This is a genomic window from Kitasatospora sp. NPDC085464 (assembly GCF_044541955.1).
Classification (GTDB): Bacteria; Actinomycetota; Actinomycetes; order Streptomycetales; family Streptomycetaceae; genus Kitasatospora.
On sequence record NZ_JBITTM010000007.1, the window covers coordinates 115,343 to 170,560 of the forward strand.

The 55,218-nt window shown below is 73.1% G+C and carries 51 protein-coding genes and 6 pseudogenes (2 of these 57 only partly in view); 33 read left to right on the top strand and 24 right to left on the bottom strand.

Going from position 1 to position 55,218, the window contains the following annotated elements; all coding sequences use genetic code 11:
* The 8 genes from ACIGG8_RS08070 to ACIGG8_RS08105 all read right to left on the bottom strand — a co-directional run.
* On the bottom strand, positions 1 to 174 hold the 5' portion of the coding sequence (locus tag ACIGG8_RS08070) for an ATP-binding cassette domain-containing protein (RefSeq protein ID WP_396546385.1). Its footprint begins 828 nt before the window's first position; 174 of the gene's 1,002 nt are visible here — the first part of the coding sequence; its start codon is at positions 172 to 174; its stop codon lies beyond the left edge, outside the window.
* Between the two features lie 46 nt (positions 175 to 220).
* Positions 221 to 5,359: a beta-ketoacyl synthase N-terminal-like domain-containing protein gene (locus tag ACIGG8_RS08075; protein WP_396546386.1), complete on the bottom strand. Its 5,139-nt coding sequence runs from the start codon at positions 5,357 to 5,359 to the stop codon at positions 221 to 223.
* Positions 5,356 to 7,524: an aminodeoxychorismate synthase component I gene (gene pabB, locus ACIGG8_RS08080; protein WP_396546387.1), complete on the bottom strand. Its 2,169-nt coding sequence runs from the start codon at positions 7,522 to 7,524 to the stop codon at positions 5,356 to 5,358. The genes ACIGG8_RS08075 and pabB overlap by 4 nt, the downstream gene beginning before the upstream one ends.
* Before the next feature lie 73 nt (positions 7,525 to 7,597).
* Positions 7,598 to 8,356, bottom strand: a complete 759-nt coding sequence (locus ACIGG8_RS08085; RefSeq protein ID WP_396546388.1) for a thioesterase II family protein — start codon at positions 8,354 to 8,356, stop codon at positions 7,598 to 7,600.
* Positions 8,357 to 8,382: 26 nt separating this feature from the next.
* Positions 8,383 to 8,577 carry a ferredoxin gene (locus ACIGG8_RS08090; protein ID WP_396546389.1) on the bottom strand — a complete coding sequence of 65 codons (195 nt, stop codon included), beginning with the start codon at positions 8,575 to 8,577 and terminating at the stop codon, positions 8,383 to 8,385.
* Between the two features lie 35 nt (positions 8,578 to 8,612).
* Entirely contained in the window at positions 8,613 to 9,791 is a 1,179-nt protein-coding gene (locus ACIGG8_RS08095) for a cytochrome P450 (protein WP_396546390.1), read from the bottom strand.
* 31 nt (positions 9,792 to 9,822) lie between these two features.
* Positions 9,823 to 10,881: a DegT/DnrJ/EryC1/StrS family aminotransferase gene (locus ACIGG8_RS08100; RefSeq protein WP_396546391.1), complete on the bottom strand. Its 1,059-nt coding sequence runs from the start codon at positions 10,879 to 10,881 to the stop codon at positions 9,823 to 9,825.
* A gap of 78 nt (positions 10,882 to 10,959) precedes the next feature.
* The gene (locus ACIGG8_RS08105) at positions 10,960 to 12,345 is read right to left on the bottom strand and encodes a glycosyltransferase (RefSeq protein WP_396546392.1); all 1,386 of its coding nucleotides are present in this window, start codon (positions 12,343 to 12,345) and stop codon (positions 10,960 to 10,962) included.
* A 684-nt stretch (positions 12,346 to 13,029) separates the two neighbouring features.
* Here ACIGG8_RS08105 and ACIGG8_RS08110 point away from each other — a divergent pair.
* Positions 13,030 to 13,608, top strand: coding sequence for a LuxR C-terminal-related transcriptional regulator (locus ACIGG8_RS08110; RefSeq protein WP_396546492.1), 579 nt, complete (start codon positions 13,030 to 13,032; stop codon positions 13,606 to 13,608).
* Between the two features lie 162 nt (positions 13,609 to 13,770).
* Here ACIGG8_RS08110 and ACIGG8_RS08115 read toward each other — a convergent pair.
* A pseudogene (locus ACIGG8_RS08115) lies at positions 13,771 to 14,346 on the bottom strand (Scr1 family TA system antitoxin-like transcriptional regulator); the annotation flags it as partial.
* Positions 14,347 to 14,479: 133 nt separating this feature from the next.
* Between ACIGG8_RS08115 and ACIGG8_RS08120 the strand changes: the two are divergent.
* Both ACIGG8_RS08120 and ACIGG8_RS08125 read left to right on the top strand, forming a co-directional pair.
* A pseudogene (locus ACIGG8_RS08120) lies at positions 14,480 to 14,722 on the top strand (transposase); the annotation flags it as partial.
* A gap of 311 nt (positions 14,723 to 15,033) precedes the next feature.
* Positions 15,034 to 15,180: pseudogene (locus tag ACIGG8_RS08125) on the top strand (SAM-dependent methyltransferase); the annotation flags it as partial.
* Positions 15,181 to 15,413: 233 nt separating this feature from the next.
* On the opposite strand, the gene ACIGG8_RS08130 reads toward ACIGG8_RS08125, so the two are convergent.
* Positions 15,414 to 17,759 (bottom strand): FtsX-like permease family protein, encoded by a 2,346-nt coding sequence (locus ACIGG8_RS08130; RefSeq protein ID WP_396546393.1) that lies wholly within the window; start codon positions 17,757 to 17,759, stop codon positions 15,414 to 15,416.
* A gap of 145 nt (positions 17,760 to 17,904) precedes the next feature.
* Positions 17,905 to 18,648: an ABC transporter ATP-binding protein gene (locus tag ACIGG8_RS08135; RefSeq protein WP_396546493.1), complete on the bottom strand. Its 744-nt coding sequence runs from the start codon at positions 18,646 to 18,648 to the stop codon at positions 17,905 to 17,907.
* A 146-nt stretch (positions 18,649 to 18,794) separates the two neighbouring features.
* Here ACIGG8_RS08135 and ACIGG8_RS08140 point away from each other — a divergent pair, with 146 nt between their 5' ends.
* Positions 18,795 to 20,003 (top strand): sensor histidine kinase, encoded by a 1,209-nt coding sequence (locus ACIGG8_RS08140; protein WP_396546394.1) that lies wholly within the window; start codon positions 18,795 to 18,797, stop codon positions 20,001 to 20,003.
* On the top strand, positions 20,000 to 20,686 hold the full coding sequence (locus ACIGG8_RS08145) for a response regulator (protein ID WP_396546395.1): 687 nt from the start codon (positions 20,000 to 20,002) through the stop codon (positions 20,684 to 20,686). Before ACIGG8_RS08140 ends, ACIGG8_RS08145 begins: the two co-directional genes overlap by 4 nt.
* Before the next feature lie 82 nt (positions 20,687 to 20,768).
* Here the strand turns inward: ACIGG8_RS08145 and tsaD are convergent, their stop codons facing one another.
* The gene (gene tsaD / locus ACIGG8_RS08150) at positions 20,769 to 21,833 is read right to left on the bottom strand and encodes a tRNA (adenosine(37)-N6)-threonylcarbamoyltransferase complex transferase subunit TsaD (protein ID WP_396546494.1); all 1,065 of its coding nucleotides are present in this window, start codon (positions 21,831 to 21,833) and stop codon (positions 20,769 to 20,771) included.
* A 221-nt stretch (positions 21,834 to 22,054) separates the two neighbouring features.
* Complete coding sequence (locus ACIGG8_RS08155; protein WP_396546396.1) at positions 22,055 to 22,297, bottom strand: hypothetical protein; 243 nt, start codon at positions 22,295 to 22,297, stop codon at positions 22,055 to 22,057.
* Between the two features lie 294 nt (positions 22,298 to 22,591).
* Between ACIGG8_RS08155 and ACIGG8_RS08160 the strand changes: the two genes are divergently transcribed.
* Positions 22,592 to 23,299: a hypothetical protein gene (locus ACIGG8_RS08160; protein WP_396546397.1), complete on the top strand. Its 708-nt coding sequence runs from the start codon at positions 22,592 to 22,594 to the stop codon at positions 23,297 to 23,299.
* A gap of 151 nt (positions 23,300 to 23,450) precedes the next feature.
* Positions 23,451 to 24,179 (top strand): YcnI family protein, encoded by a 729-nt coding sequence (locus tag ACIGG8_RS08165; protein WP_396546398.1) that lies wholly within the window; start codon positions 23,451 to 23,453, stop codon positions 24,177 to 24,179.
* Between the two features lie 174 nt (positions 24,180 to 24,353).
* Here the strand turns inward: ACIGG8_RS08165 and ACIGG8_RS08170 are convergent, their stop codons facing one another.
* The 3 genes and pseudogenes from ACIGG8_RS08170 to ACIGG8_RS08180 form a co-directional block, all read right to left on the bottom strand.
* On the bottom strand, positions 24,354 to 25,925 hold the full coding sequence (locus ACIGG8_RS08170) for a PP2C family protein-serine/threonine phosphatase (RefSeq protein ID WP_396546399.1): 1,572 nt from the start codon (positions 25,923 to 25,925) through the stop codon (positions 24,354 to 24,356).
* 429 nt (positions 25,926 to 26,354) lie between these two features.
* A complete protein-coding gene (locus tag ACIGG8_RS08175) occupies positions 26,355 to 26,849 on the bottom strand; it encodes a hypothetical protein (protein WP_396546400.1) in 495 nt (164 codons plus the stop codon).
* Positions 26,850 to 27,278: 429 nt separating this feature from the next.
* Positions 27,279 to 27,708, bottom strand: a pseudogene (locus ACIGG8_RS08180) (SDR family NAD(P)-dependent oxidoreductase); the annotation flags it as partial.
* Between the two features lie 308 nt (positions 27,709 to 28,016).
* Between ACIGG8_RS08180 and ACIGG8_RS08185 the strand changes: the two are divergent.
* The 8 genes from ACIGG8_RS08185 to ACIGG8_RS08220 all read left to right on the top strand — a co-directional run bounded on the left by ACIGG8_RS08185 (position 28,017) and on the right by ACIGG8_RS08220 (position 35,548).
* Positions 28,017 to 28,526 carry an ATP-binding protein gene (locus tag ACIGG8_RS08185; protein WP_396546401.1) on the top strand — a complete coding sequence of 170 codons (510 nt, stop codon included), beginning with the start codon at positions 28,017 to 28,019 and terminating at the stop codon, positions 28,524 to 28,526.
* Between the two features lie 359 nt (positions 28,527 to 28,885).
* Positions 28,886 to 29,842: a SigB/SigF/SigG family RNA polymerase sigma factor gene (locus tag ACIGG8_RS08190; protein WP_396546402.1), complete on the top strand. Its 957-nt coding sequence runs from the start codon at positions 28,886 to 28,888 to the stop codon at positions 29,840 to 29,842.
* 194 nt (positions 29,843 to 30,036) lie between these two features.
* Positions 30,037 to 30,192, top strand: coding sequence for a hypothetical protein (locus ACIGG8_RS08195; protein ID WP_396546403.1), 156 nt, complete (start codon positions 30,037 to 30,039; stop codon positions 30,190 to 30,192).
* 215 nt (positions 30,193 to 30,407) lie between these two features.
* Positions 30,408 to 30,629 (top strand): hypothetical protein, encoded by a 222-nt coding sequence (locus ACIGG8_RS08200; protein ID WP_396546404.1) that lies wholly within the window; start codon positions 30,408 to 30,410, stop codon positions 30,627 to 30,629.
* Positions 30,630 to 30,859: 230 nt separating this feature from the next.
* Positions 30,860 to 31,183 carry an STAS domain-containing protein gene (locus tag ACIGG8_RS08205; RefSeq protein ID WP_396546405.1) on the top strand — a complete coding sequence of 108 codons (324 nt, stop codon included), beginning with the start codon at positions 30,860 to 30,862 and terminating at the stop codon, positions 31,181 to 31,183.
* Positions 31,176 to 33,674 carry a SpoIIE family protein phosphatase gene (locus ACIGG8_RS08210; RefSeq protein ID WP_396546406.1) on the top strand — a complete coding sequence of 833 codons (2,499 nt, stop codon included), beginning with the start codon at positions 31,176 to 31,178 and terminating at the stop codon, positions 33,672 to 33,674. The genes ACIGG8_RS08205 and ACIGG8_RS08210 overlap by 8 nt, the downstream gene beginning before the upstream one ends.
* Positions 33,675 to 34,007: 333 nt before the next feature.
* Positions 34,008 to 34,763, top strand: coding sequence for a GAF and ANTAR domain-containing protein (locus ACIGG8_RS08215; protein ID WP_396546407.1), 756 nt, complete (start codon positions 34,008 to 34,010; stop codon positions 34,761 to 34,763).
* Between the two features lie 59 nt (positions 34,764 to 34,822).
* Positions 34,823 to 35,548 carry a GAF and ANTAR domain-containing protein gene (locus tag ACIGG8_RS08220; protein ID WP_396546408.1) on the top strand — a complete coding sequence of 242 codons (726 nt, stop codon included), beginning with the start codon at positions 34,823 to 34,825 and terminating at the stop codon, positions 35,546 to 35,548.
* A 91-nt stretch (positions 35,549 to 35,639) separates the two neighbouring features.
* Here the strand turns inward: ACIGG8_RS08220 and ACIGG8_RS08225 are convergent, their stop codons facing one another.
* Positions 35,640 to 37,043, bottom strand: coding sequence for a catalase (locus ACIGG8_RS08225; RefSeq protein ID WP_396546409.1), 1,404 nt, complete (start codon positions 37,041 to 37,043; stop codon positions 35,640 to 35,642).
* A 142-nt stretch (positions 37,044 to 37,185) separates the two neighbouring features.
* Between ACIGG8_RS08225 and ACIGG8_RS08230 the strand changes: the two genes are divergently transcribed.
* Positions 37,186 to 38,826, top strand: coding sequence for a CHAD domain-containing protein (locus tag ACIGG8_RS08230; protein WP_396546410.1), 1,641 nt, complete (start codon positions 37,186 to 37,188; stop codon positions 38,824 to 38,826).
* Between the two features lie 378 nt (positions 38,827 to 39,204).
* On the opposite strand, the gene ACIGG8_RS08235 is transcribed toward ACIGG8_RS08230, so the two are convergent.
* From ACIGG8_RS08235 to ACIGG8_RS08245, 3 genes are all read right to left on the bottom strand, one after another.
* The gene (locus ACIGG8_RS08235; protein ID WP_396546411.1) at positions 39,205 to 39,366 is read right to left on the bottom strand and encodes a hypothetical protein; all 162 of its coding nucleotides are present in this window, start codon (positions 39,364 to 39,366) and stop codon (positions 39,205 to 39,207) included.
* A gap of 69 nt (positions 39,367 to 39,435) precedes the next feature.
* Positions 39,436 to 39,987, bottom strand: a complete 552-nt coding sequence (locus ACIGG8_RS08240; protein ID WP_396546412.1) for a hemerythrin domain-containing protein — start codon at positions 39,985 to 39,987, stop codon at positions 39,436 to 39,438.
* A gap of 205 nt (positions 39,988 to 40,192) precedes the next feature.
* Positions 40,193 to 40,543: a helix-turn-helix transcriptional regulator gene (locus ACIGG8_RS08245; protein WP_396546413.1), complete on the bottom strand. Its 351-nt coding sequence runs from the start codon at positions 40,541 to 40,543 to the stop codon at positions 40,193 to 40,195.
* A 170-nt stretch (positions 40,544 to 40,713) separates the two neighbouring features.
* Here ACIGG8_RS08245 and ACIGG8_RS08250 point away from each other — a divergent pair, with 170 nt between their 5' ends.
* The 14 genes from ACIGG8_RS08250 (at position 40,714) to ACIGG8_RS08315 (ending at position 48,836) form a co-directional block, all read left to right on the top strand.
* A complete protein-coding gene (locus ACIGG8_RS08250; RefSeq protein ID WP_396546414.1) occupies positions 40,714 to 41,019 on the top strand; it encodes a hypothetical protein in 306 nt (101 codons plus the stop codon).
* Between the two features lie 10 nt (positions 41,020 to 41,029).
* On the top strand, positions 41,030 to 41,431 hold the full coding sequence (locus ACIGG8_RS08255; RefSeq protein ID WP_396546415.1) for an STAS domain-containing protein: 402 nt from the start codon (positions 41,030 to 41,032) through the stop codon (positions 41,429 to 41,431).
* A gap of 347 nt (positions 41,432 to 41,778) precedes the next feature.
* Entirely contained in the window at positions 41,779 to 42,630 is an 852-nt protein-coding gene (locus ACIGG8_RS08260) for a hypothetical protein (RefSeq protein ID WP_396546416.1), read from the top strand.
* Positions 42,631 to 42,635: 5 nt separating this feature from the next.
* A complete protein-coding gene (locus ACIGG8_RS08265) occupies positions 42,636 to 43,892 on the top strand; it encodes an SRPBCC family protein (protein ID WP_396546417.1) in 1,257 nt (418 codons plus the stop codon).
* 6 nt (positions 43,893 to 43,898) lie between these two features.
* Positions 43,899 to 44,330, top strand: coding sequence for a gas vesicle protein GvpJ (gvpJ, locus tag ACIGG8_RS08270; protein WP_396546418.1), 432 nt, complete (start codon positions 43,899 to 43,901; stop codon positions 44,328 to 44,330).
* Complete coding sequence (locus ACIGG8_RS08275) at positions 44,330 to 45,163, top strand: GvpL/GvpF family gas vesicle protein (protein ID WP_396546419.1); 834 nt, start codon at positions 44,330 to 44,332, stop codon at positions 45,161 to 45,163. Before gvpJ ends, ACIGG8_RS08275 begins: the two co-directional genes overlap by 1 nt.
* The gene (ccmI, locus tag ACIGG8_RS08280) at positions 45,154 to 45,405 is read left to right on the top strand and encodes a c-type cytochrome biogenesis protein CcmI (protein ID WP_396546420.1); all 252 of its coding nucleotides are present in this window, start codon (positions 45,154 to 45,156) and stop codon (positions 45,403 to 45,405) included. The genes ACIGG8_RS08275 and ccmI overlap by 10 nt, the downstream gene beginning before the upstream one ends.
* A 4-nt stretch (positions 45,406 to 45,409) precedes the next feature.
* The gene (gvpO, locus tag ACIGG8_RS08285; RefSeq protein WP_396546421.1) at positions 45,410 to 46,051 is read left to right on the top strand and encodes a gas vesicle protein GvpO; all 642 of its coding nucleotides are present in this window, start codon (positions 45,410 to 45,412) and stop codon (positions 46,049 to 46,051) included.
* Positions 46,048 to 46,488, top strand: a complete 441-nt coding sequence (locus ACIGG8_RS08290) for a gas vesicle protein (RefSeq protein WP_396546422.1) — start codon at positions 46,048 to 46,050, stop codon at positions 46,486 to 46,488. The genes gvpO and ACIGG8_RS08290 overlap by 4 nt, the downstream gene beginning before the upstream one ends.
* Positions 46,485 to 47,318 (top strand): GvpL/GvpF family gas vesicle protein, encoded by an 834-nt coding sequence (locus tag ACIGG8_RS08295; protein ID WP_396546423.1) that lies wholly within the window; start codon positions 46,485 to 46,487, stop codon positions 47,316 to 47,318. The genes ACIGG8_RS08290 and ACIGG8_RS08295 overlap by 4 nt, the downstream gene beginning before the upstream one ends.
* Entirely contained in the window at positions 47,315 to 47,563 is a 249-nt protein-coding gene (locus ACIGG8_RS08300) for a gas vesicle protein (RefSeq protein WP_396546424.1), read from the top strand. The genes ACIGG8_RS08295 and ACIGG8_RS08300 overlap by 4 nt, the downstream gene beginning before the upstream one ends.
* Positions 47,564 to 47,682: 119 nt before the next feature.
* Positions 47,683 to 47,946: a gas vesicle protein K gene (locus ACIGG8_RS08305; protein WP_396546425.1), complete on the top strand. Its 264-nt coding sequence runs from the start codon at positions 47,683 to 47,685 to the stop codon at positions 47,944 to 47,946.
* A 127-nt stretch (positions 47,947 to 48,073) separates the two neighbouring features.
* The gene (locus ACIGG8_RS08310; RefSeq protein ID WP_396546426.1) at positions 48,074 to 48,253 is read left to right on the top strand and encodes a CsbD family protein; all 180 of its coding nucleotides are present in this window, start codon (positions 48,074 to 48,076) and stop codon (positions 48,251 to 48,253) included.
* Positions 48,254 to 48,464: 211 nt separating this feature from the next.
* The gene (locus ACIGG8_RS08315) at positions 48,465 to 48,836 is read left to right on the top strand and encodes a low affinity iron permease family protein (protein ID WP_396546427.1); all 372 of its coding nucleotides are present in this window, start codon (positions 48,465 to 48,467) and stop codon (positions 48,834 to 48,836) included.
* 54 nt (positions 48,837 to 48,890) lie between these two features.
* Here the strand turns inward: ACIGG8_RS08315 and ACIGG8_RS08320 are convergent.
* A pseudogene (locus ACIGG8_RS08320) lies at positions 48,891 to 49,159 on the bottom strand (non-reducing end alpha-L-arabinofuranosidase family hydrolase); the annotation flags it as partial.
* 182 nt (positions 49,160 to 49,341) lie between these two features.
* On the opposite strand from ACIGG8_RS08320, the pseudogene ACIGG8_RS08325 reads away from it, so the two are divergent.
* Positions 49,342 to 49,482, top strand: a pseudogene (locus ACIGG8_RS08325) (endoglucanase); the annotation flags it as partial.
* 179 nt (positions 49,483 to 49,661) lie between these two features.
* On the opposite strand, the gene ACIGG8_RS08330 reads toward ACIGG8_RS08325, so the two are convergent.
* Complete coding sequence (locus ACIGG8_RS08330) at positions 49,662 to 51,479, bottom strand: RICIN domain-containing protein (protein ID WP_396546428.1); 1,818 nt, start codon at positions 51,477 to 51,479, stop codon at positions 49,662 to 49,664.
* 285 nt (positions 51,480 to 51,764) lie between these two features.
* Positions 51,765 to 52,565, bottom strand: a complete 801-nt coding sequence (locus tag ACIGG8_RS08335) for a helix-turn-helix transcriptional regulator (protein ID WP_396546429.1) — start codon at positions 52,563 to 52,565, stop codon at positions 51,765 to 51,767.
* Between the two features lie 101 nt (positions 52,566 to 52,666).
* On the opposite strand from ACIGG8_RS08335, the gene ACIGG8_RS08340 reads away from it, so the two are divergent.
* Together ACIGG8_RS08340 and ACIGG8_RS08345 are read left to right on the top strand one after the other, a co-directional pair.
* Positions 52,667 to 53,482, top strand: coding sequence for a phytanoyl-CoA dioxygenase family protein (locus ACIGG8_RS08340; RefSeq protein WP_396546430.1), 816 nt, complete (start codon positions 52,667 to 52,669; stop codon positions 53,480 to 53,482).
* Positions 53,479 to 53,811: a hypothetical protein gene (locus tag ACIGG8_RS08345; protein WP_396546431.1), complete on the top strand. Its 333-nt coding sequence runs from the start codon at positions 53,479 to 53,481 to the stop codon at positions 53,809 to 53,811. The genes ACIGG8_RS08340 and ACIGG8_RS08345 overlap by 4 nt, the downstream gene beginning before the upstream one ends.
* Positions 53,812 to 53,995: 184 nt before the next feature.
* On the opposite strand, the gene ACIGG8_RS08350 is transcribed toward ACIGG8_RS08345, so the two are convergent.
* Positions 53,996 to 55,218 carry the 3' portion of a GH1 family beta-glucosidase gene (locus ACIGG8_RS08350; RefSeq protein ID WP_396546432.1) on the bottom strand. Its footprint extends 229 nt past the window's final position, so 1,223 of the gene's 1,452 nt are visible here — the last part of the coding sequence; its start codon lies off the right edge, out of view; the stop codon is at positions 53,996 to 53,998.

The following is a 55,218-nucleotide window of genomic DNA, read 5'->3' on the forward strand; positions in this document are numbered from 1 at the left end:
GGTCTTGCCGGCGCCGTTGTGGCCGAGCAGGGCGAGCACACTGCCCCGGGGGACGGCGAGGCTGACCGAGTCGAGCGCGCGGACGGTGCCGAAGGCCATGCCGACGTCGACCGCCTCGATCACGAGGTCGCGGTCGGCTGCGGATGGCGGGCACGGGGGAGTGCGGGCGGTCATGGACTGCTTTCCGTGGGGTGATGGGTGGCGGCGGGGTCGGTGGTCGTCAGTCGAGGGCGTCCATCAGGCGGAACAGGTCCTCGTCGGTGGCCGTGTCGAGGTCCGGTCCGGAGCTCGTGCTCGCCCGGCCGCTCGGCGGGGCGCTGTGCCGGGCGAGGTCGCGCAGCCGGGTGGCGGTGGCCGCGTCGAGGGCCGGGCCGGTGGCGAGCAGTTCGGCCAGCCGGTCGACCAGCTCGGCCGCCGTGGCCGGCCGCTCGGCGCCGCGGCCGAGGCGGGCGTCGACGGCGCAGGCGACGGCCTCCGGGGTCGGGTGGTCGAACACCAGGGTCGCGGGGAGCACGGTGCCGGTGGCGGCGGCGATCCGCTCGCGCAGTTCGAGCGCGTTGACGGAGTTGACGCCGAGGTCCTTGAAGGCCTGTCCGGCGTCCAGTTCGGCGGTGGCCCGCCCGAGCACGGCCGCGGTCTCCGCCAGGACCAGCTCGCGGAGGATGCCGGCGCGTTCCTCGGTGGTCGCCGCGGCGATCGGCCCGGCGACCGGGGTGGACGGCGCGTCGGGGGCGAGTGGTGTCGCGGTCACCGAGGTGGAGGCCGTCAGCCAGTACGTCTCCCGCTGGAACGGGTAGGTCGGCAGGGGCACCGGCCGGGCTCCGGGGAGTACGGTGTCCCAGTCCACCGGCACGCCGTGCAGGTGCAGCCGCGCGACGGCGGCGAGCACTTCCCGGGTCTCGTCGGCCCGGTCCGTGGCGCCGGTGGTGATGACGGCGGCGGAGGGTTCGCGGCGGCCGCCGTCCTCGGCGGCCAGGCACTCCGCGACCATCGGCGCGAGCGCGGCGGCGGGCCCGAGCTCCAGGTAGGCGTCGACCCGTTCCGCGCGCAGCCGTTCGACGGTGTCCCGGAACCGGACCGGTTCGCGGGCCTGCCGGATCCAGTGGCCGGGGTCGCGGGCCTCGTCCTCGGTCAGCGGTCGGCCGGTGACCGAGGAGACCAGCGGGACGGTGGGCGCGTCGAACGACAGACCTTCGAGGACCTCGCGGAACTCCGCCAGCATCGGGTCCAGCAGTGGCGAGTGGAATGCGTGCGAGACGCGCAGCCGCGTCGTCCTCCGGTCCGCGAAGTGTGCTTCGATCGCCTCGATCGCTTCGGCCGCACCGGAGACGACCACCGAGGACGGGCCGTTCACCGCCGCGAGCGAGACGAACTCGCCCAGCAGTGGGCGGACTTCGTTCTCGGTGGCCCGGACGGCGAGCATCGCGCCACCGGCCGGGAGGGTCTGCATCAGCCGTCCCCGGGCGGCGACCAACACGCAGGCGTCGGACAGTGGCAGCACCCCGGCCACGTGGGCGGCGGCGATCTCGCCGACCGAGTGCCCGGCGAGCAGGTCCGGGCGCACACCCCAGGAGGCGAGGAGGCGGTGCAGCGCGACCTCGTGGGCGAACAGCGCGGGCTGCGCGAACTCCGTCCGGTCCGACAGTTCCGTCGCGTCCCACAGGACGGAGCGCAGCGGCCGCGGCAGCAGCGGGTCGAGCGCGCCGCACACCTCCTCCAGGGCGTCCGCGAACACCGGGAAGGCCCGGGCGAGTTCACGCCCCATGCCGGGCCGCTGGCTGCCCTGCCCGGCGAACAGGAAGGCGAGTCGCCCGCCACCGTCCCGTCGGCCCGTCACCGGGGTGACAGCGGCGGGTTCCCCGGCGGCGAACTGCCGTAGAGCGGTGACGAGTTCGCTGTGCTCGGTGGCGAGCATCACGGCCCGGTGGCCGTGCACGGCGCGGGTGGTGCCCAGCGCGTGGGCGAGGTCGGGCAGGGCGTGCTCCGGGTGGGCGGCGGCGTGCTCGGCCAGTCGCCCGGCCTGGGCGCGCAGCGCGGGCTCGCTGCGGGCGGAGAGCACGAACGGCACCGGCCCGGGCCCGCCCGAGGCGCCGCCGTCAGGCTGGGCCGTCGCGGGCGCCTCCTCCAGCACGACGTGCGCGTTGGTCCCGCTGATCCCGAACGAGGACACTCCGGCCCGCCGTACCCGGCCGGCCTCCCGGGGCCACGGCCGGGCCTCGGTGAGCACTCGGACCGCGTCGGAGGACCAGTCCACCCGGGCCGTGGGCTCGGTGACGTGGAGCGTGCGCGGCAGCAGGCCGTGCCGCAGGGCCTGCACCGTCTTGATCACCCCGGCCACTCCGGCCGCCGCCTGGGTGTGTCCGAGGTTGGACTTCACGGACCCCAGCCAGAGCGGCCGGTCCGCGGGCCGCTCGCCGGCGTGCACCGCCAGCAGGGCCTGCGCCTCGATCGGGTCGCCCAGGGCCGTTCCGGTGCCGTGGGCCTCGACGGCGTCCACGTCCGCGGGACCGAGCCCGGCGTCGGCGAGGGCGCGCCGGATCACCCGCTGCTGCGCCGGGCCGTTGGGTGCGGTGATGCCGTTCGAGGCGCCGTCCTGGTTGACGGCCGAGCCCCGGACGAGGGCGAGCACCGGGTGCCCGTGGCGGCGCGCGTCGCTCAGCCGCTCCAGGACGAGCAGGCCCACCCCTTCGGCCCAGGCCGCGCCGTCGGCGTCGTCCGAGAAGGCCTTGCAGCGGCCGTCGGGGGCGAGCCCGCGCAGCCTGGAGAACTCGACGAAGGACGCCGGGGTGGCCATCACCGCGACGCCGCCCGCCAGGGCGAGCGAGGACTCGCCCGAGCGCAGCGAGCGGCAGGCGAGGTGCAGGGCCGTCAGCGAGGACGAGCAGGCGGTGTCCACCGTGAGGGCAGGGCCCTGGAGCCCGAGGACGTACGAGATCCGCCCGGCCAGCGCGCTGCCGGCCGTGCCGATCGCCAGCAGGCCCTCCAGGTCCGCCGGGGCGCCCGCCCCCGGCCGGGCGCCGTAGTCGTGGTACATGGCGCCGGTGAACACCCCGGTACGGCTGCCGCGCAGGGTGCTCGGGTCGATCCGGGCGTCTTCCAGCGCCTCCCAGGCGGTCTCCAGCAGCAGCCGCTGCTGCGGGTCGGCGGCCAGGGCCTCGCGGGGCGAGAAGCCGAAGAACCCGGCGTCGAACCGGCCGGCGTCGGGCAGGAAGCCGCCCCGGTGCACGTACGAGGTGCCGGGGTGGTCCGGGTCCTCGTGGAACAGGCCGTCGAGGTCCCAGCCACGGTCGTCGGGGAAGGCGGAGGAGGCGTGGGTGCCGGCGGTGACCAGTGTCCACAGGTCCTCGGGTGAGGCGATCCCGCCGGGCAGGCGGCAGGCCATGCCGACGATGGCGACCGGTTCGTCCGCCGAGGCGGCGGCCGGGTCCTCGTCCGCCCGGTCCACGGCCGTGCCGGACAGCACCCGGGCGATCGCCGCCGGGTCGGGGTGGTCGAAGCCGAGGCTCACCGGCAGCGGCCGCCCGGTGGCGTCCACCAGCAGGTTGCGCAGTCGGATGGTGCGCACCGAGTCCAGCCCGTACGCCCGGAACGCGGTCCGTGCGCCGATCGGCTCGTCCTCGGCGCCGCGGCCGGCCGCCTCGGCCGCACAGCGCCGCACCAGGTCGAGCGCGTCGCCGTAGTCGAGCGGCGCCGGGCCATCGCCCGCGGCCTCCGGCTCCCGATCGGCGGCCACCAGTTCCTCCAGAGCCCGCCGGTGGAGCTTGCCGGCCGGGGTGCGCGGCAGTTCGTCGACGGTCACCAGCTCCAGCGGGATCTTGTACTCGGCGACCTCGCGGGCCTTCAGGAAGCCGGTCACCTCCCGCAGGCCGATGCCCGGGTCGGCCAGGCGGCTGAGCACCAGGCACGGGTACTCGCCGAGGCGTTCGTCCGGCCGGCCGACGACGGCGAGCGGCCCGATGCCGGGCATCGCGGCCAGCAGCTCCTGGATCTCGGTCGCGTCGAACTTCCGTCCGCCCACGTTGATCAGCTCCGCCGCCCGGCCGTGGAAGGAGAGCCGCCCGTCGGTGCCGAGGCTCGCCCGGTCGCCGGTGCGCAGCCAGCCGTCCGGGGTGAGCGCGGCGCGGGTCAGCGCGGGTTCCCGGTAGTAGCCGCGGAACATGCTCGGGCTGCGGTACTGGAGTTCGCCGGTCTCGCCCGGGGGCAGCTCCCGCCCGTCCTCGGTGACGATCCGGACCTGCGCGCCGCCGGTCGGCCGTCCGACGGTGCGCACGACGGCCCCGTCCGGGTCGGCGGCCGAGGTACGGGTGCCGGTGCCCAGTTCGGACATGCCCCACACCACCACCAGTTCGCCGCCGAGCGCCGTCCGCACGTCCGCGGCCAGCGCGGCGGGGATCGCCGCCCCGGCGGTGCGCACCTGCTGCGGCCGGAATCCGGCGGGCTGCCCGTTGCGGGCCAGGGCACCGACGACGTCGTGCAGCTGCGCCGGGACGGCGAAGACCGCGCTGGGGGCGGTGCGCCGGGCCAGCGCGAGGAAGCGCTCGGGATCCCAGCTGCGCAGCAGGACCTGCCGGCAGGCCCGGAACAGTGCGGTGTGCAGGGACTGCAGGCCGAACAGGTGGGTGAGCGGGCAGGCCGTCAGGATCGCGTCGGCGAAGGCCGCGCCGCCCTCCTCGGCGACGGGGGCGGTGTTGGAGAGCAGGCCGTCGTGGCTGTGCAGGCAGATCTTGGGCCGCGCCGAGGTGGTGCCGGAGGAGGGGATCAGGACCAGCGGCTGGTCCGGCAGGACCTCGACCGGATGCGGTTCCCGGCCCGTGTGGTCGGCCACCGTCCGGGCCAGCGAGCGGGCCCCGGGCGGCAGCCCGTCCGGGTCGCCCGCGACCAGGACCGCCCGCAGCGACGGCACGGCCGCCGACAGCTCGGGGGCGGTGCCCGCCGCCTCCGGCGCGAGCAGGGCCGCCACCGGGTCCACCCGGCCCAGCAGCGCCCGCACGTCGGCGGCGCCGTACCCGGCGTGCACCGGCAGCATGACCGCTCCGACGGCGGCGACGGCCAGGTGGGCGGTCTGGTACTCCCAGCAGTTCGGCAGCTGGACGGCGACCACGTCGCCCCGGCCCACGCCCAGCTCCTGGAGTGCCCGGGCCAGCGAGGCCACTTCAGCCTGCCACTGACGCCAGGTCAGCTCGCGTTCCCCGTCGACCAGGGCGACGGCGTCGGGGGCGCGTCGTACGGCTGCGGCGAACACCCCGGGCAGGGTGTGACCGCCCAGCGCCCGGGGTGCCCCGGAGGCCGGATCGATCGCGTAGTCATCGCTGTGAACGGACACCTTCACTCCGGGGTGGGTGCGGGTTGCGGGGGTCATCCTCGGTCGGAGGCCGCCGGGAAAGCCCTGGAGGCGTTCTGGAGCCGGCGTGCGGCGGGGTGGGGAACGGCCGGGCGCTGCTCGGGGAACGCGGTGCCCAGCAGCGCCAGCAGCGGGCGGGCCTTCACCACCGTCTCGTCGAACTCGGCCTCGGGGTCGGAGAGCGCGATGATCGCGCCGCCCACCCCGTAGCGCAGCCGTCCCCCGCTCACCACGGCGGTGCGGATGACGATGCTCAGATCGGCGGCCCCGGTCAGCGAGAAGTAGCCGATCGCGCCCGAGTAGATGCCGCGCGGGCCGTTCTCCAGGCGGTCGATGATCTGCATGGTGCGGATCTTGGGCGTGCCGGTCATCGAGCCGCCGGGGAAGGCCGACCGCACGCCGTCGACCGTGCTGCACCCGGGGCGCAGCCGCGCCCGTACGGTGCTGACCAGCTGGTGGACGGTGGCGTACGTCTCGACGTCGAAGAGCGGGTCGGCGACGACGGATCCGGTCTCGGCGCACCGGCCGAGATCGTGCCGCACGAGGTCGACGACCATGAGGTTCTCGGCCCGGTCCTTCTCGCTGGTCGCCAGGTCGGCGACCAGCAGGGTGTCCTCCTGCGGGGTGGCGCCGCGCGGACGGGTGCCCTTGATGGGTTTGGACTCCATGACGCCGTCCGGCCCGATCCGCAGGAAGCGCTCGGGGGAGGAGCTGAGCACGGACAGCCCGTCGAAGCCGAGGAAGGCGGCGAACGGCGCCGGGCTGATCCGCCGCAGGGCGCGGTAGGCCTGCCAGGGGTCGAACGCGGCCGGGGCGTCGATCATGTTGGTGAGGCAGACCTCGTAGGTCTCGCCGGCCCGGATCTCGTCCTGGCAGGCGCCGATGAGCTTGAGGTAGTCCTCACGGGGGTGGCGCAGCCGCAGGCGGGCGGGCAGGCCGGGCGGGTTGTGGGCCGGCGGGTCGGTGTGCGGAACCGGCCCGGTGAGACGGGCGGCGGTGTCCCGCAGCCAGGCCCGGGCGGGACCCTCCAGGCCGTCCTCGGCCAGGGCGAGCAGGTGGGCGGCGCCGGCACGGTGGTCGAGGACGACCGCCCGGTCGGCGAACACCATGACGGCGTCCGGGTCGGGCGAAGGGTGGGCGCGGTCGCCGCCGCACTCGGCCTTGAGCTCGTAGCCGAGGCAGCCGACCCAGCCGAGCGCGAAGTCGAACGGCAGCTCGGGCACTTCCACGCGCAGCGAGCGCAGGTCCGCGTCGAGCCAGCGCAGGAACTCGTCCTCCAGCACCTGTGTGCTGCCCCCGGCCGTCACCGTGACGGTCCCCCGGGAGACGTCCGCGCTCGCCACCCGGGCGAGCGGGCCGGAAGCGTTGCCCACGACGGAGACCTGGCCGAGCCGCCCGCCGGGGAGGCTGCTGTCCAGCCAGAACGGGTGGCTGCCGGTGCGGAAGAGCCGGTCGAAGACGGTCTCGGCGTCCCACCGGGTGTCGATCTTCCGGGCCAGGACGGTCAGGTGCCGGGTGGCCGGGAGCGGCGCGGGGACGGATTGCGCGCCGGCCGTCGGCGGAACGGCGTGGCCGCGTCGACGACTGCGGCCCTGTCCGTGGTTGGACTGTTCGGCGAGGTCACGGAAGTTCGCGAGCAGCCGGTGTCCGGCCTCGGTGCCTATCGACTCCGGGTGGAACTGGACGCCCCACAACGGGAGTTCGCGGTGGCGCAGGGCCATCACCACGCCGTCGTCGGTCGCCCAGGCGATCGGTTCCAAGGCGGGGGAGAGGCTGGTGACCGCGAGCGAGTGGTAGCGGACGACCTCCAGCGGATTGGGCAGGTCGCGGAAGAGCCCGGTGCCCGTGTGCCGCACGTCCGAGGTGCGCCCGTGCCGGGGCTCGGGCGCCCGGCCGACGGCGGCGCCGTGGGCGAGGGCGAGACCCTGGTGGCCGAGGCAGACGCCGAGGACGGGCAGCCGGCCCTCGCGGGCGATCCCGGCGCAGTGGCCGAAGTCGGCGGGGTTGTGCGGGGTGCCGGGGCCCGGGGAGAGGACGACGGCGTCGAAGTCGTCGAGCAGCTCCGGCCGGAAGGACGGGTCGTCGTTGCGGACGACCTCCGGCTCCCGCCCGTTGACCTCGGCGAGGTAGTGGAACAGGTTGTAGGTGAACGAGTCGTAGTTGTCGACCAGGAGAGTGCGCATCAGTGGTCCTTGTCCTGCCGGTGCCGCCGGGCGGGGCCGGCCGCGGCCCGAGGGCGGGGCGGCCGGCTGTTGTTCAGCGGAGCACGGCGAGTTCGGAGGTGATCTCCCGCAGGACCGCCGCCTGCTGCTCGGCCAGGAAGAAGTGGCCCCCGGGGATGACCCGGAGCCGGAAGGCGCCGGTGGTGTGGTCCTGCCAGGCCCGGGCCTCGGCGACGGTGGTCCGCGGGTCGGCGTCCCCGGTGAGCGCGGTGATCGGGCAGCCGAGGACGCGCTCCGGCCCGCAGGCGTAGCGTTCGACGGCGCGGTAGTCGGCCCGGATCGCGGGCATCGCCATGCGCAGGATCTCCTCGTCGCCGAGCAGTTGGGCGCTGGTGCCGTTGAGGAGCTTGAGCTCGGCGATGACGCCCTCGTCGTCCTGTCGGTGCACGGTCTCGGTCCGCGTGGTGGACGGCGCCCGGCGGCCGGAGGCGATGACGGCCCGGGGCGCGTGGGTGCCCTTCCCTTCGAGCCGCCAGGCGGTCTCGAAGGCGAGGACGGCGCCCATGCTGTGGCCGAAGTAGACGGTGGGACGGTCGTCCAGGGTGAGCAGCTCGTCGGTGATCCGGTCGGCGAGGGTGTCGATGTCCTCGATGCAGGGTTCCAGGCGGCGGTCCTGTCGGCCGGGGTACTGCAGGGCTATCAGCTCGGTGTCGCCGGCGAGGGCCGTGGACACGGGGTGGTAGAAGCTGGCGGAGCCGCCGGCGTGCGGGAAGCACACCAGCCGCACGGGGTGGTCGGCTCCCGGGTGGAAGCGGCGCAGCCACAGCGTGCTCGACGTGCCGGGACTGGTCATGGGTCGGTCCTCTTTCGGTGCGGGATTCAGTCCCGGTGGACGGTGATGGCGCCGGACGGGCAGAGCGTGGCGGCCAGCACGACCGCCTCCGGGTGTTCGTCGGCCGCGGCGTGGTCGAGCAGTTCGACCACGCCGTCGTGGTCCTGGTCGAAGACGGCGCCGGCGTTGAGCACGCACTGGCCGGCGCCGACGCAGCGGGCGGTGTCGACGGTGACGCGCATGGACATCCCTCCTGGGACGGTGTCGTGGGCGGGGGCTACCAGCGGACCGGCAGCGCGTGCAGGCCGCACAGCACACCGTCGTACTTGAGCGGCAGTTCCTCGGTCGGCACCGCCAGGCGCAGGCCCGGGATGCGCTCGAAGAGCCTGCGGTAGGCGATCTCCATCTCGATCCGGACGAGGTTCTGGCCCAGGCACTGGTGGACGCCGTAGCCGAAGGCCACGTGGTGGCGCTCGGTGCGGGCGGGGTCGAAGGCGTGCGGGCAGGCGAAGGCCCGCTCGTCGTGGTTGGCCGCGGCCACCAGCGGGATGATGCCCTCGCCGGCCCGGATCGGCTGGCCGGCGATCTCGACGTCCTCGGTCGCGACCCGCAGGGAGACCAGGTCGGCCACCGAGTGGATGCGCAGCGTCTCCTCGACCACCCGGTCGTCCCCGATCCACTGGGGGTTGTTCAGCAGGGTGACCACGCCGAGCGCGATGTTGTTGGCGGTGGTCTCGTGCCCGGCGATCAGCAGCAGCATCAGCACCCCGGACATCTCCCGGGGCTCGATCGCGCCGGTCGCCAGCAGCCGGCTGATCAGGTCGTCACCGGGCCACTTCTGCTTGATGGCGACCAACCGGTTGATGTAGCGCAGCAGTTCGCGCGAGGCGGTGTCGCGCTGCCCATCGGTGGAGGCCCGGATCGCCACCAGGGTGCGGGTGCGGGACTCGAAGAAGTCCCGGTCGACCGGCGGTACGCCGAGGAGGGCCGAGATGACCAGCGAGGGGACGGGCAGGGCGAAGTCGGCGACCAGGTCGGCCTCGTTGCCGCCGGCCAGCACGGCGTCGATGCACCGGTCCACGGTCTGCTCGACCGCGGGCCGCAGCTCCCGGACGCGGCGGACGCTGAACTCGGGGATGAGCGCCTTGCGGAAACGGTCGTGCTCGGGCGAGTCCAGACCGACGAACCATCCGGGGATCTGCTCCTGGCGGGGCACGCCCATGGTCTGGCTGATGTTGGGGAATCCCGGGTGGTCGGGGTTGGAGCTGATCCTGCGGTCGGTCAGGACGGCCCGGACGTCCTCGTGCCGGGTGACCAGCCACACCCGGTTCCCGTTGGGCAGGTGGCACACCACCAGGCCGCCTTGCTCGCGGTAGTCCTGGTAGCGGGGCGGTGGAAAGGCCTCGCCGGGCCTGCGCAGCGGGAAGTCGACCACCCGCGGTTCGGCGCTCGTCATGTCGTCGGGTCCCCCTCGGGCGTGGTGCGCTTCAGGACGCGCCGTGGAACGCGCGGACCCGTTCGATCACGCGGTCCTGGTCGGCGGTCGTCAGGGCGGTGTAGGTGGGCAGGTAGAGGCCGTCGGCGGCGAAGCGGGTCGCGTTGAGGCCGGGCCAGGCCGGGTCGAGGTAGCCGGGCTGGCGGCTCATCGGCTGGAAGAACAGCCGGGTCTCGATGCCCTCCGCGGCCAGGAACTCCCGTAGCTCGGTGCGGCGTTCGGCCCGCAGGTCGTACATCCACAGCACGTCCCGGGGTGGCATCAGGGTGATCCCGGGGACGTCCTTGAGGCCCTCGTCGTATCGCCGCTCGATCTCCTTGCGGGCCGCGAGGAACTCGTCCAGGCGCTCGGTCTGGGCGAGGGCGACGGCGGCCTGCATGGCCGTCATGCGGAAGTTGTAGGCGAGCTTCTTGTGCAGGAAGCTGTGGTCGGCGGTGAAGGCCATGGCCCGCAGGTGCGCGAGCTGGCCGGCCAGCCGGGGGTCGTCGGTGAGACAGATACCGCCCTCGCCGGCTGTGATGATCTTGTTGGCGAACAGCGAGAAGCAGGCGATGTCGCCGACCGGGCGGATGCCGTGGGCCTCGGAGGAGTCCTCCACGACCCGCAGGTTGTACTGGTGGGCGATCTCCATGACCGCCGCCATGTCGCACCGGCGGCCGTAGACGTGCACCGGCATGATGGCCTTGGTGCGCGGGGTGATCCGCTCCTCGATCCGGGTGACGTCGATGTTCAGGTCGTCCGCGCAGTCGACGAAGACCGGGGTGGCGCCGGTGTAGGTCACCGCCCAGGCGCAGGCGATCATGGTGAACTCCGGCACGATGACCTCGTCGCCCGGCCCCACGCCGAGCGCGCGCAGCGCCAGCGTGAGGGCGGCGGTGCCCGAGGAGCAGGCGACACCGTGGGCGGAGCCGTTGTACTCGGCGAAGGCCTCCTCGAAGCTCCGGACGTACGGCCCCTGGGACGAGATCCAGCCGTCGCCGATCGTGCGGGTGACGTAGTCCAGCTCGCGCCCGTCGAGGCTCGGCCGGGACACGGGGATGGTGAAGGGCATGGTGTCCTCACTCTGGGACGGGCCGCCCCGTCGCGGGTTGCCGCTTCGCGGGTCGGCCCGGGACGGTGGGGTGGATGATCAGGCCAGGGCCGGCAGGCCGAGCAGGAGGTCGGCCGCCGCCGCCCGGCCACCGGCGACGCGCTGCGCCTCGCCGACGCGTTCGGCGCGCTCGCGGAAGGAGCGGTCCCCGAGGACACGGGTGAGCTTGTCCACGACGTCGTCCGGGTCGAGCTCCTGCGGCCGGTCCAATGTCAGGCTGATCCCGAAGTCCCGCCCGCGTACGGCCTGGTCGTAGCAGTCGACCCACAACGGCCTGATCACCAGCGGTTTCCCGAAGTACACGCCCTCGTGGAAGCCGTTGCCGCCGCCGTGGGTGAAGAAGACCTCGATCTTCGGGTGGGCCAGCACGTCCAGCTGGGACGGCAACCAGCTCTCGACCCGCAGGTTGCCCGGCAGCTCGTCGCGCGGCGGCAGGAGGTGCTGCTGCTCGGCCGGAAGCCGCCACAGCACCTGGTGCCGGCCGTCCAGGCGCCGCGCGACCTCCACGAGGTCGCGCACCTGCGGCCGGGTGAGCCGGGTGATCGTGCCGAAGCCCATGTAGACGACGGAGGACTGCGCGTCCAGCCAGTCCATGACGCCGGTCGGGTCGTCGTCCGGCGAGGCCTCCGGCAGCGGCGGCACCATGGCCCCGACGAGCTTCACCTTCCCGGGGATTTCGAACGGATAATCGAGCTCCCGTACGGAATTGCAGAGCACCATTTCCGCACGGTCGATCCGCGTCATGGGGCTGGGCTTCGGCAGGCCCAGCTCCTTGCGCAGCCGGGCGTCCTCGGAAAGCACCCTGCCCATCCTGGGGTGGAAGAAGAGCGCGAGTGTGCGGAGCCTGAAGAGGCGGTTGATCAGCCTTTGGCCGAAACCCATCGGATACGGAAGCCCGGAATGCGGGACGGGGAAATCCCTCGGGGTGTGGGAGGGCCCGAACGGGCTGTGCGAGGTGAGCACATTGCTCGGCAGGAAGGGCACGCTCAGGACGAACGGAATGCCCCGGGTCAGCGCCAGGTCGACCGCGAAGGCGCTGACGCAGTCGATGACCATCAGGGCCGGATCGCACTTGTCGGCCACGGCCGCGAGCCGGCGGTACTTCTCGGCCTGCAGGTCGGGTCGGTAGGACTGCTGGATCACCGCGCGGTGCGCCCTGAAGCGGGACGGCTGCGTCACCCGGCGGTACACCTCGTCGCTCCAGCTGACGGCGGACAGCTCGGAGAAGACGTCGCCGAGGGAGGCGAACTCCACCGCCGACCGGTCGGCCAGGGCGAGCACGTCGGCGCGCCGGGGCTCGTCGGTGGCGAACCAGAGGTCGGGCACACCCCGTCGGGCCAGCTCACCGGCCAGCACCAGCAGGGGGTTGAGCAGGCCGCTCTCCGGAAGGCTGACAAACAGGATCGGCCGTTGCGCGGCGCTCATCGGACTCCCTCGGGGCGGGGCTGGCGGTCGGGACTGCACCCCACCTTGGTCTCACGCCCACCGCCGGGAATTCCTTAGTCCTCTGGCCGGTCGGTCGCCGCTGCGGGTCGATCCTCCGCCTGTGTCCTGGTTTGACCGGAAGTCGCGGGTCAAGGGAAAGTCATGGTTCATCCAAGCTTTCCCCGGCGTGGCGCCGGGTCGCCGGGCGGCCGTCCACCGGCTCCCGGCCTGGGTGCGGCCCCGGGTGCCATGGTTCGGGTACCCGAGGGCTTCTTGACGGGCCCCATATATTCCTTCACAGGGGGCTTGGGTACGCTGAATCCCCGTCAGCTGCAATTGCGGTTCGTTCCAGGCGTGGCCCCCGGAATACTCGGAATCGTCATCGAACCTCTCCTCGGTGCACCCACGGAATCGGCCCGGGGTGGCCGTCGGTCAATGTCGACCGACGTGTTGGCCGGTATCCGTGGTTCCGCGCGGAGTTCAGTGCAGCTCAGGCTGCCGGAGAAGGCGCCGGGACGTCCCGAGGAGATCCAACCGTACTCGTTCCTTGAAAGGATCCGACTTTCCGTGGTGATTTCCCGTGCAGACCAGGACGGTGCCGTCCGGACCATCGAGCCCGCCCGCGTCCAAGGGGACGTCGCGGGATCGCAGCACCGCCCGCTGGTCGGACAGCCCGGTCTGACCATGGCCCAGCTCGACCGGGCCCTCACCATCCGGCAGGCCAACGAGGCCTTCTTCTGGCAGTTCGGGCGCTCATCGGCCGACCTCTGCGGCCGGACCTTCAGCGACCTCGTCCACCCGAGCGTCCAGCAGCCGCTGCTGCGTCAGTTCTCCGGCCTGATCGAGGGGCGGCGCGACCGCTTCGCCACCGACGTCATAGCCGTCGGTCCGGACGACGAGGCCTTCACCGTCCCGCTCACCGCCGTCATGGTGCGCGGCGGGCTCCCCGACGAGTCGTCGATCCTGGTGATGATGCCCGACGGGCGTCCGGAGGCAGGCGGGTCCGAGGTCGTGGCCGGCCAGAAGAAGCTGCTGAGCGAGATCGACGCCAGGATCCTCGAAGGCATCGCGGCCGGCGTCTCGACCGTACCGCTCGCCGCCAGGCTCTACCTGAGCCGCCAGGGCGTCGAGTACCACGTGACCTGCCTGCTGCGGAAGCTGCGGGTCCCGAACCGCGCCGCCCTGGTCTCCCGGGCCTACTCCATGGGAGCGCTCAAGGTCGGGGTCTGGCCGCCGAAGGTCGTCGAGAGCTTCGTCAAGTAGCCGGCCCCGGAGCGGAGGGTGCCCACCCCCGCCCGTCCGTCCGGGAGGGCGGCTCGCGCCCCGGCGCTCTTCGCCGACGCCCTCCGCGCCCGGGGCACTGCGCGAGCAGCATCGGCTCACGTCCGCGAGGGCCCGGCGTCCGACGGCCCATTGCCGGAGCTGGCCGGCCATCACCTCTTCGTCGCCGATCCGGTACCGCAGCACGGACTCCTCGATCACCGCGACGAAGCGGCGCCCGCCCTCGAAGACGACGCTCGACCGGGCAAGATGGGCCTCGACCGCTTGCGCCACGTCGTCCGGCGTCTGCCGGACGCCGGCCACCGTGCGCAGCAGCGCGCCGGCGTACTCCCTGGTCTGCAAGGCGCCGGGGACGACGCGGGAGGAGTAGGCGCGGAAGTGGCGGGTGCGGACGTAGAGCGGCACGCGGGCTTCCTGCGCCTGGCGCAGGCCCGAGCGGGTGATCCGCCGCCACTCCACGTAGAAGGAGGCCGCGGTCCTGGTGGAGGCGACCAGGTCTGCGGCCTGGTCATCGGCCCCGCACGCCCGGCACCACGCCCGGATGTCCGAATCCGAAGCCGCGATGCGGGCGTTGATGATGCGGCTGGTCCTGGCCGGGTGCCAGCCGCAGCGGGCGGACTGCTCCCCGCCCTTCAAACCGGCGTCGCGCATCAGCTCGCCGAGGCGCGCGGCCAGATCCCTGCGGGCCGCCTGGACGCCGGAGGACGGGGAGGTCGGCATCGTTGCTACTGTCGCTGGCGCTCGGGCTCAGTGGACGTTAAGTCCCTTTTCTCTCGGCTTGTGATCGCTCGTACGTGTGAACGTCGGGCCGTACTGGCGTGCCAGTCGTGGTTCGGGTGATGTTCTGCGGTGCATGGACAGACGGGCGTATCCGAGCGACTTATCGGACGAGCAGTGGGCGTTGATCGAGCCGGTGATCACGGCCTGGAAGCAGAGCCGGGTGGCGCGGTCGGCAACCGGGGATCCGGGGTCCTGTGATCTGCGGGAGATCGTGAACGCGGTCTTCTACCAGAACCGGACGGGCTGTCAGTGGCGCTACCTGCCCCATGACCTGGCGTCCTGGTCGGCGGTGTTCTACTACTTCGGCCTGTGGCGCCAGGCGTTGGCTCTGCGGGGAGTTCTTCCGCGCGTGGTACACCTCGGCGAGGCGGGCCTTGGCCTTGTCCTGGGTGGCGAAGCCGGACTCCTCCGCCTGGCGGCCCGCCGCGTTGCGGTACCTGATCTTGTACTCGTGCGGGCACTTGCCCCAGCGGGACTCGGGGTGCGCGCACTCCTTGAAGAAGCTGCCCATTCCGCGGGTGAGACCTGTGGTGGCCATGGTGTCGGACCTCCGGGAGTCTTGCTGACCTTTTGCTGACTCCGGATGGTCCATCATGCCCCTGAGCTGGGCGGAAACGTCACTTCCGCTATATCCTGCGCAAGGTGATCTGGATGGTCCCCGGCTTCACCGTCGACGCCTACCGGGACCGGCTGCGCGAACTGGACCAGCAGATCCGCTCCGAGGGCCCGTTCGTCGCCCACTCGGCCCGCTTCCTGATCGAGGCACGCAAGTAGACATCGAGTCTCACGCCTGTGCTTGTCGGGCAGGGTTTGCTCGTATCCTTGCTGACCTTTTGCTGACCTCTCTGATGGCCGGTCAGGATTGTGTTGAGGGAGGAACACCGGAATGCCGACCTCCCGGGGGTGTCGACCGGGGGAGGTCGGCATCGGCGTTCTGGCCGCGCCGTGCAGTGCCCGAAACCGCTTCTGCTGCGGCGGCCGGCGGCTCTGCTCGGCTCTGCTCGGTCCTACTCGGTGCGCAGCGCGGTGGCGGTCCGGGACAGTGCCGCCCGGCCGGCCGGCAGCAGTGCCCCGAGCAGGGCGATCACGACCCCGGCGGCCAGCAGCGGAAGGAGCAGCCCGGCCGTGTAGACGTGGGTCACGTTCGGTGGCAGGTGCCGGCCGATCGCGTTGCTCATCGGGGTCTGTGTCGCCTTCTCCAGCGCGACCCCGAGCGGTAGTCCGATGAGTCCGGCGATCAGGCCGGTGAGTGTGACCGAGGTCAGGACCATCGCGAGGGTCTGTTTGGGTGTCATCCCGAGGGCCTTGAAGATGCCCAGGTCGTGGACCCGCTCCCGGGTGTCCTGCGCGACCATGCTCAGCACCCCGAGCGCGGCGACCGCGGTCAACATCAGCGTGAACATCGCCACCAGGGCGTCCATGATGATCACCACGAGGTTCTTGTCGGTCGAGCTCGGCCGGACCGAGGCGTTCAGCGGGGTCAGCGCGGCGGTGGCTGAGGCGGACCAGTCCGTTCGGTTGACGTTCGGGGCCAGCTCGACGTTGAACTGGTCGATGTGCGGGGTCAGTCCTGCGGCGGTGAAGGTGGCCGCGTCCGTCATGGCCGTGTAGTCGGTTCCATGGGTGTCGAAGGCGATGCCGACGACCTTCAGTGACAGTTGCTTGTTCTGCTGCACCACGGTGACGTCGTCACCGACGTGGATCCCCACCGCCGAGGCCAGCTTGTCACCGACCACGGCCTCGCCGGGCGCCGAGTACCAGCGGCCGGACACCAGCTCCATGTTCGTCCAGGAGAAGTCGCCGCTGACCGTGTACACGACCGGCGGTTCGCCGCCGATCGGCGCGCCGAGCATGGTCGCGCCGCTGTCGCCCCAGCCGAACGCGGCCTTGGTGCCCGGGACCTCGGCGAGCGCGGCGGCCACCTTCGGGGCATCCAGGTTCGCGTGGCGCGGGTCGTTGGGGCCGTAGAGACCCCACGGCGCGCCCACGTCGGCTGTGGGGATCACGAGCATCGACGCGGCGTTTAAGCCCGAGCTCATGGAAGTGTCCTGGTACTTGCTGAACGCGGTCCCCAGCCCCAGCGCGAAGGTGACGCTGACCGTGCCGAGCAGCACCGCCGCGCCGAGCAGTACGGCCCGGGCCGGCCGGGCGAAGGGCTGGGCCAGCCCCAGCGCCACGGCCCGGGGCAGCGGCAGCCGCGAGGCCAGGCGCTGCGCAGTCCGACCGCTCCGGGCCTTCGGGGTGCGGCCGACCACCAGAGCCTGCACCGCCGGCATCCGGCCGGCCCGCAACGCCGGGATCGAAGCCGTGACGCCGACGACGAGCAAGGTGCCCAGCGACACCACGGCGCTGACCCACGACGGAATCGTGGCACCGGCCGCGCCGAGCTGCTTGCTGGCCTGGCCCAGGATCGGCACAGCCAGGAGATTGCCGAAGACCGTGCCGAGGACCACGCCGAGTGTCGCCGGGATCATGGCCTGCGCGGTGTAGGCGCGGGCCACCTGCGAAGGGGTGAAGCCCAACGACTTCAGAATCCCGATGCGCCGGATTCCCGAGGCCACCGCGCCGCTGACCACGATCGCGATGATCAGCACGGACAGGACCAGCCCGAGGATCCCGAAGGCGATCAGGAACGGCACGAAGGCCTTCGCGTTGCCGGTCGCCTGCTGTTCCGCGGTCAGATACGACTGTCCGTTCTCGACCGCGCCGGCCGGCACGGCGGCGGCCACCGCCTGCTTGTCGGCGGCGATGTCGGCGTCGGTCCCGGCCTCGGCGAACCGGTAGAGCATCTGCTCGTCGGATTTGGCCCCGGCAGCGGTCAGCCGCGCGAAACCGTCGGCGGTGGCGAAGCCGGTCGCGCTGTCGGTCACCGAGCCGGCGAAGCCGACGACCGTGAACGACGGTTTGCCCGGCAGGGAGGAGAACACCACCGAGGAGCCGAAGCAGGCGTCGGCATAGTTGTTCTCCGGGAGGGCGATCTCGCCCGGGCCGGTCGGCCAGCGCCCCTGGGTCAGCACCAGCTGGTCCATCCCGGAGGTGCTGCCCAGGTCGGGCCGGGTGGTGACGGTGATCGGATGGTTGTCGTGACCGGCCCATTCGGTGTCGGGGCAGTCGGTGCCGACGGTCGTGTCCAACGCGGCGGCGATCGGGTACGGCCCGGCCGCCTCGGTGACACCGGCGGCGTGCGCGGTGGCGGTGGTCTGCGCGGCCGTGACCTTCGAACCGTCGAACTGGACCGCCAGGTGCGCTCCGTGCCGGGTGCTGAAAGCGTGCTCGAACGGGGCCTGCACGGCGGTCAGCAGGCCGAGGGAGAGCACTGATGACATCACCGCGGTGACCGTCGTCAAAGCCATGACGAGGGACTGGACCCGACGCCGGCCCACGCCGGAGCGTACGACCTTGCCGAGGGCGCTCACCGGCTCACCGCCGGCAGCATGCGGGCCGTGGCGTGGAATCCGGCCTCGAAGAGGCGCCGGGGCATCGGCGGCTTGCGCGGCGTCATCCGACCGCTCCCGCCGGACGGGTCAGCCGCGCGTGGGCGGCCGGGCCGGCACCGCTGCCACTGTTGACGACGTCCCGCGCGACCGCACCGTCCACCAACTCGATGGTGCGGTGCGCGGTGGTGGCGGCCAGCTGCACGTCGTGGGTCACCAGCAGGATGGTCTGGCCCTCGGCGTTCAGGTCCAGCAGCAGCTGGCGCACGTCCTCGACCGAGCTCGAATCCAGCGCGCCGGTGGGCTCGTCAGCCAGCAGCAACGCCGGCTTGTTCATCAGGGCCCTGGCCACCGCCACCCGCTGCCGCTCACCACCGGACAGCCGCTGCGGGTAGGCCTTGACATGCCGATCGATACCCAGCGAGCCGAGCAGCTCGACGGCCCGGCGCTTCGCCTCACCCTTGCCCATCCCGGCCAGCTGCGCCGGAACCATGACGTTGTCCAACACGGTCAGATCGTCGAGCAGATTGAAGAACTGGAAGATCATGCCGATCGAGGCCCGGCGGTACTTCGCCGATCCGGCCTCACCGAGCTGATCGACGCGCGTGCCGTCGACGGTGACACTGCCGCTGGAGGGCTTGTCCAAACCGGCGATCAGGTTCAGCAGCGTGGACTTCCCACTGCCGGAATGGCCGAGGACCGCCACACAGTCACCGGACGCCACGGACAAGGTCACACCGGCCAGTGCGGGCGGGCCGTCGTCGTATTTCTTCGTCGCCTCGCGGACGTCGATCATCGGTGCATTCATCATGTCCACGAACCTACGAACAGGGCGCGATCCGTCGCGTCGGCCGGTGGATGTCACCGTTCCCCAGGGCCGTCGACCCGGCGGTGTACCCCGCGTACATCCCCGGGGCGACGCGTGGAGCCGACGCCGCTGAATACGATCTCCGTATGGAAGAGCTTCTCCAGCGCCTCTCGACATCGAAGCGCATGACCTGGCTGACGGACCGGGCCGTGGTGCTGGCCACCGCCTGCTTCTACGCGGTGATGCTCTGCTGGTCGATCGCTCAGGTTCGGGACCACAACGGCCTGTTCCGGCTTCCCGGCCTCGGGCCCTTCCAGCTGGTGGGTCTGTGCGTCGTGCTCGCCCTTCCGGTTCTGCTGATGCGCCGTCTGCCCGCGGCGGTCTTCGCGACGGTCCTGGGCGAATCGGTCCTCGGCGCCCTCTTCGGCATGCGGCCCTGGATCGTGTTCGTCCTGCTCGTCGTCCTGGGCGGGCACCTCGCCGTCCGGCGGCCGAAGGCTGCCGCCGTCGGCTCCGTCGCGGCCGTCGCCGCCGCGTTCGTCGAGAACATCGACGTCTACCCCGGGGAGACCCTCGGCGACGCGGTCCAGTGGGCCGGGCAGTTCGCGTTGTGGTTCGCGGTCGCGTGGGTCTTCGGGGGGGTGCATCGCAAACGCCGTGAATACCTCGGCGCCTTGCACGAGCAGAGGGCGGCCCGCGCCGTCGTCACCGAGCGGCTGCGGATCGCCCGCGAACTGCACGACAGCGTCGCGCACAGCATCGGGATCATCACGGTGCTGTCGGGAGCGGCGGCGCGGGTCGTGGACACCAAGCCCGAGCAGACGCGGCAGGCGCTGACCGGCATCGAGACCACCAGCCGCCAGACGCTGCTCGAACTGCAGCGCATGCTCGGGGCGCTGCGCCGCGCCGAGCCGGACGACGCCATGCCGGAAGCCGCTCCGCTGGCGCCGGCCGGCAGCCTGGCCGACATCCCGCGGCTCGCCGAACGCACGGCCGACGCCGGGGTGCGGGTCGACGTGGCCTGGCGGGGCGAGCAGCGATTGCTGCCGCCGGAGATCGAACTGTCGGCGTTCCGGATCATCCAGGAGTCGGTGACGAACGTGGTGCGGCATTCCGGGGCGCGGACGTGCCGGGTCGCGGTGGGATACGAGCCGGAGGGAGTGACGATCGAGGTGGTGGACGACGGGGACGACGGTCCCGGCGGGCCCGGCCGCCCCAGGCACCCGGCGGCGACCGGCGGGAGCGGCTTCGGCCTGCTCGGCATGCGCGAGCGGGTGTCGCTGCTGTCCGGCCAGTTCAGCGCGGGCCGGCGTCCGGAGGGCGGATTCCGGGTGACGGCGAGGATCCCGGCATGAGCGTGCGGGTACTGCTGGTCGATGACCAGCCGCTGATGCTGGTCGGGCTCGGGATCCTGATCGGCGGCACCACCGACCTGGAGGTGGTCGGCGAGGCCGGCGACGGCCGCGAGGCGGTCCGCCTGGCGCGTGAACTGCGGCCGGACGTCGTGGTGATGGACATCCGGATGCCGGGCATGGACGGGATCGAGGCGACCCGGCAGGCGACCGCCGAGCCGGACCCGCCCAAGGTGCTGGTGCTGACGACCTTCGACGACGACGAGTACGTCTACGGCGCTCTGCGCGCCGGCGCCAGCGGATTCCTGCTCAAGAGCATGGCCCTGGACGCGATCCTGGACGCGATCCGCGTGGTGGCGGCCGGCGACGCGTTGATCGCGCCGAGCGTCACCCGACGGCTGATCGCCGACTTCGCCGGAACCTCCGCCACCCCCGCGGCCCCCGCACCGGCCCCCGAGCCCGCCGCGGACTCACGTCTCATCGCGGGGATCACCGACCGGGAGCGCGAAGTGCTGGCCCTGGTCGGACAGGGACTGTCGAACACCGAGATCGCCGAGAAGCTGGTGATCAGCGCGGCGACGGCGAAGACCCATGTCGCGCGGCTGTTCGCCAAGCTCGAAGCCCGGGACCGCGTCCACCTGGCGATCATCGCCTACGAGAACGGACTCACGCCGGGGAGACGGTAGGGCAGGGTGAGTAGAACGATCGCCGACCACGAGTTCGGCAGCCCGCTTCCGGGGCCGAGGACGCGGCGGAGCTCGGCGGGCGTCATGCGGCGCGGGTGACGGCGAGTGGGGTGAGGGAGGCGTACTCCAGCGGGGCGGAGGGATCGATGGACAGGTTCATCGGGGCGGGCTCGGCGCCGGCCCGCACCAGCAGGTCGCCGATGGCGGCGATCATCGCGCCGTTGTCGGTGCACAGGCGCAGCGACGGCACCCGCAGGGTGATTCCGGCGGCCGCGCAGCGCTGTTCGGTGAGGGCGCGGATGCGGGAGTTGGCCGCGACGCCGCCGACCACGACGAGGGTGTCGATGCCGTGGTCGGTGCAGGCGCGGACGGCCTTGCGGGTGAGGGTGTCGGCGATCGCTTCCTGGAGGGCGGCGGCCGCGTCGGGCACGTGGGGTTCGGTGCCGGCGGCGCGTCGGGCCTCGACCCAGCGGGCGGCGGCGGTCTTGAGGCCGGAGAAGGAGAAGGCGTACGGGGGGTCGTTCGGTCCGCTGAGCGGGCGCGGCAGGCGTACCGAGCGGGGGTCGCCGTCGCGGGCGGCGCGGTCGATGGCGGGCCCGCCGGGGTAGGGCAGGTGGAGGATGCGCGCGACCTTGTCGAAGCACTCGCCGGCGGCGTCGTCCAGGGTGTCGCCGAGGTGGACGATCGGGTCGCGGGCGAGGTCGCGCACGAGCAGCAGCGAGGTGTGGCCGCCGGAGACGATCAGCACGATGCAGGGGTCGGGCAGCGGCCCGCCGTCCAGGGTGGCGGCGGCGACGTGCCCGGCCAGGTGGTGGACGCCGTAGAGCGGGACGCCGAGGGTGAAGGCGTAGCCCTTGGCGGCGGCCACGCCGACCTGCAGGGCCCCGGACAGGCCCGGGCCGGCGGTGACGGCGACGGCGCCGACGTCGGCCAGGGTGAGCCCGGCGTGGTCCAGCGCCTCCTGGACGACGGGCGCCATGGCGTGGACGTGCGCGCGGGCGGCGATCTCCGGCACCACTCCGCCGTAGCGGGCGTGCTCGTCCATGGACGACGCCACCGCGTGGCCCAGTAGCACCCCGTCACGGACCAGGCCCGCGCCGGTCTCGTCGCAGGACGACTCGATCCCCAGGACCACCGGCGATTCCACCATGTGTGCAGCTCCTTGTTGCGATGATTGTGCAACTGCATGCTATGTGCAACAGAAGCTCGGTGGTGCCGTCGGCGTCCCGTCCCGTCGCGGACGCCGGGGTCGGGGGTCGGGGTGGCCCGCCCGTCAGTCGTCCGGAGTGGCAGCCCCGGCGGATGGGTGGGCCATGGGCCGCCCGGCAGCGCGGAAGCACGGTGTCGGGCGGCCCCGACGGCGGTCTGTCAGGCCGTCGCCGTCGCCGTCGCCGTCGCCGTCGCAGTCGCCGTGGCGTCGTCGAGCGCCCCGGACTTCGCCTGGGCGAGCAGGTCGGCGAACTGGTCGAGGCTCATCTGGATCTGCTGGCCGAAGTCGTCGGTGATGCGCACCCGCTTGTCCGCGGGGGCGTCGCTGTCGAGGAACAGCTGCGGGCAGCCGCAGTTGCAGTTGCCGCAGAACGTGGCGATCGGGAGGTCGGGGTTTCGCATGGTTGCTGCTTTCCTCTCCTGGCCGGCCGTGAGCCGGCCTGTCGTGCCCGCCGGTCGACCAGTGTCGGTGACCGGCTCGCGGGCAGGCGTCGGACCGGTAGTCGGATGCGACGGGGCGGAAGTTCCCGCGCAGACGGATGACGTGGGTGATGTGTCGGGCTCGTGTGTCGGACTCCGTGCTCCACCGGACCTGTTCCCGGGCCGGGCCGCACTGCGGCGCGGGGGCGGCCGAAGGGCGCCGGATCCACGGTCCGCGCCCGGCCCGGCCCGTGGGGCTGTCATGATGGGCCGGCCATGACCGCCCAGCCCCGCACCCCGAGCTCCCGCGCCGCCGCCGTCGATGTCCGGCTGGTGCGGGCGGTCGTGCTGGCCACGGTGAGCGTCGCGCTCGCCGCCGCGGCGCACACGGCGGCGGGCGGCCGCCCGGGCACGGGATCGCTGGTTCTGGGCTGGGCACTCACGGCGCTGATCGGTGCCGCCGGGGCCGGGCGGCAACGGTCGTGTCCCACGATCACGGGGGCGTTCGCAACGGGGCAGCTGGGCCTGCACCTGCTGTTCCGGTCCGACCCGTGGGCGCGTCTGCGTGGTCGGTCGAAGCCGGCCGCCGGTTCGGGCGGGCACGTCCACCTCCACCACCCGGCGACGATGACCGGCGGCGGCGCGATGCACGCGTCGGCGCACACGGCGATGCTGGGGCACTCGCCCGCGATGCTCGCCGCGCACGGGTGTGCCGCGCTCGCGACGGGGTGGTTGCTGCACCGCGTCGAGGTCACGCTGTGGCGTCTGATGGACCTGGCGAGGGCTCTGCCGGAGTCGGCTCGTGACTGGCGGCGGCGGTGCTCCGACACGCTGGCCCGCCTGGCGGGGCGGGTCGAGCCCGTGCAGCTGCGGGCCGTCGTTTCGACAGGCCCGGTGCCGTGCGCTGACGCCGTGCCGGCCGCTCCGAAGGCCCTGCGCTACAGCCGCGTCCTCCGGGGGCCTCCGCGGATGGTGGGCGCGTAGCCGAACGATCGACGGAGGGCCGCTCGGGCCCTGCCGCCGGTCCGGCGTGCGCCGACCGACCACCAGCCCACCCCCCGGCACGCTCCCGGCCGCCGGCATACCGCCGCACCGGTCCACGCCGTGCCCATCTCCCGGACGGAGAGACCCACCCATGCGTTCCATCGCCCCCCGACGCACCGTCGCCGCGGCTGCATTCGCCACCGCGACCGTGCTGGCAACCGCGGCCCCCGCGTTCGCGCACGTGACCGTACAGCCGGGCACCGCCCCCAAGGGCGGCTACACCGCCGTCGCCTTCCGGGTGCCCGACGAGAGCGACACCGCCTCCACCACCAAGCTGGAGGTCACCCTGCCCGCCGACCATCCGGTGGCATCGGTGGCGACCGAGCCGATCCCCGGCTGGACCGCCACGGCCGAGAAGACGAAGCTGGCCACCCCGATCAAGACCGACGACGGGGACGAGATCACCGAAGCCGTCTCCAAGGTCACCTGGACCGCGGACGCCGGGACGAAGATCGCGCCCGGGCAGTTCCAGGACTTCCGGGTCTCGCTCGGCCCGCTGCCCACCGACACCGACAAGATCGTCTTCAAGGCCCTGCAGACCTACGACGACGGCAACGTGGTGCGCTGGATCGACGAGACCGTGGCCGGCCAGCCCGAGCCCCAGCACCCGGCCCCGGCGCTGACCCTCACCAAGGCCACCGCCGACGGCGACGGCGACCACCCGGCGGCCGCTCCGACGGCGGCACCCGCGGCCGCCGCCGGCTCCTCCTCGTCCGACACCACCGCCCGCACGCTGGGCATCGTGGGCATCGTCGTCGGCGTGGCCGGCACCGCCTTCGGCGTGCTGAGCCTGCGCCGCCGCAACACCCCGCAGTCCTGACACCACCCCGGGTGGGCGCCGAACCCGGCGCCCACCCGGGAGGAGCGGAGGCTCCGAGAGGGGCCGTCAGATCGCGGACGGAACCGTGCAGCTATCCACGCGAGGCCCGACCCGCGCAAGGCCCGACCCACGCGAGGCCCGACCCCGGGCCGGTCCCGCTGTGGTCCGGAGCGGTCAGCGGCTGATGTGCAGGGCACAGATGTCGTCGCGGCGGGCCTCCGGGGCGACCAGGGCCCGTACGAGTCCGTCCAGGAAGCGCGGGGTGTCGGCGTGGGCCGCGGCGGTTCGGGCCAGGCGGGCCAGACCCTCGTCGATGGGCTCGTTCGGCCTTTCGACCAGGCCGTCCGTGTAGAGGAGCAGGTGGTCGCCGGGGAGCAGCTCAAGGGTGGCCGCCGCGTAGCGGGGCGTGGTGGTCGCGCCGAGCAGGATGCCCGCGGGGGGCGGCAGGAAGCGCGCCTCGCCCTGGCGCAGCAGCAGGGGTGGTGGGTGGCCGGCCCGCACCCAGGTCAGTCGGGAGGTGGCGGGCTGGTACACGGCCATGATCATGGTGGCCGTGTTGCAGGTCCGCTCGGTGGTGTGCAGCAGCAGCGTGTTCAGGCCGGCGAGGACGGTCGGCAGGGGCGTGCCGGTGATGGCCATGCCTTTGGCGGTGAAGCGCAGCAGGGCCATGGCGGCCACCGCGTCCAGTCCGTGGCCGGCGACGTCGCCGACGACGAACAGGGAGCTGCCATCGGGCAGTTCGATGGCGCTGTACCAGTCGCCGCCGAGGTTGAGGCCTTCCTGGACGGGCTGGTAGGCGACGTCCACGGTGAGGTCGGCCAGGCGCAGAACCTGCTGGGGCACCGGCAGCAGGGTGTTCTGGAGACGGGCGGCCAGGTCGCGTTCGGCGGTCAGCAGGCTCTGCTGGGCGAGGGCGGTCTGCTGGTGCTCCAGCAACTGCTGCTCGGCGTGCTTGACGGCGGTGAGGTCCTGGAAGAACCCGTGGACCCGGACGGGATGTCCCTGTGCGTCGTTCTCGGTCTCGGCGACTATCCGTACGTGCCGCGTCACCTTCCGGGGCAGGTTGATCCGGAAGGTGCGGTCGAGCGGCTCGCCGGTCTTCAGCAGGGCCTCGACCGCTCCGTCCAGGGCCGGACGGTCTTCTGGTTCGGCGTGGGCGGACAGGTCCTCCAGGGTCATCGGGCCCAGCGACCGGTCCCGGTCGAAGATCGAGTACACCTCCTCCGACCAGGTGATCTCGCCGTGGACCAGGTCCCGGTCCACCCAGCCCATGCGGCCGAGGTGTTGCATGAGGGCCAGTCGGCGCTGTTCGCGTTCGCTGCTGTCCAGACGGTCCCAGGAGACGATCAGCCCGTCGTGGCAAGGCACCGCCCGCACGCTGTACCGGGACCGGTGCGGGACACCGGCGGCGGCCGCCTCGTACTCCAGCTCCCCCTCGTAGCCGACCCCGGCCTTCAACGCTCTCAGGTAGCCCTGCCACAGGTCGCTGCCGGCCACGCCGGGGTACGTCCGGAGGACGCTCAGTCCCAACAGGTCCGGGCCCCGGCGCCCGCCGATGTCGACCGCCTCGGGTGAGGTGGCCACGAACCGGAAGTCCGTCGCTTCGCCCTGTGACCCGAACTCCGGCCGGAGGAAGACCACCGAACCGGGAAGGCCCGCCAGGACCTGCCGGACCACCGCGACCGCCGGGTCGCTCCCCGCCGTCGGGCCTCCGCCCGGCCCCGGCACCACCGATCGGTCCGTCATGCTACGAGCATGCCACGCCACGGCAGTCGGCAGCCCTCGTCCGGGAAGATGCTCCCGGGGCTCCGTTCGTGCATCAACGGCGATGCCGCCCGGGCAGGGTGGAAGGCGACGAGCGCCTTCGGGCACCGGCCGATTTCCGGGAGGCGGAGGCCGTCCGGTACGTGCCTGGGCTGAGTGCGCCGGATCCGGTAGAACTCCGCTGGTTGGGCACACGTCGGTTGGGTCCTCCGGTTCGAGGAGGTGACGGAGATGACCGCGATCACGGTGAAGAAGCGCCCTGCGCCACAGCGTCCGCAACCGCCGCTCGATCTGCGGACGCCGTCGGGCCGTCCACTCCCGTACTGAACGCACATTGCAAGGCGCCCCGGTCCCACGGCGAACCGTGCCGGGGCGCCTTGCCGGTCGCGCCGGGCGTCGTGCCGGGCCGGCTCAGGGCCGGGCGGTCAGTGCCACCGGCAGGGCGGCCAGTCCGACGGCGAGCCAGGCGACGTAGCCGCCGACCAGCCCGGAGTGGGGACGGCGCAGCGGCAGGACGACGGCGTGGTACCAACCGGCGGTGTCCCGCCGAGGATCGCGCCGGACGGCGGTGATGGCGAACCCGGCGGCCAACAGGGTTCCCGGACCTCGGGCTCCTCGCCCTCGCCGCTGGTGGCGGCGGCCTTCCGGGTGCTCGCGGGGCGGGAGCCCGGCTCCGGCGAACACGCGCAGGGCCGCGCGCAGCACCGCGCCGCCGGTGAGCGCGGAGACCAGGACGAACACCGCGGGCAGCCACGCCAGTTCGTGTCCGGCGGCCTCCTCGGTGACGGCCTTGCCGAGCCCGGTGCCGAACAGCGGCAGCCCGGCGAGGGCCGGCGCGCCGAGGCCGAACAACAGCCCGGGCAGGCGGAGTTCGCGGGCCCGGCCGTGCAGTCCGTGCTCGTCCACCGAGCAGTAGCGGTCGAGCAGGATGCCGGTGAGACCGAACAGCGCGGCCTTGGCGCCCGCGTGGCCGGCCGCGTAGACGGCCGTGCCGCCAGCCCGGCAGGGGTGAGCAGGGCTGTGCCGATCAGGAACAGGCCCATGTGTCCGACGGTGGAGAACGCCGGCATCCGCTGAGCGCGAAGCCGCACATGCCGGCCTCGAAGAGCAGCAGCAGGGCGGGGAAGACACCGCCGTGCTCCCCGGAGGGTTCGTCGAAGTACGCCAGACGTAGCCGAGGACGGCGAGGACCCTCGCAAGGTCACCGGGGACTGACCCTCGCAAGGTCGCCGGGGATTGACGAGTGACGTCGTGGTGACGGCTTTCCCCGGGCGTTCACCGCAGGCTCCGGGCGAGGGCGAGGGCGAGGGCGAGGGCGAGGGCGAGGGCGAGGGCGAGGGCGAGGGCGAGGGCGTTGGCGATCAGCGTGGCGGTGGTGCTCGTGCCGACCCAGTACTCCCGCCGCGCGGGATGGTCGGCCGCGTAGCGCACCGCGCGCGCTGCGGGTTCCGGCTGGTGCACGGGCGGGACGGGCCGGGCGCGGCCGCGCAGCCGGTTGAGCACCCAGTCGAACTGGGGGGTGTTGACGGCCGGGAGCTGCACCATGGTCACCCGGACTCCCGAGCCGCTCGCGAGCAGTTCGCAGCGCAGCGCCTCGTGCCAGCCTGGATGGCGTGGTTGGCGCCGCTGTAGGCGGTTTGCAGCGGGATCCCGCGGTAGGCGATCGCCGATCCGACCTGCACGACGGTGCCGCGGTCGCGCGGCAGCATGCGGCGCAGGGCGGCCCGGGTGGCGTTGACGCAGTGACCTCGGTGACGCGGGTGAAACCCCGGGCGGTCTCGTCGGGTGAAACCCCGGACGGTGGTGAACGTCGGGCCGGCTCTTCGGCAGGGGCCGTGGTCGATCGCCTCAGGTTCTGCTCGTCGGAACGTGTAGCCGGACCGGGGCGGAGCAGACGCGAGGCATGGGCGATGAGCACGTGGTCCGTGGGGCGTGCGACTGGAGGTGGTCGACCCCGGCGATTCCGCACCGACCTGGAAACGGCGCCTGACGGCGTCCTGAAGTGCCCCGGACGAGGCGCCGGAGGTCCGCCACGTTGCTCGTCCTCCCGATCCTGCGTGAGGAGGACCACCCATGAACGGCCCCGGACGTGGCCCGCTGTCGGGCCCCGGCGGGACGGCGCCCCCGGAGCAGACCCGATTCCTCGCCCTGGCCGGCTGTGAGGGCGCGGTTCGGTGCTGTCGTGAGTTCAGCCGGCAGGCCCTCCTGCGCTGGCACTGGCTTCCCGCGGCGGACGACGAGCAGCTGGCCGTGGCACAGGACGTGCTGCTGATGGTCTCGGAACTGGTCACCAACGCGTGTCTGCACGCCCCCGGAGGCCCCCGTGGGCTGAGGCTCCGCTGGAACGGCTACCGGATCCGGGTGGAGGTCGCTGACGCGAGTCCCGTGCTGCCGCGGTTGCGCCGCCGCGCCGACCTGGGCCGGCCCGGTGGGCTCGGTCTGCTGGTGGTGGACCGGCTCTCCGGAGCGTGGGGCGCCGTGCGGGAGGGCGGGGGGAAGGTGGTCTGGCTGGAGGTGCCTTCCCCGGTGGACCACCACGTCCGCCACCGGTCGTGGCATTCTGCGGGCTTTCCCGGCTGGTGAGCCAGGCCCGGTCACGATCCGGCCCCGGGGTGCGGTTCTCGTTCCGGCCCGGGGTGCGGTTCTGCGACGCGGGCGTACGGGAGTTCCCGGGCTCGTCTCCCGGCCGTGTCCGCTGCCCGAGTGCCCCTGCCCGGGTCAGGGGGCGCAAATCGAGCGATACACGAATAAGATGTCGTGTATCGGGTAGAAACCCGGCGAAGCGGAGGCAGCGAGCCGCCGCCCCGCTTCCGCACCCGTAGGTGCCACCGGGGCCGTCGCTTGAAGAAGCCGGGCAGGGGTCCTGGGGAACGAAGCCCGGGCGCACGGGCGCCAGCCGCTCGTGGGCCGGGCAGTCACCCCGATGCCCAGGAGAAGTCACCGTGTCCGCCTGTACGGAAACCGGTCACCATGCCGAGCTGACGGCCTCACTCGCGTCGGACCTCTCGTCCGACCTCCCTGCCGACCTCCCGTCCGACCTGCCCCCGCGCCCGACCGAAGCGCAGCTGCGCGTCATGGGGAAGTCCGAGGCCCGGGAACTCAGCGACGCGCTGTTCGAGCGCCTGGCCGGCCTCGCCCGTGAGAGCCGCGCCTACAGCTACGTCCGCGGCACGATCATCGAGCTCAACATGCCGCTGGTGCGCTTCATCGCCGCCCGCTTCCGGCACCGCGCCGAGGACATGGACGACATCCTGCAGGTCGGCACCGTCGGCCTGATCAAGGCCGTCGACGGCTACGACCCGCAGCGCGGCGTCGAGTTCGTCACCTACGCGATCCCCACCATCGCCGGGGAGATCAAGCGGTTCTTCCGCGACACCTCCTGGCCGGTGCGCGTCCCGCGCAGCATGCAGGAGCTCTACCTGACCGTGGTGCGCGGTTCGGACCGGCTGGAGCAGGAGCTCGGCCGCCTGCCGCACCCCGACGAGATCGCCGACGACCTCCACCTGACGGAGGAGCAGGTCACGGAAGGGCTGATCGCCGGGCGGGTCTACCGGCCGAACTCCCTGGACGCGCTGCGCGATCAGGACACCGACGAGAGCGGCAGCGCACTGGTGGACCGGATCGGTGACTGCGACCCCGGCATCGAACTGGCAGAGTTCCGCGCCGCCGTACGCCCGCTGCTCGCCGACCTCCCGCGCCGCGAGCAGACCGTCCTCAAGCTCAGGTTCTGGGACGGCTGGACGCAGTCCGAGATCGCCGACCGGATCGGCGTCTCCCAGATGCACGTCTCCCGGCTGCTCGCCGCCACGCTGACCCGGCTGCGCGAGCAGCTTGAGGACCGCGATGCCCCGGGATGGGCGGAGCCGCCGCCAGGGGGCACCCCCGACCCGGAGGACTGAACCGGCACACCCCGGCCCGGGGCCGTGCCCGACAGTCTCGGTTCGTCGGTGCGGTCCCTCGGTCTCCTCCGCCGACGCGGCTAAGCGGGCAGCGCCGGGCGAACCTCACGGCTGTTTCGTCGCCCCGGCACCAGGTAGCCGATCTCGTCCCAGGCGCCCACCGGGGGCGCCGTGCAAGCTCGGAGGTGGCCGCCGTGGACGCGCGCGAAAGCGGCGATCCGGCCGGAGCGGTCCGTGCACCGGCCAGGCCCGAACCAGACCCGATCTGCTCCCGGCCGTCGGGCGCACCGGCCGACGACAGCAGGGAGCAGGGCGATGCGGAGAACTACGCCGTCCTCGGCGAGGACTGAACAGGTGCGGTCCGGGGCGCCCGGCGCCTCCGTCCAGCCGTTGCGTGCCGTCCGGCGGCCGGCCCGTCACCGCCCGGGCCGCCGCCGGCCCGGCGTCGGACACGGTGCCCGCGCCGCCCGCTACCCGGCCCAGATCGGATGCCGTGGCGGCCTCCGATCCGGCGGCCTCCGATCCGGCGGCTTTCGATCCGATGCCATCGCCTGAGGAGCGAGTCATGGACGACACACCCCAGGGCGGCGCCGGCGGCGTCCCCCTGCACCACGAAAACGCGCGCCCCGAGGCCGTGCGGCGTGAGGAGGACTCGACGTCCGAGCGGCCACGGGCCGAGGAGCAGCCGGAGGCTGCCGAGGCACCGCACACCGTCAGGACGGTCCGAGCCGGCAAGCCGGTGGGTGAGCAGGCCACCGGAGCGCGCCCGTCCGAACGCGAGGACTGAACCGCACGGGGGCGGGAGGACCGAACCGCACGGGGTGGGCCGGGCGCTGCGCGTCCGACCGCACCGGACGTCCGACCGCACCGGACCACGCCCCCGGAGGCCGTCACGCGGACCGGTGGTCCACCGGTTCGAGGGCCGCGCCGACCCCGCCGGAGGCTCGCACCCCGGCGGGGAGCGGACCTACGCTGGACGCGGAAGCGGACCGGGGCGCGGCGCCGAGGACGGCTGACATGCAGGACTTTCCCGAAGTCAACGGCTGGACCGTGGTCCCGCTCAGCGGGGATCTGGACGACTTCGCCGCGCGGGAGGTCCGCGGGCTGCTCGAAGTCCTGCTGGACGGTGGGTCGGCCCGTGTGGTGGTGGACCTCGGGGCTGTCGGCTTCGTCGACTCCACGGGACTCAACGCCCTGCTCGGCGCGGCCCGGCGGGCCCGGGAGGGGCGGGGCGCGCAACGGCTCGCGGCCGCGGCGCCCAGGGTCCGGGACGTGATCGAGTTGACCGGGGTGGAGTCGCTGTTGCCGCTCTATCCGGATGTGGCGGCGGCCTGTGAGTGACGTCGAGCTCCCCGAGACACGGCCCGCCGAGGCACCGGCCCCCGGCGAGACCCCGGCCCCCGCCGAGACCCCGGCCCCCGCCGGGACACCGGCCCCCGGCGAGGAGACGGCCGTGCTGCGCGAGGCGGTGGACCGGCTGCGCGCCGAGGCGGAGGGGCTGCGCCGGGCCATGCGCAGCCGCGGAGTCATCGAGCAGGCCAAGGGCATGCTGACCGAACGGCTCGGCTGCACGCCGGACGAGGCGTTCGCGCATCTGGTGCGGCTCTCCCAGGACAGCAATCGCAAGCTGGTGGACATCGCCGCCGGGATGATCGGGCTCGCGGCCCCGCTGGAGGAGGTCGCGGCCAAGGTGCCTGCGGCCCCCGTCACCGCACCGGCCGAGGCTCCGCCCGCGGAGACCCGGCTGGCCCCTGGCCCACCGGGCTCGGCGCGGCTCACCCCGGTGCCCGGACTGGCCGCCCGGTACCACCTGGCCGCCTCGGCGCTCGCCAGCGCCGACACCCCCGACGAGCTCGCCCGGCTGGCGCACGAGGTGGCCCTGGCGCCACTCGGGGTGGTGGCCGTGGTGCTCGGGCTGTTGGAGCCGGACGGCGCGTTGGCACTGGTCGGAAGCCACGGGCTGGACCCGCGTCGGGTCAGCCAGTGGCGGCGCATCCCGCCGGAGACGGGCGTGCCGCTGGTCACGGCGGCGCACGGCGGCGGCATGGTCTGGGAGTTCGACCAGGACCGGCCCGGGGCGGAGAGGCCCGACACCGGCCGGATCGTGCCCGGCCGGAGTGCCTGTGCGATCCCGCTGCGGCGCGGCGACCGGATCGTCGGAGCGATGAGCCTCGGCTGGGGCGGCCCGCCCGAGCGGGCCCGCGCCGCCACCCGCTACGCGGCCGCGCTGTCCGCTCTGGTGGCCGGGCACCTGCTGCGGGTGACCGCGGCCGACAGCCGGGAGCCGGGCCTGGTGCTGCCCGGCGGGGAATACTGGTTCCGGGCGGTCATGGACACCATGTTCGAGCCCGTGCTGCTGCTCTCCGCGGTGCGCGAGAGCGCCGGCGGCGGCGCCATCACCGACCTCCGGGTCGCCTACGCCAATCCGGCCGCGAGGGTCGACGCGACGGCCGGCCGACGGCTCAGCGAGCTCTATCCCGGGCTGGTCGTCTCCGGCGCGTTCGACCGGATCCTGGACGCGGCTGCCACCGGCGTCTCCCAGCAGCTCTGGGCCGAGGACTTCACCGGCACCGACGACGGCGACGCCCTCCCGCTGACCCTGCGGGCGGTGCCCTTCCTCGACGGCGTGCTGCTCACCTGGCGTCCGCGGGACGGCGCGGGGGAGGGGACGGCCCGGCTCGCCGAGGCCCAGCGGCTCAGCGGCCTCGGGAGCTTCCGCTGGTCACCCGGGGAGCCCGTCCTGGACCTGTCCGAGGAGGCGCTGCGGCTGCTCGGTCTCGACCCCGGTCGTGCGGACGCCGTTCCGCTCGGCGAGGCGCTGCGGTGCGTCGCCCCGGCCGACCGCGTGGCCGTGCTGCTGTTCGCCCGGCGGCTGGCCGGCAGTCAACGGCGGACCACGATGGAGTTCGACGTCGGGCCACCCGGCGACACGCCGCGCAGGGTACGGGTCACGGCCGAGGCGACCGCCGACCGGGCCGCCGGCCGGGCTGTCGGCCGGGGTGACGCCGTCCACGGGGTGCTGCAGGACGTCACCTCCTGGCACCGCACCGAGCAGGCTCTGGCGGCCGCCAGGGCGCGACTGGCCGAGCAGCGGCGCCGGGCCGACGCCGAGCACCGGACCGTGCGGACCCTGCAGACCGCGCTGACGGCCTCACCCGCAGGGCCGGACCCCTCCGCGCTCGGCCTCGATCACGCGGCCCGCTACCTCCCCGCCGAGGACCACCCCCGGGTGGGCGGCGACTGGTACGACCTGGTGAGGCTTCCCGGAGACCGGATCCTGCTCGCCGTCGGCGACGTCAGCGGGCACGGCCTGCCCGCCGCCGTGGCCATGGCCGAGCTGCGCCACGCCCTGCGCGGCCTCTGCACCACCACCGGCCCGGCCGGGGCCCTCGCCCCCCTCAACGCGCTGCTCTGCGCACAGCACGGCCGCCGGATCGCCAGAGTGGTCTGCGGTCTGCTCGACCCGGCGGCCGGAGCCCTCACGTGGTCGGCCGCCGGCCACCTCCCGCCGGCCGTCCTGCGCGACGGCACGGCCGTCCTCGCGGAGGGGCCGACCGGCACCGTCCTCGGCGCTGATCCCGGGACGGTCTACCGCGACACCGTGCGGGAACTCGCGCCGGGCGACACCGTCCTGCTGTGGACCGACGGGCTGCTCAACCGCCGCGAGGGCGGAACCGCCCGCGCCGACCCGTTGCTGCGCGCCGCCGAGGAGTCGACCGCACCCGGCGTCGCGGGCCTCCTCGACCACATCGCGACCCGCCTCGGCGGCCCCAACCCCGCCGACGACAGCTGCCTGCTGGCCGCACGCCTGCGCCCCGACGCCGGGCGTTAGGGGCTGCGCAGCCGGGCCCGGTTGCCGTTCGTGGGCGCCGTGAACGTTCGGGAGCACTCACACCCGGGCGAGCAGGTCGCGGTAGACACCCCGGTGGCACGTGGCGAGCCACTGCCGCTCGGCGACCCGCTGCACCAGGTCGGCGCGACGGACCGGTGTCCGGCGTGTGCGCACCCGAACCACGGGTAGACGCGTGGTCATCGGAACGCCACGACCTCCGACGAAGGAGGTCGCCGGCTCCACGGCTCCGGGGGTGCGGCACTCGTCCTGCGGTGATCACGACGGCCGCGGGCCATGTGATCGAGACGGCAGTCGAGTACCGTCCCGAGGACGGTGGACGAGAAGGACGAACGAGGCGCGGAGATGGCCGATCTGACGCGGATCGCGCAGGTCATGGTCGAGGCCGTCAACGGCCCGGGCCACCCCTCGTTGCCCGAACGGCTCTGCGTCGCCTGCGTGGAGGCGCTCGGCACGGACGCCGCCGCCATCAGCCTGATGGCCGACACCGGTCACCGGGCCGGGGTCTGGGCGAGCGACGAGCGCGCCCGCCGGCTGGAGGAGCGGCAGTTCAGCCTCGGTGAGGGCCCCGGCGTGGACGCCTTCCGCAGCCGTCTCCCGGTGCTCGTCGACGACCTGCTCGCGTCCGCCGAGAACCGCTGGCCCGTTCTGGGTGGTGTGCTCGCGGCCGAGCCGTACGGCGAACCGCTGCGCCGCGCCTCCGCACTTCCGTTGCAGCTCGGTTCGTCCTGCATCGGGGTCCTCAGCCTCTACCACACCGTCCCGGGGGTTCCCGGGATCGAGGAGACCTCTGATCTCCAGGTGGCCGCGACGACCGTCACGCTGGCCATCGTCGGCTCCTTCGTGGGCACACCCACCGAGGCACCGGTACGGCCCTGGCTGGACGGCGTACCACTCAACGGGGTGGAGGTGGACCAGGCGATCGGCATGATCATGGTCCAGCTGGGAGCGTCGGCGACGGAAGCCCTCGACCGTCTGCGTGCCCACGCCTTCGCCCACGACCAGGAGATCGACAAGGTTGCGCGTGAGGTGGTTCGGCGGCAGCTGCGCTTCACCGAGGAGGACCGATGACGGGTGACCGAGGGCTGTCGGCGGGCGTAGCCTTGCCCCAAGGGGACAGGGAGGCGGTCATGACACGTGAGTCCCGGATGAACGAGGCGTTCGCCGGGCTCACCGAATCGCTGATCGGACCCGGCTACGACGCGGTGGAGTTCCTCCACCGGCTGACCGAGGTCTGCACGGTGCTGAGCGGCACGGCCGGGGCCGGGATCATGGTCACCGACCGTCGCGGCGACCTTCGCGACATCGCCTACTCCGACGAACAGGTCCGCCAACTGGAGGCGTTGCAGATCGCCGCCGGCGAGGGGCCGTGCCTGGACTGCCGGCGCACGGGTGAGGTGGTCGTCGAACGCGACCTCCGGCGCGGGCGGGCGCGCTGGCCCCGGTTCAGCGCGAAGGCGCTCGACCTCGGCTTCCGGGCCGTGCGGGCGGTGCCGTTGCGCCTGGAGGGGCGGGCCCTGGGCACGCTCAACGTCTTCGACACCCGGGCCGGCGTCGACCCCGGCCAGGACGGCTTCGACGTGGTGCAACCGTTGGCCGACCTCGCGGTGATCGCCCTGTTGCAGCGTCGGCAGGGCCGCGAGCAGAGCGCCGCCGAGGAAGTCACCGCCGCGCTCGTCGACCGGACCTCCGTCGAGCGGGCGAAGGGCGTGCTGGCCGAGGTCGGCGGCCTCGACATGGACGCCTCCTTCGAGGTGCTCCGGGCCCACGCCCGCCGAACCGGCACCGGCGTCGCCCACGTCGCCCGCTCGCTCCTCGACGGTCGCCTCGACGCGGTCACCCTGCTGACGGAGTGACGTGACGGGGCTGACGGACTGACGTGACGGACCCGCCGCCCGGTCGAAGGGATCGACCGGGCGGCGGGCCCGGGGGTCGGCGCGGGCGCGGTCAGCGCTGCGGGAAGCGGTGCTGCTCCACGAGGAGGGCGAAGCCCTCCCAGAACGACGGGCCGGCCTGATCGTCCGGTCCGGGGGCCGCCACACCCGCCAGGTCGGCCGCGGCCCCGTATCGCGCCGCTCCGCACAGCTCGGCGGCGGCGCCCAGCAGGGCCACGGGCTTGCCGTGGCGCAGCGCCTCCGACAGGAAACGGACGGCGTCCGGGTCGGCGACCAGACCGCCCTCCCCGCCGTCGGGCACGATCACGGCGTCGTACAGCACGGACGCGGTGGTGGGCAGCGGCCGGTCCACCGTCAGACTCTCGCCGTCCCGCGCGGGCACGTGGCCGCCGTGCGCGGCCAGCGTCTCCACGGTGGCGCCGTCGGCGGCCAGCCGCTCGCGCGCGCCACGGACCTGCTCGCCGTCCACGCCGGGGGCGATCAGCACGGCGACCTTGCGGGTGCGGATGCCGGCTGCGCGCAGGTTGTCCAGGCTCAGGGCGGGGGAGACCTCCGGACCGGTGGCAGCGTCGCCCGTCGGGCCCTCCCGGGCCCCATCCGGCGTCGCGGGCTGGGGCAGGCCGATGCGCCGGGCGACCTCCGCCGCCAGACCCCGGTCGACGTGCGCCAGGTTGCCGACCATGCGCCGCCGCACCGTCCGGTCGACCACCTTGCCCAGCTCGAAGGAGAAGGCCTCGACGATGTGCTGTTGCTCCCAGTCGGCCATGCTGCGCCAGAACAGCGCGGCCTGGCTGTAGTGGTCGGCGAAACTGGGGCTGCGCCGGCGGATCGCGGCGCCGTCGATCCGCTCCTGGTAGTGCTCGAAGACCCCGTCGGGCAGTCGTCCGCCGCCCAGGGCCGCCGGGCAGCCGCCGCCGACGGAGTTCGGTGCGTAGCCGGTGCCGGGGTGGACGACCTGCTGGCCGTAGCCGTCACGGTGGTTGTTCCGGACCTCGGCGAGCGGCCGGTTGACGGGCAGCTGCGCGAAGTTGGGGCCGCCGAGGCGGATCAGCTGGGTGTCGAGGTAGGAGAAGTTCCGGCCCTGGAGCAGCGGGTCGTTGGTGAAGTCGATGCCGGGGACGATGCTGGCGGTGTGGAAGGCCACCTGCTCGGTCTCGGCGAAGCCGAGCGCCAGCCCCGCCGCGCGCAGGAGCGCGAGCGCGGCGCGGATCCCGGCCGCGGGGTGCACCATGGCGGGGTCGCCGTTGCAGGAGACGTCCTGGATCAGCGTGCCGTCGCGCTCGAACAGTACGGCGCCCGTGGGCCGGCCGGCTGTCGGGCCATCCCCCCGCGCACGGTCGGCCGAGGGACGGACGGCCGCGGGGCGGGTGAACAGCCAGGGGCCGGGCCGTTCAGCGGGGCCGCCGGACGGCCTTGGCTGCGGAACGGTCGGTACGGGTTCTGCGAGGTACGCCATGACCCTGCGGGTTGCCGCCGTCGGCGCCCGCAAACGAACCGCCGTTCCGACCGACCGGTGGGCTCGACGGCCGCGAGCGGTCCGAGGCACGATCGGGGCGCGCGGGCGCATGGGCGAAGCCGGCACGGGCACACGCGACGGCATGGGCACACAACACGTGGAGACGGAGCGAAAGTACGACGGGGCCGCGCTGCCACCGCGGCTCGACGCGGTGCCGGGAGTCCGGGCCGCGCAGCGCGCCGGGCCCCAGGACCTCGACGCCGTCTACTACGACACACCGGACCTGCGGCTCCTGCACCGGCACATCACCTTGCGCCGGCGCACCGGCGGGGACGACGCCGGCTGGCACCTCAAGCTGCCGCACGCCGAGGACGCACGCCAGGAGGTCCGGCTGCCGGTGGAGACCGGGGGCCCGCACGACGTCCCGGCCGAGCTGTCGCAGCTCGTCGCGGCCTTCACCCGCGGCGCCGCGCTCTCCCCGGTGGCGCGCCTGCGCACCCACCGGTCCCGGCTGCTGCTGCGCGACGACCGGGGGAGCACGCTCGCGCAGGTCACCGAGGACCGGGTCGCGGCGCAGGTCCTCGACGCGGACCGCAGCGCGGACGTCCGCTCCGGCGACGGGGACGGGGACGGAGACAGGCACCGGGACGGGAACCGGCACCGGGACCGGGACCGGGACGGTGCCGGGCCGCCGGGCGGGACCGTTGCGGAGGCCCGCGGTTGGACCGAGTTCGAGGTCGAGCTGGAGCACGGCACACCGGCCCTCCTGGACCACATCGAGGCCGTGTTCACCGACGTGGGGCTGGTCCGCTCGCCCTGGCCCTCGAAGCTCTCCCGGGCGCTCGACGAGCCCCCGGCCGCCACGACGGGGCCGGCGGCCGCCCAGGCACCCGGCTCCGCCGGCGCCCTCGTCATGGACGGCTTCCGACAGCAGGTCGAGGCACTCCTCACCCTCGACGCGGCCGTGCGCCAGGGCCGGGAGGACTCCGTCCACCGCATGCGGGTCACCGCGCGCCGGCTGCGGAGCCTGCTCAAGGCCCACAAGCGGCTCTTCGAACGCGACCGGGCCGAGCACCTGGCCACCGAGTTGCGCAGGCTCGGGCGGCTGCTGGGCCGGGCCCGCGACCAGGAGGTGCTCGGCGAGCTGCTGGTGGACCAGCTGGACGCGGTACCCGCACAGCTGCGCGGTGCCGATCTCCGAGGCCGGCTCACCGAGCGGTACGCCCGGGGCTACCGCGAGGCCTGGCAGCAGGCCGTCGCCGAACTCGACAGCCCCCGCTACCTCACCCTGCTGGAGGAACTCGACGCCTTCGCCGCCGACCCGCCGCTGCGCCGCCGGGCCGGCCGGAAGGCGCGCCGGTACCTGGCCGGCACCCTCCGGCACGAGCAGCGCCGAACCCTCGAACGCCTCGATCTCGCCCTGCACACCGAACCGGGCCCGCACCGCGACGAGGCACTGCACCGCGCCCGCAAGGCCGCCAAACGCGCCCGGTACACCGCGGACCACGCGCAGTCGCACATCCCGCGGCGCACGACGAAGCGGGTGGCGGAGTTCGGCGCCCGGATGAGGAAGCTGCACAAGGTGCTGGGCACCCACCAGGACAGCGTGGTGGCCCGCCAGGAGCTCATCGCGCTGGCGAGCGAGGGCACCGGCGCCACGTGGCACGCCTTCGGCTACGGCCTGCTCCACGAACGCCACCGGCACATCGCCGAGGCCGAGGAGCGAAGACTGCCGAAGCTGCGCCGCAGGGCAGGCCGCCGCAAGCTCACCCGCCTGCCCTGAACCGCCGTCGCCCGGACCGCACCGGGGCCCGCCGCACCTCGGGGCCACCTCGGCGGCGGCCGGGCTGCGGCGGTCCGTCGGGCGGGTGGCGGACAGTGGAATCCCCCGCGCCAGGTTCCGGCCGTGTCCTGCTCGCCGTGGGATCCGGGATCCCACGGGGCCGGGGAACGTCAGCATCCAGCGGGCCGCGGAGCCCCCCTCCTCACCCGTGGGCGCGGAGCCCCCCTCCTCACCCGTGGGGCAGCGGGCCGATCCGGGTGGGCCCGTCCGAGTCGCGGTCAGTTCCGAGTCGCGATCGGTCGCCCGTGCTGAGCCGCCTCGGCGAGCGGGGCCGGCGCGGGACGGTCGAGCGCGGCTGACGCCTGCCGTGCGAGCGGATCACGGTGTCCGGGGACCGGTCGCCGGAGGCTCGGGGTCGTCGTCCGCGTCCTTGGCCCGGACGTCCGGCGGTGTGGGCGCGGTGATGTTCCGCTGCTCCGAGGACCGCTCGCGCGTTTCGTCGTCGACCTGCGGGGTGTCGTTCTCCTGGGGGACGCTCATGGCGATCGTCCTTCCGTCAAAGTGTCGGCAGGGGTACGTGTCGGCAGGGGTACTTGTCGCTGGGCGGCATCAGTCGGACTTGCCGCGCCCGGTCACGAGGTCCCGGGCGCGGTCGACCAGGCCGGTGCCCGCGGTGACCAGCTTGTTGTCGGGGGCGTGCGGGTGGGGCCGGGTCGGCGCGAGCTTCTTGGCCCGCCGGACCTGTTCGCCGAGCTCGTCGAGTCGGGCAAGCGGGCAGGCGTCGGCGAGGGCGGGGAACAGGTTCCGTTCCTCGTCCTGGATGTGTGCCGTGACCTCGCCGACGACCCGGTCGACGAGAACGTCGAAGCGGGCGTCGCCGTGGTCCACGCCTTCGAGCTCCTTGAGGAGCTTCTCCACGGCTTCGTGGTCGGCGACCTCCTTGTCCGCCAGCGCGTCACCGCCGGGGACGTGTTCGCGGACCGCCGGGTACAGGTGCTGTTCCTCGGCGACCGAGTGGCGGACCAGCTCGATGGTGAACTGCTCCACCACGTCCCGGCGCCGTTCGTCGCCCGCGGGCAGCGCCTGGACGCGGGCGAACATCTCCTCGACCTCCCGGTGATCCGTCATCAGCTCGTTGATCACGTTTCCGCCGTGTCCCATGGGCTCTGCTCCCGTTCTCCACGTGGGCGGTTGTGGACGGATGCCGCGCCCGGTCCGAACGACAGGGCACCGCAGCCATCGCGTATCCCCGCGTTTCGCGAAGGTATGCGAACGACGAACGACGAGTGCGGGTGGTGCGGGCGCGGTGGTCCGCGCGGTGGTACGGCTGCTGCCTCCTTCTCGAAGGCTTCACGGGCGAGGAAGGTCAGCGCCCGGATGATTCCTGCGCGGGGGGCGCCGGGTCGAGTCGTCCGTCGGCAGGCCGGCGCAGGAGGGTGGCGAGGAGCTCGGCGACGGTGGGTCCCGCGTCGGCGGGGTGACGCAGCTGTTTGCCGGCGGTGACGCTGTAGTGGTTGGTGCGGCCTCGGCGTTCGTGGCTGAGGTACCCGTCCTCTTCGAGGTCGGTGATGATGCGCTGGACGGCGCGTTCGGTGAGCAGGCAACGGGTGGCGATGTCGCGCACACGGATGCCGGGGTCACGCGCGATCTGGACGAGGACACGGGCGTGGTTGGTCAGGAACGTCCACCGTCGCTCGGTCGTCGCGCTGATGTCCATGTCTCCACGATAGGACCTGTGTTTCGCGGCTGCTGAAACACGACAATCAATTCGTGCAATGGTTGACATGTTCGATGGATGGGCGAACAGTGGAAGGACAGCCGTTCGTATCGCCCCCGAGGCGGATCCGTGCGGCAGCCCACGTCTGGGAGATGGTTTGCGTGGACCCGATGAGCAGGGAAGGGCTGGAGCGGCTCAGGTCCCGGCTGGCCGAGCGGATCGCCGCGCCGTGCGAACACGGCAAGGATGCGGGCCGGGTGGAGCCGCTGCGTCGGCAGGTGCGACACGCGGTGACCGGCATCGACGCCTACCTCAGCGCGCTGGAGGCGGGTAGCAGCACCGCGGCCGGGCTCCGCCAACAGGCTCTCGATCTGTGGCACGGCCTGGAGCGGATCGCCTCCGCGTGGCCCGAGCCGGACCGGGCCGCCGCCGACGGTACGGCCCGGGTGCCGGTGCAGCCGGCATCCCCGGCGTGAGGTGGGTCGCGTGCTGCACGGCCTGAAGTCGGAGACCGCCCGAGTCGGCGACGCGCTGGTGTGCTCCTTCGCCGGTGACATGATCCTGGACAGCGAGGCGACCGCCGCCCAGGCCCTGACCGCGGCCCTCGACCAGCACCCGGACCTGCTCGCCGTCGACCTGGCCGGCGTGGAGCTGTTCACCTCCACCGGCCTCAACCTGCTCCTGACGGCCCGCCGCCGCGCACGCGACGAGGGCGTCGCGCTCGTGCTGATCGCCCCCTCCGGCATGACGTTGCGGGTCCTGGAGATCACCGAGACCCGGCCGCTGTTTCCGGTCTACGACACCCCCGAAGGCGCCCTGCGCGCCCTGCGGCACCACCCGCCACGCACGCCGCCCGTGGAAGCGCTCGGCCCGGACGCGAGCGAGTAGCGGCCCCTGCCCCGGACGTGACCGAGTAGCGGTCACGTCCCGGAGGCGCGAACAACAGACCGGCGGGTCGTTCGGAAACCGTGCCGCCTCGATGCGTGGCAGCGGGGACCAGCAGCGACGAAGCGATGACTCCGTGTCGCCGGACGGAGGGTGAGCGGGAGTTCCGCGCGACCTCAAGGCCCTTCTGCGCCAATGGAATTCGGTGCCGGAACGATCGGGAGTGGACCGGAACTCGCGACGCTCCGTTGTTTGTCCCGGTGAGCCCTGGGTACACAGCCGGGCCGAGGAGCGGCTCTCCTACTGGAGAGGGCCGGGGCCGTTCAGGGACTCTTCCAGGGAAAACGACCATGAACAACGCCAAGCTTGCCGTCGCTGTGGGCGCGGGCTACCTCCTCGGGCGCTTGCACAAGGCCCGATGGGCGCTGGCTCTCGCGGGCATGGCGGCGGGGAAACGTCTGAGCGCCAATCCCGGAGTGCTCCTCGGTCAGGTGCTGGAATCGTCGCCCCAGCTCCGTGAGCTGGCCGGCGACGTCCGCGGGGAACTGGCCAAGGCGGGGAAGAAAGCAGCCATCGCGGCAGCGAGCAACCGAGTGAGCGCGCTGACCGACCAGTTGCAGCAGCGGACCGAGGACCTGCGGGCGGGGACCGCCGGTAGCAGCGAGGAACCGGAGGACAGCAGCAGCGAGGACGAGGAACCGGAGGACAGCAGCAGCGAGGAACCGGAGGAGGAGCCACCCGAAGAGGAGGAGGACCAGGAGGGCGACGGCGAGAAGAAGCGTTCGCCGGCCCGCTCGCGGCAGAGTGCGTCCCGCTCCACGGCATCGTCCACGCGCCGAGCGTCCCCGGCAGCGTCCAAGCAGCGGGCGTCCGCGGCCTCGACGGCCTCGACGAAGAAGGCCGCCCCCTCGCGTTCCCGCGCGACCGGTAGCAGCGGCACGACGCGCAAGAGCGCGGACTCCTCGCGACGGCCGGCGAGCAAGACCACCGAGTCCAAGGCCCCGGCGAAGAAGGCCGCCGCCCCGCGCAAGACGGCGACGGCGAAGAAGCCGGCGGCGAAGAAGACGGCTTCGACTGCGCCCCGCAAGGCTGCGGCCTCGTCGACGTCCGCTCGCAAGAGCACGGCGTCGGCGGCGAAGAAGGCCCCGGCGGCGCGCAAGTCCACGACCAGCCGCGCCTCGACGGCGCGCAGGCGGGGGTGACGACGATGGCCGAGCAGACCAAGAAAGACCAGGGCTCGCTGGGACTGGGTGACGTGTTGGAAGCCCTGCCCACCGACGAGCTGATGCAGCAGGCCCGTGAGCTGGCGGCCGCTGCGGGTGAACGGGCCGTGGCGGCGGCGAGCGACAAGGTCGCCGACCTCACCGGTCGCCTGACCGACTTCGCGGAGCACGGCGGCAGCCTGCTGGGCGGTGGCGATGGCAGCAGCGGAGGGAAGTCTCCGATGCGGCTGCTGCTGGGGGCCGGCGCCGCCGGGCTGAAACAGGTGGTCGGCAACAAGCTCACCGGGGGTGGGGGCGGAAAGGGCGGCAAGGGCGGCAAGCTCAAGATCACCAACATCGTCGAGGAGATCGACGTCGGGGTCCCCGTGCGGGTGGCCTACAACCAGTGGACCCAGTTCCAGGACTTCCCCCAGTTCACCAAACGGCTGGAGAAGGTGGACCAGGAGTCCGAGCAGAAGATCGCGTGGAAGGCCGGGATCTTCCTGTCCCACCGCACCTGGGAGTCGACGATCATCGAGCAGGTGCCGGACGAGTTGATCGTCTGGCGTTCCAAGGGCGACAAGGGTCACGTCGACGGCACGGTCACCTTCCACGAGCTCGCGCCGAACCTGACCAGGATCCTCCTGGTGCTGGAGTACCACCCGCAGGGCCTGTTCGAGCGCACGGGCAACATATGGCGGGCCCAAGGCCGGCGGACACGCCTGGAGCTCAAGCACTTCCGCCGCCACGTCATGACCCACACCATCCTCGATCCGGACTCGGTCGAGGGCTGGCGCGGCGAGATCCGCGACGGCGACGTCGTGCGCTCCCACGAGGAGGCCCTGGAGGACGAGGACGCCGAGGACGAAGGTGCCACGGACGAGGAGCCGGACGAGGAGCCGGACGACGAGGGCGGCGAGGAGCCGCAGGACGAGGAGTACGACGAGGAGGAGCCCGAGGAGTACGACGAGGAGGAGCCCGCGGACGAGGGCGAGGACGAGGACTGGGCGGACGAGCCTCCGGAAGACGAGTACGAGGAGGAGCCCGAGTACGACGCCGAGGACGAGGGCGAAACCGAGGACGAGGCGCAGGACTATGACGAGGAAGAGGAACCGGAGGACGAAGACGAGGGCGACTACGGCGACGACGAGTACGAGGACGAGGACGCCCGGGACGAGTACGAGGAGGAGCCCGGCCCCTCGGACGAGGACGACCGGACCACGTCGCGATCCCGCAGGCGTACCCCGGCACTGGCGCGGTGAGCCGTCATGACTGTCGCCCAGCGTCCCAGCCACTACCTGGACCGGCCCTCGTCGAGCGGCCTGGTCGACGTCATCGACCTGATCCTCGACAAGGGCCTGGTCATCGACATCTACATCCGCGTCTCCCTGGTCGGCATCGAACTGCTGACCATCGACGCCCGCATCGTGGTAGCCAGCGTCGACACGTACCTGCGGTTCGCCGAGGCGGTCAACCGCCTGGACCTGAAGGAGGACAACAGCGAGGGACTGCCCGAACTGATGCAGGACATGACCCGGGGCGGAGCCCGGCACAAGACCAGGGGCGCGCTCGAAGGCGTCAAGGAGACGGTCAGCGAAGTGATCGACCGGGTCAAGGGGGACGACGAGGAGGAGCCCGAGCCCCGCGAGCGTCCCCGGCCCCGGCCCCGGTCACGCACCCAGCACAAGGAGCGCGAGTGATGAACGCCCGTACTCCCACCGACGAGCAGGCCTGCTACGTGTACGGGATCGTGGCTGCGGGCGCCGACCCCTCCGGACTGGAGGGGATCGGCGACCCGCCCGCCCCGGTGACACTGGTGCGGCACCGGAGCATCGCGGCTCTGGTCAGCGATCTGGCGGTCGACCGCCCGCTGGGCACCGCTGCCGACCTACGGGGCCACGCCCGTGTTCTGGACGCCCTGGCCACCCGCGACGCCGTGCTGCCGCTGCGCTTCGGCGCGGTGGTCCGCGACGTCACGGCGGTGGCCGACGAACTGCTCGCCCCCCATGAGGAAGCGTTCCTGAGCGCGCTGGAGGACCTCCGCGACACCGCCCAGTTCACGCTGCGCGCCACCTACCGGCAGGAGCGTGTCCTGAGGGACGTGATCGCCGACCGCGAGGACATCGCCCGGTTGCGCGAGACCATCGCCGGCCTCCCCGAGGAGGCCTCCTACTACGAGCGGGTCCGCCTCGGCGAGATGATCGCGGGGGCGATCTCCGCGCACCGCGAGGCGGACACCGCGGTCGCCCTGGAGCGGCTGGAGCCACTCGCCGTGGCCGTCAGCGCCACACCGGCCTCCGACGCGGTCGGCGACCAGGCGGTCAGCGCCTCCTTCCTCGTCGCCAGGACCCGCTGGAAGGAGTTCGAGGCCGCGGCCGAAGACCTGGCCCGCGACTGGGCGCAGCGCACCGCGGTGCGGCTGCTCGGCCCGCTGGCCCCCTACGACTTCGTCACCGAGGCCGTGGCCGACGCCCGGCCCGCGGAACAGGCCGACGCCCGGCCCGCGGAACAGGGGGCCGGGTCATGGGACTGATCACCGGGCTGCTCACCCTCCCGCTGGCCCCCGTGCGCGGGGTCGTCTGGGTGGCGGAACAGCTCTACGAGCAGGCCCGCCGGGAGATGACCGACCCCGCGGTCATCCGCGCCCGGCTGACGGAGGTGGAAGCCGCGCGCGCGAGCGGCGCGATCAGCGACGAGGAGGCCTCCGCGCAGGAAGAGGAACTCGTACGGCGCCTGTGGCAGGCCCAGGGCACCGCCGGAGGCCTGGAGGTGTAGAGCCGTGCCTGAAGACCAGCCACGCCCCCGCCGCCCCGCACGGTCGCGGGACACCGAGGACAGCAAGCCGCGCCGCACCGCCGCACGTTCCGAGCCTGCCCGGCCCCGACGACGTCCACCGCCCCCGTCCGATCACGAGGACGAGGCACCGGCCGCGCAACGCCGTCCCCCGGCCGAACCGCAGGACGGAACCGAAGCAAGCACCGCAAGCACCACCCCGCGGCGTCGCGCAGCCTCCACCACCCGTCGAGCCGGAGCCAAAGCCGGAGCCGACGCCCGGCCCGAGGACGGCGATGCTCCGGCCCCGTCACGGCGCCGGAGCACGGCCCCCACCCGAAGCACCGGCGAACGATCCACGGCCCGCCGCCGGGCGGAGCCGGAGCGGATCGGCGCGCGCGGCGCGGCCGCCCGAGCGGCCGTCTGCGTCCAGGAACTCACCGGGCGCAGCGCGGAGGGCGTCACGTCGCTCGACCGCACCGAGGACGGCTGGCAGGTGGGGGTGGAGGTCCTGGAGGCGCGCCGCATTCCCGATTCGACCGACATCCTGGCCGTCTACCAGGTGGTACTGGACCCGGAAGGCGAACTCGTCTCCTACCGCAGGGACCGCCGGTACCACCGGGGGCGCGCGAACGAGGAGCTGTCATGAGCGAGTTGACCGGTTACGGTGGCTCCGGCCCGCTGTCGCACCTGCCGAGGACGTCCGCTGCTCCGCAGTCCGCCAACCTGGCCGACCTGCTGGAGCGGGTGCTGGACAAGGGCATCGTCATCGCCGGTGACATCCGGATCAACCTCCTGGACATCGAGCTGCTCACGATCAAGATCCGCCTGCTCATCGCCTCCGTCGACCGGGCCCGCGAGATGGGCATCGACTGGTGGGAGCACGATCCGAGCCTCTCCTCCGGCCGGCGCGACCTCGCCACCGAGAACCGGCTCCTGCGTGAGCGCCTCGGTCAGCTCGAAGCCTCCCACCGTGCCTCCGTCTCCGCCGACGTCCAGGAGGCTTTGGACGATCGGACCGTCGAGTCCCCGCCCGCCCGCAAGGCCCCCCGCACCCGGCGCACCTCTCGGACCGACTCCTCATGAGCACCCGACCGCCCACCAACACCTGGCTCTACGCCATCGTCGGCAGCAGCAGCGTCGGCAGCGGCACCGGCACCGGTCACGCCGTACCGCCCGGCCTGACCGGCGTGGCCGGCGAGGACCTGTACGTCATCGCCGGGCCGGACCTGACCGCGCTGGCGGGCGCGGTGCCGCGCACGGACTTCGACGAGGAACCCCTGCGGAGGCACCTGGAAGACGCCGCGTGGCTCGAACACGCCGTCCGCGTGCACCACCACGTGGTCGACACCCTCGCCCGCGCCGCCCCGGTGCTGCCCCTGCGCTTCGCCACGCTCTACCACGACGACCAGCGGGCCGCCGCCATGCTCGCGGACCACCGTGACGAGCTGCTGGCCGCACTCCGGCGCACCGGCGGCCGAGTGGAATGGGGCGTCAAGGCCTACCTCACGCCCACCGCTCCACCGACCGCCGCCGACGCCGGAGCCGGTGATCCGCAGCAGGAACCGGCGGCCCGCCCGGGCACGGCCTACCTCCTGCGCCGCCGGGCCCACCGCCGGTTCCAGGAACAGGCGGTCCAGCAGGCCTCGGACGACGCGGCGGACGTCCACACTGCGCTCGCACGATCGGCCGTCGAGGCCTTCTGCCACCCGCTCCAGCCGCCCGAGGCGACCGGCCGTGCCGAGCCGATGGTCCTCAACGGCGCCTACCTCGTCGAGCGGTCCGGCACGGCCGCCTTCCACCAGGCCGTCGGCGCGCTGTCCGCCCGGTTCTCCGGCCTCCGCCTGGAAACGACCGGCCCCTGGCCGCCCTACTCCTTCACCATGAACGCCCGCCACGAGGACGAGCCGCCATGACCACCAGCCCGCGGACGTCCGGCACTCGGCCCGACTTCGCACCCCCCGTGCCCGAGCGGAACGTGGCCCTGGTCGACCTGCTCGACCGCCTGCTGGCCGGCGGCGTGGTCATCGCCGGGGAGATCACCCTGTCCATCGCCGACGTCGACCTGGTCCGCATCAGTCTGCGCGCCATGATCGCTTCCGTGAGAGCCGCCATGGCACCCGCCGACCTGGCCTCCCACGACCGAGGGGAGCCGACGTGAGCTCGCCCGGTTCCCCGTCACGCGCGGCGTCTCCCGCCGATCGCCTTACCCCGGACCGACTTGCCCCGGACCCGGACCGCCGTGCCACGCCCCCGTCCCGGCCGGCCTCCGACCGTCGCATGGCGCTGGAACCCGAGACCGTTGCGCGGGACCTCACCTGCCTGGTCCTGGCCCTGGTCGAACTGGTCCACCAGCTCATGGAACGCCAAGCCCTGCGCCGCATCGATGAGGGGGACCTCGACGACGACCGGATCGAGTCACTGGGCCTGACCCTGATGGCCCTGGAAGAGCGCATGGACGAACTGCGCGAACACTTCGGCCTCACCCCGGACGACCTCAACATCGACCTCGGCCCGCTCGGACCCCTGCTCGCCCCCGAGTGACCCAGAGTGACCCCGCGGTGCCACGTGCCCACCCGAGTCGGCCGGAGCTGTCGGGCCGCAGGCATGGAAACCCGCAGGCAGGGCACACGCCGAACTGAACCCCGACTCCGTGAAAGGAGTGACGCACATGAGTGCCGGCAAGAAGGCCAAGCACACCGCAACCGAGGCCAAGGGCAAGGTCGAAGAGGCCACCGGCAAGACGGTCGGCAACGAACGACTCATCGCCAAGGGCAAGGCTGACCAGGTCAGGGGAGCAACCGCTCAAGCCGGCCGGAAAGCGAAGGACGCTCTGAAGGACCTGACCTGACCGGCCACTGACGATCAACCCGTGAACCACTGTCCGTCCTTCGGCTGTACTCCCGGCCGAAGGACGGACGGCTCCTGCCGCCGCCGCGGCCCTCGGCACCCTCGGCGATCACCTCGGGCGTGGACTCGACCGAGTGAGTATCGCGGTACGTGCTGCGCACCCGGTGAGGCGGTGGGTGAGCGGAGAGGGTGAGCGGAGAGGAAGTGGCGGTATGACGTTCCAGCACCCCGCGCGCAGACGCGGGGACGGGAAGCGCGGACGGTTCGAGAACTTCGCGGAACTGGCCTCGAACTTCACCAGTTCACCGGTCTTCGCGCTGCTGTGCCTCGCCCTGGTCGGCGTGTTCGTGGCCGTTCACGCGGCCGGGCTCTCGACGGAGTGGCAGGTCCTCGCGGGTGACGCGATGGCGGCCGTCACGCTCCTGCTGCTGGCGATGCTGAAGAACGCCGAGCGGCGTGCCGAACACGCCATCCAGCGCAAGCTCGACGCGATCGCCCGGGCGCTGCTCGAACAGCAGGAAGGAGAACGCGGGCAGGCCCACGAGGATCTGAAGGCGGCCGTCAGGATGGAGGAACGCCTGTAGCAGGGCGTCCGATCCACGCCGGGAAGGCCGGGACTGCCCACCGCCGCCCTCGGACTCACGCCCGTCGATGAGACGCGGATGCGGGCGGATGACGTACGGGGCCCCGCCACTCGGGGACTTGCCCTGGTACAGGAACTGCAGGTTGCCGGGGTCGATGGTCATGGTCTGGTCGGGGTTGTTGCGGACCAGGTCACCGTGGCTGATGTCGTTGGTCCAGGAGGCACCGCTGTTGGCTTGCCGGCGAAGGGGTTGCTCTCGCCGGCGGCCTGCGGGGTCCAGGAACCGTTCAGGCTGCCTGGCCACCGCCGACGGCACGCCCGTCCGGTTGTGGAGCTGCAGCGGCGGCCGGAACCAGCAGTGGACGCTCGGATGACCGAATGACCGAATGACCGAATGACCGAATGGCCGGATGACGCCGCGGTCACGGTCGGGCCCGGTGGCCCGGTCCGGCGGTGACCGCGCGGTCTGCCCGTCGTGCCGTCACGGCACGGCGGGCAGAGGCCGTGCCTGGCTGAGCGCCGGCACCATGGCCCGGCACCTGGCCGCAGCCGGGGTGAGCGGGACGCACGGGTTCTCGCTGAACGTGTCGAACTACCTGACCACCGCGGAGAACACCGCCTACGGCAACGCCGTCAACGCGGCCCTGAGGTCCGCGAAGGAACGACCAACCGTCCGGCTACGCGTCCGGCTACGCGTCCGGCTACGCGTCCGGCTACGCGTCCGGCTACGCGTCCGGGCCCGGTCCGCACGGACCGGGCCCGGACGCACGGGTGCGCGTCGAACCGCGGCCGCCGCGTCGGGGACGCTGCGGCCGGCCGCGTGCGTCTACTTGAGCGGCGTGCCGCCCGCGTTGCGGTACGCGATCGTCTTGTTGATCAGGTTTCCGCCGTCGGACTCGACCGCGGTCTGTTCCTGCTGCCCGGCGCCGAACAGGAGGGCGGCGACGTGGGCGTTCGCGACCTGGTCCATGTGCGCGAAGAACCAGTCGACCTTGTCGTCCTTGTAGTGGTTGACGGTGTTGTTCTGCGCCATGTTGCCCACGGGGACCTGCCACAGGACCACCGGCTTGCCGGCCGATTCGGCCATGGTCTTGTACCAGCCCAGTGCGGCGGTGGCCTTCTGGTCGTTCCAGAAGGTGTCACGGGCGCCGTTCTCGGGCTTGGCGTACCAGCCCGCGTCGCGGTCGGAGACGTCGGCGACCAGGAAGTCGGCGTTCTTCGCGCCGAGTTCCTGGTAGTCCTTGACGCATCCCTGCATGTTGGTCGTCCAGTCCCAGCAGGTGAGGTGGAGCCCGGCGCCGGTGTTCGGCGCGTACTTGTGGGCCATCGTGATCATGCACTGGGCGAGGCCGACGGCGCTGTTCTCCTGCGATCCGCAGTCGGTCGGGTTCGCGGCCTTGACCTGCGCGGCGACCTTGTGCGGATCGCCGAGCGAGCGGACGTAGCCCCAGAAGTCGGGCTCGATGTCGATCATGTCCTGCGAGGTGCCGATCTTCTGCAGGAAGAAGCGGTAGTCGTTCAGGTAACGGGTGAGCAGGTCGGCCCGGTTGATGGCGACGACCTCGCCCGGACCGTCGCCCTGGCCCGCCATGTCCCCGAGGTCGCGCAGCGAGTACCAGGTCCAAAAGTACTTCTGCGGGCGCGGCTTGCCCTGGTAGGTGGCCTGGGCCACGTGGTCGTCGCCCCAGGTCACGTAGAAACCGGGCGCCGTGGTCTCGCCGCTCCAGCAGCCCCACCAGCTCGACCACTCGGCCTTGCAGCGCGATGCCGTGTAGTAGTCCGAGGAGGGCGCGGGCCGGCTGTGCACGTAGTTGTACCGCACGTCGAAGGGCGCGGAGCTCGCCGCGGCGTCGTTCATCGAGCCGCCGATGAGCACCGTGCTGCTGCCCATGAAGCGGGTCGCCGAGCCGCCGCCGGTGCCATTGCCATTGCCATTGCCATTGCCACCGGCGGCCGGCGACGAGGCCGACGCCGACGGCGACGCCGAGGGCGGGCGGGTGCCGCTCGGAGCCTGGCTGGTCGGGACGCTTCCGCCCGGCCTGGCGGGCGTGGCGGACGCGGCAGGCGTGGTGGGCGCGGCGGTACCGCCGGAGCCCCCCGCGCCGCCGGTGTTGCCGACGCTTCCGGCCTGGACGAGTTGCCACTGCTGGTTGGCGCCGCCCCAGTCCCAGTACTGGGCGACGTGCCCCCCGTCGGCCTTGGCCCCGTCCTGGACCTCGACGGCCATGCCGCTGTGGCGGCTGATCAGGCGCACGTAGCCGTCCGACGACTTCTCCAGGCGGAACTGCTGGTTGGCGCCGTTCAGGTCGTGCCACTGCACCAGACCGGAGCCGGCGGTCTTCGACCAGCCGTAGTCGTCCAGCACGTTGCCGGAGTTCCGGTTCTGCAGCCGGTAGTACCCGTCACCCGCGTCGATGAACCGCCACTGCTGGTTGGCCCCGTCGTGGCGGGCCCACTGCACCACCGACGCGCCGTCGTTGGTGGCGGCGTGGAGACCGTCCAGCACCTCGCCGCTGTTGCGGTTGACCAGGACGTACCAGGCCTTCGTGTCCACGACTCCCGCCGAGGCCGTGTTGACCACGACCACGGAGCCGGCCACGATGCACAGCCCGACGGCCGCCCAGAGGCTCCGACGCTGGTACAACCGCCGGCGACGATGCGTCTGCCGCCGCCCCGGAAGGACCGAGCCGAACGACGGGCGGGCGCGGCCGCCGGCGGGAGTCGCCTCCGAGGGCGTGGGTGGCTGAGGGGACATGTCGGTGCTCTCTTTCGGTCGCTGCCTCTGACCGGCCCGCCTGGCCGGACAACACCTGGTTGTCACCGGCCCCGGAAAGGTTGCCGCTGCCGCGAGACCTCCTTCCGGCCGCCGCGCGCCGGGCTGCCGGTGCCCGGGGTCGGCCGGTGGAAGCGCCCGGCGCCGGGTGGGTGGCTACGGGGCGGGCGGGCCGTCCGGGCGAGGGCGGGCGGTGCGGATGGTGCGGGGGGAGGCGCCGAGTTCGCGGCGGCAGGCCTTGTTGAAGGCCTGGAGGTCGGGGATGCCGACGGAGGCGGCGATCGCGGGGATGGAGAGGGTGGTGGCGCGCAGGAAGTGGCGTGCGCGCTCCATCCGGCGGGCGCGGACGTAACCGACGACGGTTCCGCCGGTGGCGACGCGGAACAGCCGGGTGAGGTGGTTGTGCGAGACCCCGACGGCGCGGGCGATCTCGGGGACGGTGAGGGGCTCGGCGAGTCGCGCCTCGATCAGGGAGGTGGCGGCGGCGACGGCCGGGTGGACGGCCGGGGTGCCGGGCTCGCCGGGAGGGGTGAGCACCGCGATCCGCCACAGCGCGGACCAGACCTCGGCGGCGGCCCGGGCGGGGGTGTGCGGCCAGGCGGCCACGGCCTGGCGGAACCGGGCGGTGAGCGGGTCGAGTTCGGCTCCGGCGGGCTGGATCACGGGGATCCGGTGCGGGGCGCCGGCGGTGCGGAGGCGCAGGTGGACGTAGAAGTGCTCGGAGCGGCTGCGGTAGCGGTAGCGGACCTCGGAGCCGGGCGGCACCAGGCTGACGTGGCCGGGCCGGATGCCGTGCGGGGTGCCGTCCACCGTGAGGTCGGCGTGGTAGCGGTAGAGGTGGAGTTGCCACAGGTCCGGCAGCGAGAACACGTCCACGTGGCCGGCCGGTCCGTGCACGCCGATGCCGACGTCGGCGAGCGCCGGTGGCTCGTCGAGACGGGCGAGGACTGTCTGCATGGGCACGAGTTGTACCACTCGCCGGCGATGGTGAGAACGGACCAGTAGAGGGTGAACCCGGCCCACGCGGAGGCGCGTCGGCCGGATCTAGCGTGGCGGCCATGGAGAAGACGGAAGTACTGCTGTCATCGGTGCAGATGGCGCGCTTCGTGGCGCGGGGATCGCTGCGGCTGGATGCCGTGGTTCCGGCGGAGACGAACGCCGAGGGCCTGGCGGTCCTGGCGGCGGGCGTGCCGGACGTGCCGTACGGAACGCCGGTGTCGCAGGCGTACGCGGAGGGCTCGTTCGTCCGCCGCCTGCTGGAACTGCCGCAGGTGGCCGGGGCGTTGCGCAGCCTGGTCGGCACGGAGCCGTGGGTGGACCACCACGCGGTGCACATCCGCGAGCCGCACGGCGGTGCGGCGCAGGCGCTGCACGGGGACGCGATCATCGACGTCCGGCCGGACGCGTTCGACGTGCAGCTGATGTACTACCCGCAGGACGTGACGCTGGAGATGGGCGGAACGCTCAGCGTGCCGGGCAGCCACCTGCGGCGGACCAACGAGTCCGACACCGGCCGCTACCAGAACCTGCGCGGCCAGGACCGCCTGGTCTGCCCCGCCGGGACGGTGGTGTTTCTGCACCACGGCCTGTGGCACGGCGGCCGTCGCAACGACAGCGACACCGTCCGCTACATGTTCAAGATCCGCTTCAACCCGAGGGTCCGCCAGCAGCTGCTGTGGGACACCTCCGACCTCCACGACCCGCAGGTGAACACGGAGTTGGACGCGGTCCTCCCGTGGTACGAGTGGGCCACCGGCCGGCTGGAGCGGTACAACCGCATCCTGCTCTGGCGGGAGCTGACCGGAAACCCGGGCTACGACCTCGACCACTGGGTGACCAGGGTCTCCAACCGCCCGAAGGAGACGGTGGCATGACGACCGCGACGACCCCCGGCGCACGGACCGGCGAGGCCGTGGTGCTGCGCCAGCAGGTGCTCGTGCTGTACCTGGCCGACTCCCGGCTGGACTCGCACGTGGTCGGCTGGACGCGCTACGACGGCACCGGCCGCACCTCACCCACCACCGGCGACAGCGACGAACCGCCGTACGGGAGCGGGGTGGGGGCGCTCCAGGACGGCTGGCGGCTGTTCCAGGCCGCGCAGTTGATCCCGCCCTACCCGGGCCACGAGTACGACGTCTCCTTCCTCAAGCACGAGTACTTCTTCGAGCGGATCGTGAACGTCCGGGAGCCGGACGCCCGGTGACCCGGCCGGAGGCCCCGCGTCCCGTGCGGACGGGGTCCTGTTCCTTCTCTCTGCCCGCCGTTCGGTGAGCGGTTCGAGCGAGGGGACGCGGCCGCGTGCGAGGGCCGGCCGGGCGGCCGGTGCCGGGTGGTCCGCCCGGCACCGGCCGCGTCCGCACGACCCCCGCAGAGCTTCCGCGGAGGCGCTACCCGCCGGCCGGCGGGTGCAGCTCGCCGCTCCGGGCCACCCGGGCGTACCAGCGGGCGCTGGACTTGGGGGTGCGGGTCAGGGTGGGGTAGTCGACGTGGACCAGGCCGAAGCGCTTGTCGTAGCCGTACGCCCACTCGAAGTTGTCCAGCAGGGACCAGGCGAAGTAGCCGCGCACGTCCGCGCCGTCGCCCGTCGCGCGGTGGACGGCCGCCAGGTGGGCGTGGAGGTAGGCGGTGCGTTCCGGGTCGTGGACCGTGCCGTCCTCGCCGACCTCGTCCTCGTAGGCGGCGCCGTTCTCGGTGACCATCAGCGGCAGGTCGGGGTGGCGGTGGGCGAGGTCGGTCAGCAGCTGGTGCAGGCCGGTGGGGTCGACGGCCCAGTCCATCGCGGTCCGCTCGCCCGGTGCCGGGTGGAAGCCGATCCGGTCCGCGCCCGGCCAGGGCGAGGCGGTGCCGCCGCCGTGGCCGTCCGCGCGGGCGGGGGCGGCGTCCTCGGCGGTCGCGGAGACGACGGTGGGCATGTAGTAGTTGACGCCCAGCCAGTCCAGGGGCTGGTGGATCTCCTTCTCGTCGCCGGCCCGGAGGAAGGACCAGTCGGTGAGGTGGGCGGTGTCGGCGAGCAGGTCCGCCGGGTAGGCGCCCTCCAGCATCGGGCCGAGGAAGACCCGGTTGCCGACGGCGTCGATCCGGCGCACGGCGTCCCGGTCGGCGGCGGCCGGGGTGAGCGGGCGCAGTGCGTGCAGGTTGAGCGAGACGGACACCTGCGCGTCGGCGGGCAGCACGCCGCGCAGCGCCGTGACGGCGAGGCCGTGCCCGAGGTTGAGGTGGTGGGCGGCGCGCAGGGCGGCCACCGGATCGGTGCGGCCGGGGGCGTGGACGCCGGAACCGTAGCCGAGGAAGGCGCTGCACCAGGGCTCGTTGAGGGTGGTCCAGTGGCCGACCCGGTCGCCGAGCGCCTCGCCCACCAGTGCGGCGTAGGCGGCGAACCGCTCGGCGGCCCTGCGTTCGGCCCAGCCGCCGGCGGTCTCCAGCTCCTGCGGGAGGTCCCAGTGGTAAAGCGTGGCGACGGGGGTGATGCCGTGGGAGAGCAGTTCGTCCGCGAGGCGGCGGTAGAAGTCCAGGCCCTGCTGCACGGCGGGGCCGTGGCCGGTGGGCTGGACGCGCGGCCAGGAGACGGAGAAGCGGTAGGCGGTCAGGCCGAGTTCGGCCATCAGCCGGA

Coding starts and splice junctions, on each gene's coding strand:
- ACIGG8_RS08075 (WP_396546386.1), bottom strand. CDS start 5,359: ATGACCCCCGCAACCCGCACCCACCCCGGAGTGAAGGTGTCCGTTCAC.
- pabB (WP_396546387.1), bottom strand. CDS start 7,524: ATGCGCACTCTCCTGGTCGACAACTACGACTCGTTCACCTACAACCTG.
- ACIGG8_RS08085 (WP_396546388.1), bottom strand. CDS start 8,356: ATGACCAGTCCCGGCACGTCGAGCACGCTGTGGCTGCGCCGCTTCCAC.
- ACIGG8_RS08090 (WP_396546389.1), bottom strand. CDS start 8,577: ATGCGCGTCACCGTCGACACCGCCCGCTGCGTCGGCGCCGGCCAGTGC.
- ACIGG8_RS08095 (WP_396546390.1), bottom strand. CDS start 9,791: ATGACGAGCGCCGAACCGCGGGTGGTCGACTTCCCGCTGCGCAGGCCC.
- ACIGG8_RS08100 (WP_396546391.1), bottom strand. CDS start 10,881: ATGCCCTTCACCATCCCCGTGTCCCGGCCGAGCCTCGACGGGCGCGAG.
- ACIGG8_RS08105 (WP_396546392.1), bottom strand. CDS start 12,345: ATGAGCGCCGCGCAACGGCCGATCCTGTTTGTCAGCCTTCCGGAGAGC.
- ACIGG8_RS08110 (WP_396546492.1), top strand. CDS start 13,030: ATGGCCCAGCTCGACCGGGCCCTCACCATCCGGCAGGCCAACGAGGCC.
- ACIGG8_RS08130 (WP_396546393.1), bottom strand. CDS start 17,759: ATGGCTTTGACGACGGTCACCGCGGTGATGTCATCAGTGCTCTCCCTC.
- ACIGG8_RS08135 (WP_396546493.1), bottom strand. CDS start 18,648: ATGAATGCACCGATGATCGACGTCCGCGAGGCGACGAAGAAATACGAC.
- ACIGG8_RS08140 (WP_396546394.1), top strand. CDS start 18,795: ATGGAAGAGCTTCTCCAGCGCCTCTCGACATCGAAGCGCATGACCTGG.
- ACIGG8_RS08145 (WP_396546395.1), top strand. CDS start 20,000: ATGAGCGTGCGGGTACTGCTGGTCGATGACCAGCCGCTGATGCTGGTC.
- ACIGG8_RS08155 (WP_396546396.1), bottom strand. CDS start 22,297: ATGCGAAACCCCGACCTCCCGATCGCCACGTTCTGCGGCAACTGCAAC.
- ACIGG8_RS08160 (WP_396546397.1), top strand. CDS start 22,592: ATGACCGCCCAGCCCCGCACCCCGAGCTCCCGCGCCGCCGCCGTCGAT.
- ACIGG8_RS08165 (WP_396546398.1), top strand. CDS start 23,451: ATGCGTTCCATCGCCCCCCGACGCACCGTCGCCGCGGCTGCATTCGCC.
- ACIGG8_RS08170 (WP_396546399.1), bottom strand. CDS start 25,925: ATGACGGACCGATCGGTGGTGCCGGGGCCGGGCGGAGGCCCGACGGCG.
- ACIGG8_RS08185 (WP_396546401.1), top strand. CDS start 28,017: ATGAACGGCCCCGGACGTGGCCCGCTGTCGGGCCCCGGCGGGACGGCG.
- ACIGG8_RS08200 (WP_396546404.1), top strand. CDS start 30,408: ATGGACGACACACCCCAGGGCGGCGCCGGCGGCGTCCCCCTGCACCAC.
- ACIGG8_RS08205 (WP_396546405.1), top strand. CDS start 30,860: ATGCAGGACTTTCCCGAAGTCAACGGCTGGACCGTGGTCCCGCTCAGC.
- ACIGG8_RS08220 (WP_396546408.1), top strand. CDS start 34,823: ATGACACGTGAGTCCCGGATGAACGAGGCGTTCGCCGGGCTCACCGAA.
- ACIGG8_RS08225 (WP_396546409.1), bottom strand. CDS start 37,043: ATGGCGTACCTCGCAGAACCCGTACCGACCGTTCCGCAGCCAAGGCCG.
- ACIGG8_RS08230 (WP_396546410.1), top strand. CDS start 37,186: ATGGGCACACAACACGTGGAGACGGAGCGAAAGTACGACGGGGCCGCG.
- ACIGG8_RS08235 (WP_396546411.1), bottom strand. CDS start 39,366: ATGAGCGTCCCCCAGGAGAACGACACCCCGCAGGTCGACGACGAAACG.
- ACIGG8_RS08240 (WP_396546412.1), bottom strand. CDS start 39,987: ATGGGACACGGCGGAAACGTGATCAACGAGCTGATGACGGATCACCGG.
- ACIGG8_RS08245 (WP_396546413.1), bottom strand. CDS start 40,543: ATGGACATCAGCGCGACGACCGAGCGACGGTGGACGTTCCTGACCAAC.
- ACIGG8_RS08250 (WP_396546414.1), top strand. CDS start 40,714: ATGAGCAGGGAAGGGCTGGAGCGGCTCAGGTCCCGGCTGGCCGAGCGG.
- ACIGG8_RS08260 (WP_396546416.1), top strand. CDS start 41,779: ATGAACAACGCCAAGCTTGCCGTCGCTGTGGGCGCGGGCTACCTCCTC.
- ACIGG8_RS08265 (WP_396546417.1), top strand. CDS start 42,636: ATGGCCGAGCAGACCAAGAAAGACCAGGGCTCGCTGGGACTGGGTGAC.
- gvpJ (WP_396546418.1), top strand. CDS start 43,899: ATGACTGTCGCCCAGCGTCCCAGCCACTACCTGGACCGGCCCTCGTCG.
- ACIGG8_RS08275 (WP_396546419.1), top strand. CDS start 44,330: ATGAACGCCCGTACTCCCACCGACGAGCAGGCCTGCTACGTGTACGGG.
- ccmI (WP_396546420.1), top strand. CDS start 45,154: ATGGGACTGATCACCGGGCTGCTCACCCTCCCGCTGGCCCCCGTGCGC.
- ACIGG8_RS08290 (WP_396546422.1), top strand. CDS start 46,048: ATGAGCGAGTTGACCGGTTACGGTGGCTCCGGCCCGCTGTCGCACCTG.
- ACIGG8_RS08295 (WP_396546423.1), top strand. CDS start 46,485: ATGAGCACCCGACCGCCCACCAACACCTGGCTCTACGCCATCGTCGGC.
- ACIGG8_RS08300 (WP_396546424.1), top strand. CDS start 47,315: ATGACCACCAGCCCGCGGACGTCCGGCACTCGGCCCGACTTCGCACCC.
- ACIGG8_RS08305 (WP_396546425.1), top strand. CDS start 47,683: ATGGCGCTGGAACCCGAGACCGTTGCGCGGGACCTCACCTGCCTGGTC.
- ACIGG8_RS08310 (WP_396546426.1), top strand. CDS start 48,074: ATGAGTGCCGGCAAGAAGGCCAAGCACACCGCAACCGAGGCCAAGGGC.
- ACIGG8_RS08315 (WP_396546427.1), top strand. CDS start 48,465: ATGACGTTCCAGCACCCCGCGCGCAGACGCGGGGACGGGAAGCGCGGA.
- ACIGG8_RS08335 (WP_396546429.1), bottom strand. CDS start 52,565: ATGCAGACAGTCCTCGCCCGTCTCGACGAGCCACCGGCGCTCGCCGAC.
- ACIGG8_RS08340 (WP_396546430.1), top strand. CDS start 52,667: ATGGAGAAGACGGAAGTACTGCTGTCATCGGTGCAGATGGCGCGCTTC.
- ACIGG8_RS08345 (WP_396546431.1), top strand. CDS start 53,479: ATGACGACCGCGACGACCCCCGGCGCACGGACCGGCGAGGCCGTGGTG.